The sequence below is a fragment of the Afipia sp. DC4300-2b1 genome (assembly GCF_049895725.1).
In the GTDB taxonomy this organism is placed as follows: domain Bacteria; phylum Pseudomonadota; class Alphaproteobacteria; order Rhizobiales; family Xanthobacteraceae; genus Afipia; species Afipia broomeae.
This window is the reverse complement of the sequence record NZ_JAFCSX010000004.1, coordinates 1-57,671: the sequence shown is the minus strand read 5'-3', so window position 1 is coordinate 57,671 and position 57,671 is coordinate 1. Positions and strand designations below refer to the sequence as shown.

At 58.1% G+C, this 57,671-nt stretch carries 54 protein-coding genes, 2 pseudogenes and 1 riboswitch (1 of these 57 running past the window's edge); of the genes and pseudogenes, 6 read left to right on the top strand and 50 right to left on the bottom strand.

From position 1 onward, the window contains the following. Positions 1–1,097: the 5' portion of a cytochrome P450 gene (locus ACP7AL_RS16845; protein WP_425993110.1), read on the bottom strand. The gene continues 391 nt to the left of window position 1, outside the view; only the first 1,097 of its 1,488 coding nucleotides appear in the window; it begins with the start codon at positions 1,095–1,097; the stop codon falls past the left edge of the window. A gap of 423 nt (positions 1,098–1,520) precedes the next feature. On the opposite strand from ACP7AL_RS16845, the gene ACP7AL_RS16840 reads away from it, so the two are divergent. Then, complete coding sequence (locus ACP7AL_RS16840) at positions 1,521–1,793, top strand: hypothetical protein (RefSeq protein WP_006019378.1); 273 nt, start codon at positions 1,521–1,523, stop codon at positions 1,791–1,793. Positions 1,794–1,898: 105 nt separating this feature from the next. On the opposite strand, the gene ACP7AL_RS16835 is transcribed toward ACP7AL_RS16840, so the two are convergent. From ACP7AL_RS16835 to ACP7AL_RS16750, 18 genes are all read right to left on the bottom strand, one after another. Then, positions 1,899–2,543 carry a glutathione S-transferase family protein gene (locus tag ACP7AL_RS16835; protein ID WP_425993107.1) on the bottom strand — a complete coding sequence of 215 codons (645 nt, stop codon included), beginning with the start codon at positions 2,541–2,543 and terminating at the stop codon, positions 1,899–1,901. 1 nt (position 2,544) lies between these two features. Beyond that, positions 2,545–3,288 carry an SDR family NAD(P)-dependent oxidoreductase gene (locus ACP7AL_RS16830; RefSeq protein WP_425993105.1) on the bottom strand — a complete coding sequence of 248 codons (744 nt, stop codon included), beginning with the start codon at positions 3,286–3,288 and terminating at the stop codon, positions 2,545–2,547. Between the two features lie 35 nt (positions 3,289–3,323). Continuing rightward, entirely contained in the window at positions 3,324–4,523 is a 1,200-nt protein-coding gene (locus tag ACP7AL_RS16825; protein ID WP_425993103.1) for a CaiB/BaiF CoA transferase family protein, read from the bottom strand. Positions 4,524–4,572: 49 nt separating this feature from the next. Continuing rightward, a complete protein-coding gene (locus ACP7AL_RS16820) occupies positions 4,573–5,274 on the bottom strand; it encodes an ABC transporter ATP-binding protein (RefSeq protein ID WP_425993101.1) in 702 nt (233 codons plus the stop codon). Then, positions 5,267–6,013: an ABC transporter ATP-binding protein gene (locus ACP7AL_RS16815; protein WP_425993099.1), complete on the bottom strand. Its 747-nt coding sequence runs from the start codon at positions 6,011–6,013 to the stop codon at positions 5,267–5,269. Before ACP7AL_RS16815 ends, ACP7AL_RS16820 begins: the two co-directional genes overlap by 8 nt. Beyond that, positions 6,010–7,014: a branched-chain amino acid ABC transporter permease gene (locus ACP7AL_RS16810; protein WP_425993097.1), complete on the bottom strand. Its 1,005-nt coding sequence runs from the start codon at positions 7,012–7,014 to the stop codon at positions 6,010–6,012. Before ACP7AL_RS16810 ends, ACP7AL_RS16815 begins: the two co-directional genes overlap by 4 nt. After that, the gene (locus tag ACP7AL_RS16805; RefSeq protein ID WP_425993095.1) at positions 7,011–7,889 is read right to left on the bottom strand and encodes a branched-chain amino acid ABC transporter permease; all 879 of its coding nucleotides are present in this window, start codon (positions 7,887–7,889) and stop codon (positions 7,011–7,013) included. The genes ACP7AL_RS16810 and ACP7AL_RS16805 overlap by 4 nt, the downstream gene beginning before the upstream one ends. Positions 7,890–7,944: 55 nt before the next feature. Further along, positions 7,945–9,153: an ABC transporter substrate-binding protein gene (locus ACP7AL_RS16800; RefSeq protein WP_425993093.1), complete on the bottom strand. Its 1,209-nt coding sequence runs from the start codon at positions 9,151–9,153 to the stop codon at positions 7,945–7,947. A 197-nt stretch (positions 9,154–9,350) separates the two neighbouring features. Next, the gene (locus ACP7AL_RS16795; RefSeq protein WP_425993091.1) at positions 9,351–10,220 is read right to left on the bottom strand and encodes a helix-turn-helix domain-containing protein; all 870 of its coding nucleotides are present in this window, start codon (positions 10,218–10,220) and stop codon (positions 9,351–9,353) included. Positions 10,221–10,455: 235 nt separating this feature from the next. Continuing rightward, positions 10,456–10,833, bottom strand: a complete 378-nt coding sequence (locus tag ACP7AL_RS16790; RefSeq protein ID WP_425993089.1) for a GYD domain-containing protein — start codon at positions 10,831–10,833, stop codon at positions 10,456–10,458. Positions 10,834–11,109: 276 nt separating this feature from the next. Beyond that, on the bottom strand, positions 11,110–11,391 hold the full coding sequence (locus ACP7AL_RS16785) for a hypothetical protein (protein ID WP_425993087.1): 282 nt from the start codon (positions 11,389–11,391) through the stop codon (positions 11,110–11,112). A gap of 256 nt (positions 11,392–11,647) precedes the next feature. Then, the gene (uca, locus tag ACP7AL_RS16780; RefSeq protein WP_425993085.1) at positions 11,648–15,202 is read right to left on the bottom strand and encodes an urea carboxylase; all 3,555 of its coding nucleotides are present in this window, start codon (positions 15,200–15,202) and stop codon (positions 11,648–11,650) included. A gap of 4 nt (positions 15,203–15,206) precedes the next feature. Continuing rightward, on the bottom strand, positions 15,207–15,848 hold the full coding sequence (locus tag ACP7AL_RS16775) for an urea amidolyase associated protein UAAP2 (RefSeq protein ID WP_006019358.1): 642 nt from the start codon (positions 15,846–15,848) through the stop codon (positions 15,207–15,209). A gap of 3 nt (positions 15,849–15,851) precedes the next feature. After that, positions 15,852–16,691, bottom strand: a complete 840-nt coding sequence (locus ACP7AL_RS16770) for an urea amidolyase associated protein UAAP1 (RefSeq protein WP_425993082.1) — start codon at positions 16,689–16,691, stop codon at positions 15,852–15,854. Between the two features lie 41 nt (positions 16,692–16,732). After that, positions 16,733–17,524, bottom strand: a complete 792-nt coding sequence (locus ACP7AL_RS16765) for an ABC transporter ATP-binding protein (RefSeq protein ID WP_425993080.1) — start codon at positions 17,522–17,524, stop codon at positions 16,733–16,735. Then, positions 17,521–18,339 carry an ABC transporter permease gene (locus tag ACP7AL_RS16760; protein ID WP_425993078.1) on the bottom strand — a complete coding sequence of 273 codons (819 nt, stop codon included), beginning with the start codon at positions 18,337–18,339 and terminating at the stop codon, positions 17,521–17,523. The genes ACP7AL_RS16765 and ACP7AL_RS16760 overlap by 4 nt, the downstream gene beginning before the upstream one ends. Positions 18,340–18,375: 36 nt before the next feature. Continuing rightward, positions 18,376–19,449, bottom strand: a complete 1,074-nt coding sequence (locus ACP7AL_RS16755) for a putative urea ABC transporter substrate-binding protein (protein WP_425993076.1) — start codon at positions 19,447–19,449, stop codon at positions 18,376–18,378. 78 nt (positions 19,450–19,527) lie between these two features. Continuing rightward, positions 19,528–19,640, bottom strand: a riboswitch (guanidine-I (ykkC/yxkD leader). Positions 19,641–20,020: 380 nt separating this feature from the next. After that, positions 20,021–20,191 carry a hypothetical protein gene (locus ACP7AL_RS16750; RefSeq protein ID WP_425993074.1) on the bottom strand — a complete coding sequence of 57 codons (171 nt, stop codon included), beginning with the start codon at positions 20,189–20,191 and terminating at the stop codon, positions 20,021–20,023. A 168-nt stretch (positions 20,192–20,359) separates the two neighbouring features. Between ACP7AL_RS16750 and ACP7AL_RS16745 the strand changes: the two are divergent. Both ACP7AL_RS16745 and ACP7AL_RS16740 read left to right on the top strand, forming a co-directional pair. Beyond that, positions 20,360–21,178 (top strand): annotated as a pseudogene (locus ACP7AL_RS16745) (Clp protease N-terminal domain-containing protein); the annotation flags it as partial. A 1-nt stretch (position 21,179) separates the two neighbouring features. Beyond that, positions 21,180–21,357 (top strand): annotated as a pseudogene (locus tag ACP7AL_RS16740) (IS3 family transposase); the annotation flags it as partial. 280 nt (positions 21,358–21,637) lie between these two features. Here the strand turns inward: ACP7AL_RS16740 and hemA are convergent. From hemA to bchF, 14 genes are read right to left on the bottom strand one after another with little or no spacing between them, the layout of a single operon-like run. Continuing rightward, on the bottom strand, positions 21,638–22,849 hold the full coding sequence (hemA, locus tag ACP7AL_RS16735; protein WP_425993072.1) for a 5-aminolevulinate synthase: 1,212 nt from the start codon (positions 22,847–22,849) through the stop codon (positions 21,638–21,640). Then, complete coding sequence (puhE, locus tag ACP7AL_RS16730; protein WP_425993070.1) at positions 22,846–23,913, bottom strand: putative photosynthetic complex assembly protein PuhE; 1,068 nt, start codon at positions 23,911–23,913, stop codon at positions 22,846–22,848. Before puhE ends, hemA begins: the two co-directional genes overlap by 4 nt. Positions 23,914–23,926: 13 nt before the next feature. Continuing rightward, positions 23,927–25,018, bottom strand: a complete 1,092-nt coding sequence (gene acsF, locus ACP7AL_RS16725; protein ID WP_425993068.1) for a magnesium-protoporphyrin IX monomethyl ester (oxidative) cyclase — start codon at positions 25,016–25,018, stop codon at positions 23,927–23,929. Further along, the gene (locus tag ACP7AL_RS16720; RefSeq protein ID WP_425993066.1) at positions 25,015–25,317 is read right to left on the bottom strand and encodes a hypothetical protein; all 303 of its coding nucleotides are present in this window, start codon (positions 25,315–25,317) and stop codon (positions 25,015–25,017) included. Before ACP7AL_RS16720 ends, acsF begins: the two co-directional genes overlap by 4 nt. Then, positions 25,314–25,772: a photosynthetic complex assembly protein PuhC gene (gene puhC, locus ACP7AL_RS16715; RefSeq protein ID WP_425993064.1), complete on the bottom strand. Its 459-nt coding sequence runs from the start codon at positions 25,770–25,772 to the stop codon at positions 25,314–25,316. Before puhC ends, ACP7AL_RS16720 begins: the two co-directional genes overlap by 4 nt. A 13-nt stretch (positions 25,773–25,785) precedes the next feature. Continuing rightward, positions 25,786–26,448 carry a photosynthetic complex putative assembly protein PuhB gene (gene puhB / locus ACP7AL_RS16710; RefSeq protein ID WP_425993062.1) on the bottom strand — a complete coding sequence of 221 codons (663 nt, stop codon included), beginning with the start codon at positions 26,446–26,448 and terminating at the stop codon, positions 25,786–25,788. Further along, positions 26,445–27,206, bottom strand: coding sequence for a photosynthetic reaction center subunit H (gene puhA / locus ACP7AL_RS16705; RefSeq protein WP_425993060.1), 762 nt, complete (start codon positions 27,204–27,206; stop codon positions 26,445–26,447). Before puhA ends, puhB begins: the two co-directional genes overlap by 4 nt. Before the next feature lie 22 nt (positions 27,207–27,228). After that, entirely contained in the window at positions 27,229–28,662 is a 1,434-nt protein-coding gene (locus tag ACP7AL_RS16700; RefSeq protein WP_425993058.1) for a PucC family protein, read from the bottom strand. Beyond that, positions 28,659–29,360, bottom strand: coding sequence for a magnesium protoporphyrin IX methyltransferase (gene bchM, locus ACP7AL_RS16695; RefSeq protein ID WP_425993056.1), 702 nt, complete (start codon positions 29,358–29,360; stop codon positions 28,659–28,661). The genes ACP7AL_RS16700 and bchM overlap by 4 nt, the downstream gene beginning before the upstream one ends. Further along, positions 29,360–30,271: a ferredoxin:protochlorophyllide reductase (ATP-dependent) iron-sulfur ATP-binding protein gene (gene bchL, locus ACP7AL_RS16690; protein ID WP_425993054.1), complete on the bottom strand. Its 912-nt coding sequence runs from the start codon at positions 30,269–30,271 to the stop codon at positions 29,360–29,362. The genes bchM and bchL overlap by 1 nt, the downstream gene beginning before the upstream one ends. Further along, positions 30,268–34,032, bottom strand: coding sequence for a magnesium chelatase subunit H (locus ACP7AL_RS16685; protein WP_425993052.1), 3,765 nt, complete (start codon positions 34,030–34,032; stop codon positions 30,268–30,270). Before ACP7AL_RS16685 ends, bchL begins: the two co-directional genes overlap by 4 nt. Continuing rightward, positions 34,007–35,596, bottom strand: coding sequence for a ferredoxin:protochlorophyllide reductase (ATP-dependent) subunit B (gene bchB / locus ACP7AL_RS16680; protein WP_425993050.1), 1,590 nt, complete (start codon positions 35,594–35,596; stop codon positions 34,007–34,009). The genes ACP7AL_RS16685 and bchB overlap by 26 nt, the downstream gene beginning before the upstream one ends. A gap of 1 nt (position 35,597) precedes the next feature. Next, a complete protein-coding gene (locus ACP7AL_RS16675) occupies positions 35,598–36,887 on the bottom strand; it encodes a ferredoxin:protochlorophyllide reductase (ATP-dependent) subunit N (RefSeq protein WP_425993048.1) in 1,290 nt (429 codons plus the stop codon). Then, entirely contained in the window at positions 36,884–37,486 is a 603-nt protein-coding gene (bchF, locus tag ACP7AL_RS16670; protein WP_425993582.1) for a 2-vinyl bacteriochlorophyllide hydratase, read from the bottom strand. Before bchF ends, ACP7AL_RS16675 begins: the two co-directional genes overlap by 4 nt. A gap of 239 nt (positions 37,487–37,725) precedes the next feature. Here bchF and ACP7AL_RS16665 point away from each other — a divergent pair, with 239 nt between their 5' ends. Then, on the top strand, positions 37,726–38,628 hold the full coding sequence (locus ACP7AL_RS16665) for a cobalamin B12-binding domain-containing protein (RefSeq protein ID WP_425993046.1): 903 nt from the start codon (positions 37,726–37,728) through the stop codon (positions 38,626–38,628). 43 nt (positions 38,629–38,671) lie between these two features. Next, positions 38,672–39,346 (top strand): heme oxygenase (biliverdin-producing), encoded by a 675-nt coding sequence (locus ACP7AL_RS16660; protein ID WP_425993044.1) that lies wholly within the window; start codon positions 38,672–38,674, stop codon positions 39,344–39,346. A gap of 27 nt (positions 39,347–39,373) precedes the next feature. Here the strand turns inward: ACP7AL_RS16660 and ACP7AL_RS16655 are convergent, their stop codons facing one another. After that, on the bottom strand, positions 39,374–41,551 hold the full coding sequence (locus ACP7AL_RS16655; RefSeq protein WP_425993042.1) for a GAF domain-containing protein: 2,178 nt from the start codon (positions 41,549–41,551) through the stop codon (positions 39,374–39,376). 1 nt (position 41,552) lies between these two features. Continuing rightward, the gene (gene ppsR / locus ACP7AL_RS16650; RefSeq protein ID WP_425993040.1) at positions 41,553–42,926 is read right to left on the bottom strand and encodes a transcriptional regulator PpsR; all 1,374 of its coding nucleotides are present in this window, start codon (positions 42,924–42,926) and stop codon (positions 41,553–41,555) included. A 357-nt stretch (positions 42,927–43,283) separates the two neighbouring features. Here ppsR (ACP7AL_RS16650) and ACP7AL_RS16645 point away from each other — a divergent pair, with 357 nt between their 5' ends. Further along, complete coding sequence (locus tag ACP7AL_RS16645) at positions 43,284–43,721, top strand: c-type cytochrome (RefSeq protein ID WP_425993038.1); 438 nt, start codon at positions 43,284–43,286, stop codon at positions 43,719–43,721. A 36-nt stretch (positions 43,722–43,757) separates the two neighbouring features. Here ACP7AL_RS16645 and ACP7AL_RS16640 read toward each other — a convergent pair whose 3' ends face one another. The 15 genes from ACP7AL_RS16640 to bchC form a co-directional block, all read right to left on the bottom strand. Continuing rightward, a complete protein-coding gene (locus ACP7AL_RS16640; protein ID WP_425993036.1) occupies positions 43,758–44,024 on the bottom strand; it encodes a hypothetical protein in 267 nt (88 codons plus the stop codon). 36 nt (positions 44,025–44,060) lie between these two features. Further along, a complete protein-coding gene (locus ACP7AL_RS16635) occupies positions 44,061–44,546 on the bottom strand; it encodes a TspO/MBR family protein (RefSeq protein WP_425993034.1) in 486 nt (161 codons plus the stop codon). Then, positions 44,546–45,748: a geranylgeranyl diphosphate reductase gene (locus ACP7AL_RS16630; RefSeq protein ID WP_425993032.1), complete on the bottom strand. Its 1,203-nt coding sequence runs from the start codon at positions 45,746–45,748 to the stop codon at positions 44,546–44,548. Before ACP7AL_RS16630 ends, ACP7AL_RS16635 begins: the two co-directional genes overlap by 1 nt. After that, entirely contained in the window at positions 45,748–47,100 is a 1,353-nt protein-coding gene (locus ACP7AL_RS16625) for a BCD family MFS transporter (RefSeq protein ID WP_425993030.1), read from the bottom strand. The genes ACP7AL_RS16630 and ACP7AL_RS16625 overlap by 1 nt, the downstream gene beginning before the upstream one ends. 2 nt (positions 47,101–47,102) lie before the next feature. Then, on the bottom strand, positions 47,103–47,993 hold the full coding sequence (chlG, locus tag ACP7AL_RS16620; protein WP_425993028.1) for a chlorophyll synthase ChlG: 891 nt from the start codon (positions 47,991–47,993) through the stop codon (positions 47,103–47,105). After that, entirely contained in the window at positions 47,986–49,443 is a 1,458-nt protein-coding gene (ppsR, locus tag ACP7AL_RS16615; protein WP_425993026.1) for a transcriptional regulator PpsR, read from the bottom strand. The genes chlG and ppsR (ACP7AL_RS16615) overlap by 8 nt, the downstream gene beginning before the upstream one ends. Positions 49,444–49,628: 185 nt before the next feature. Continuing rightward, on the bottom strand, positions 49,629–50,552 hold the full coding sequence (gene pufM / locus ACP7AL_RS16610; protein WP_425993024.1) for a photosynthetic reaction center subunit M: 924 nt from the start codon (positions 50,550–50,552) through the stop codon (positions 49,629–49,631). A gap of 30 nt (positions 50,553–50,582) precedes the next feature. After that, positions 50,583–51,416 (bottom strand): photosynthetic reaction center subunit L, encoded by an 834-nt coding sequence (gene pufL, locus ACP7AL_RS16605; RefSeq protein ID WP_425993022.1) that lies wholly within the window; start codon positions 51,414–51,416, stop codon positions 50,583–50,585. A gap of 131 nt (positions 51,417–51,547) precedes the next feature. Further along, positions 51,548–51,745, bottom strand: a complete 198-nt coding sequence (gene pufA, locus ACP7AL_RS16600; protein WP_425993020.1) for a light-harvesting antenna LH1, alpha subunit — start codon at positions 51,743–51,745, stop codon at positions 51,548–51,550. A 12-nt stretch (positions 51,746–51,757) separates the two neighbouring features. After that, positions 51,758–51,973, bottom strand: a complete 216-nt coding sequence (gene pufB, locus ACP7AL_RS16595; RefSeq protein ID WP_425993018.1) for a light-harvesting antenna LH1, beta subunit — start codon at positions 51,971–51,973, stop codon at positions 51,758–51,760. A gap of 118 nt (positions 51,974–52,091) precedes the next feature. Continuing rightward, positions 52,092–52,331 (bottom strand): hypothetical protein, encoded by a 240-nt coding sequence (locus tag ACP7AL_RS16590; RefSeq protein WP_425993016.1) that lies wholly within the window; start codon positions 52,329–52,331, stop codon positions 52,092–52,094. Positions 52,332–52,373: 42 nt separating this feature from the next. Then, a complete protein-coding gene (gene bchZ, locus ACP7AL_RS16585) occupies positions 52,374–53,825 on the bottom strand; it encodes a chlorophyllide a reductase subunit Z (protein ID WP_425993014.1) in 1,452 nt (483 codons plus the stop codon). Beyond that, positions 53,825–55,435, bottom strand: a complete 1,611-nt coding sequence (bchY, locus tag ACP7AL_RS16580) for a chlorophyllide a reductase subunit Y (protein WP_425993012.1) — start codon at positions 55,433–55,435, stop codon at positions 53,825–53,827. The genes bchZ and bchY overlap by 1 nt, the downstream gene beginning before the upstream one ends. Before the next feature lie 10 nt (positions 55,436–55,445). Further along, positions 55,446–56,441 carry a chlorophyllide a reductase iron protein subunit X gene (locus ACP7AL_RS16575; protein ID WP_425993010.1) on the bottom strand — a complete coding sequence of 332 codons (996 nt, stop codon included), beginning with the start codon at positions 56,439–56,441 and terminating at the stop codon, positions 55,446–55,448. Then, entirely contained in the window at positions 56,438–57,379 is a 942-nt protein-coding gene (bchC, locus tag ACP7AL_RS16570) for a chlorophyll synthesis pathway protein BchC (protein ID WP_425993008.1), read from the bottom strand. Before bchC ends, ACP7AL_RS16575 begins: the two co-directional genes overlap by 4 nt. Positions 57,380–57,671 lie beyond the last annotated feature (292 nt).

Here is a 57,671-nt window from a genome sequence, read left to right as displayed (position 1 = left end):
AACCGAAGGGCTTCATAAATGTAGCGCGTCAATGCAGTGCGCGATCTTGCCACACGCTCGGCGACAGAGCGCCGTTCGACTTCCGAGGCGCGGCTGGTGAGACGTCGTTCATGAGCTTCGGCGTCATCGAGCGCTGCGGTCAGCCGCTGGGCTTCCCGCAAGGAATCCGGCCGTGCCACGAGCTGGTCGACCGTCTGCGACGTTCCTCGGACGACCGTCGCCAGGCCGGTCGCAACCAGGCCTGTCAGGTATCGCCGTATCCAATCCTCGTCGAACCACTTTGGTGTGCCTCCCGCATGCAGCAGCAAAGTCAGCCGCGTCAGCAAATTGTCGGGAAGCTCGCTTTGGCGCGACGCGCCGATTACCGACTTGACGGCTTCAATCTGCTCCAGCAGCTGCTGCGTCAGGACGACCATATCGTCACGCGAGTCGATCCAGGGCTGTGAGCCGACCGGAGGGTTCACCATGATAATGCCGGCCAGGTGCCGGGTGGCGCGCGCCATGCGGTGCCTGTCGTTCTTCAGCGGAGCAACGCCGAAGTAGTCAGTGGCGATACGAATGACGGCAGGCTCTGCGAATTCGGCAACCATGTCGATGCGGCCGTTGGTGGCAGCGGCTATCTGTTCGCGGCATTCATCGGCGACAGACTTCCTGATCGTCTCCGGATCGGCCTTCGGCTTGACCATACTCTGGAGAAGCGCTCGCTCGCGTGCGTGCTGCTCTCTCCAGTCGACCGTCATCAGGAATGCCCCCCACGGCATTCCCGGCTCGATAACTTCGCCCAGCGTGAAATCATCGAAACGTCCGAGAACCTCGCGGACATCGCTCATCTTGGTGAGGACAACGAGCTTGCCGAAGATCGAAACGGGACGGACACGGCGCAGCACCGTGAAAACAAGCTTGAGAAGCCAGAGATGGCAAAATATGTAGGAGCTGAACCGGTAGCTTGCCATCTTCCTGGCGAGCGATATCCTTTGCAAAAGCCGGGTCAGCGCGCCGCCGTCAGCCGCCCGCCACTGGCGGCGTGAGGATGCGGCGGCCGCGGAAGGGCCGCGATTCGGACCTTCGAGCGTTGAATCAGGAACGTTCGTGCTCATGACGACATCCCGCAATTATCGCAGGCAACGCACGCGTTAAAAATCTGGATCGGCAATTGATTGATATGCGATTCAGATCGCAAGGTATCATCTCCACCAACGGACAGCCAATACTAAGAGGTCGATGCGTGCGAAGCAGGCGGAAGGGTTTTTCGGAGAGCAAGGATGTCAACGAATGATCAGAAACGTCAGTAACCGCAATGGCTTGCGAGGTTTTGAGAGCGGTGATGTTCTGGACCGTCGGATTGCCGCTCGCCCTTAAAGAATAAGCGCTCAAGGCGGCTGTCGAATGTGAGCCTGCTCACACTCTGCGCGAAAGTATCAACCGCAGCGAGACGACATATTCTCTCAGTCTGTGGGCGAGATCACAGACATATTTCTCTCTTTGCTGAAAGGTTCATGGCAGCCAGACAGGAGGCTCCCATGACAAAGCTCAGCTTCAGCAACCGCCGGTTCACTTTCGTCATTGGCGCATTTTGCGCCTACATACTGTTGGTGGGCAGTCTGATCATTCTGAATGCAGGCAACCCGCACGCGAAGGGAGAAGCAACCTTCGATACCGCGACGATGGATTTCCCGACGTCGAACGTTGTGCCGGGAGAGAAGAGCGCCTCGACCGTAAAGTCTGCTTTCCCAATTCAGGAACTTCACAGCAAGGCAAAGAGCCTTCCAGTTGAAATCTTCGATTCGAACTGACGCTATCGCGCCACGATCCGTCGTGTCGCGAATGGGGGTGTCCGGCGTTCGGCAGGGGACCGGACACCTGCGTGCAGGCTATCGCACTCGGAGCGGTGTCAATTCCTAGATCTGGGCAAAGTTCACTTCTGAACTGCTTTTATACGCACCACGCGATGTAGCTCGTTCCAAGTATGGCACTGCGCTGTCGCAAATCCCCACACCATAGTCGATCGCCCATGTCAGACACGTTGTCAGCAGAATGTCCGCGGTCGTAAACTGGTCTCCCATCAGATAGTGGCGGCCATCCGACAGCGCGGCGTCGACATGGCGTAGCTGTTCGCGGAAGTACTCGCCAGCCTTCGCCACGACATGCGGCGCATCGCCATAAATATGTGCCAGCCCCTGATTGGTGCCGTGCCGCCTCATCACATAGAGACTGGTCGAATCCAGTTCGGTCACGATGAAGAAGCACCATTCCAGCCACTTTGCGTAAAGCTTCGGGCAGTCCGGAACGAGAGCAGCACCGGCACGGTGTTTGTTGGCGAGATACGCGACAATGGCCGCGCTTTCGCCGATGGTCAGGTCACCATCCTGCAAGAGTGGAATCTTCTGGCGGGGATTTAGCGCGGTGTACTCCATCGTCTTGGTCTCGCCTGACCGCGGGAGAATCGGCCGCGACGTATACGGAAGACCGAGTTCATGAAGCGCCCAGTGCGCGCGAATCGTGCGCGTTGTACCGACCCCCCAGAGAATGAGTTCGTCTGCCATCTTACCAGGTCTCCACTGATGGGCGCAGATCGAGTTCATGAGTCCAGCCGTCTTTGGATTGCTGATGAGCAAACCAGTATGCCTCGGCGATGGACGCTGTTTTGGTCAGACTGTCCGGAGGAATCTCGCTGGCGCTGATTCCGGTTGCGGCCTTCATGCGCTGATGAATGGCTTCGCTGTCAACGCCCGCATCGATCAGAAGATGGACGACATGAATGTTCTTCGGTCCAAGCTCACGAGCCATCGCCTGGGCGACGGCGCGCAAACCGAACTTCGCCGCCGAAAATGCCGCAAAACCCTTTCCACCTCGAACGCTGGCGGTCGCGCCGGTGAAAAGCATCGTCCCGCGGCCGCGTGTCGACATGTGTTTCGCCGCCTCGCGGCCCACGAGAAAGCCTGCGTAACATGCAAGCTCCCAGGCCTTGAAGAACAGCTTCTCGGTCGTCTCCAGCAGCGGCTTGTTGACGTTCGAGCCGGCGTTGAAGAGGCAGACCTCGACCGGGCCGACGTCCTTCTCGACGTCCGCGAACAATTTCTGGACGTCCTCTTCATTCCGTGCATCGACGCTGTAGGCGCGGACGTCGTGTCCATCGGCTTTAATCGAATCGACGAGCCCCTGCGACTTGGCAGCCTCGCGCCGCGCAACGCAGACCGTATAACCGCCCCTTGCAAATCTCTGAGCAACCGCAGCCCCGATAGCATCGCCTGCGCCAACAAGAAGTGCGACCTTCGTTTTATTCGTCACTGTCCGTTCTCCAGAAGCTGAAATTGTTTGTCGCGTTAGCCCACGGCCCTGACGGCCTTGCCGGCGATCATTGTGTCGATGGCGCTGTCGCTGTAGCCGAGTTCGCGCAGCACGGCGCGGGAGTGCTCGCCGACACGCGGCGCCGGACCGCCGATCTCAGCCTTGTTGACCTCGAAGATCGCTGCGGGCTTCGGCTGCCGCACCCGGCCCACCGTCGGCTGGTCGAACTCCTCGATCAGACCGCGCGCCACCACCTGATCGTTGCCGATGATCTCATTGCGCCGCAGGATCGGCGCACACGGCACATCGGCGGCATCCAGACGCTCCAGCCATTCGGCCGTGGTGCGCTGGCTGATGTACTCCTGCATCTTGTTGATGCGCGCCGTGGCATTGATGAAGCGTGCGCTCGGCGTCGCGAACCGCTCGTCCTTCGCAAGCTCCGGATCGCCCGAGGCCTTGCAGAAGCCCTGCCATTCGGAATCGGAGATGGTGCCGGCGGTGATGTAACCGTCGAGCGTCTGGAACACGAGGTCCGGCCGGTCGTTGGGGTCAGCCGCGGCCGCCTCGGAGCCGACCACGGTGTACTGCATCATGCCTTCCGGCCACAGATACGAGATCATGGTGTCGAGCATCGCGACCTGGATGTGATCGCCCTTGCCGGTCTTCTCGCGTGCATACAGCGCCGACGACACCGCCTGCGCGGTGAACACCGACGTGGTCTTGTCGCAGACGATGGTGCGGATCATCTGCGGCCGGTTGGTCACCGGCTGCGACTGGATGTCGGCAAAGCCGGACAAGGCCTGGACGATCGGATCGTAGACCCGCTTCTTGACATAAGGCCCGCTGTCGCCGACCCCGCTGATGGAAACGTAGATCAGGCGCGGGTACTTCTCGCGCAGTTCCTTCTGCCCGAGGCCGAGGCGTTCCATCGTGCCGGGGCGGAAGTTCTGCACCAGCACGTCCGCCTGCGAGGCCAGCCTGGCCAGCACCTCGCGTCCCGCGTCGCTCTTCATATCGATCGACAGCGAACGCTTGCCGCGGTTGCACGACACGAACAGCGCGGAGAATTCGCCCGCCGCATCGATCAGGGTGCGGCTGCGCCGCGTGCCGTCGCCGCCGATCGGCTCGATCTTCAGCACGTCCGCGCCCTGATCCGCCAGGAACATCGTCGCGTAAGGACCCGACACCACCGCCGTCAAATCCAGAACGCGAACTCCACTCAAAGGACCAGGCATCTCTCTACTCTTTCTGTTTCATGTCATCCGGGCTGCCGCATTGCCGACGTCACACGCTTAGATACGTTCGCCTGACATCGTCATTTGCGATCAGCGATTGCGTGTCGCCGGAGAATTGAACCCGGCCCTGACTGAGCACGTAAACATGGTCAGCCAGTTGGGTGGCGAGGTGATAGTTCTGTTCGACCAGCAGAATTGGCGTGCCGGATGCTTTGACATCTTTGAGCACGGCCGCGAGTTTCTCGATAATCACCGGCGCCAGACCTTCGCTCGGCTCATCGAGGATCATCAGATCCGGCCCGGCCACCAGCGCCCGTCCGATCGCCAGCATCTGTTGCTCGCCGCCCGAGAGTTGCCCTCCAAGACTCCTGCGCCGATCGGCGAGGCGTGGAAATATCTCGAACACGTATTCCACCGGCCTACGCTTTGGCCGGTGTTTCGACGCACTGTAGGCAATAGCAAGATGCTCTTCGACGGTTACCGTCGGGAAGATGCCGCGATCCTCCGGCACGAAAGCAATGCCGGATCTCACAATCTTATGGGTCGGCAGCCTTGTGATGTCGATGCCATTAAACTCCACGAGACCGCGCCGCGCGGGCGTCAGCCCAAGTATCGAGCGCAGGGTTGTCGTCTTGCCCGCGCCGTTCCGGCCGAGCACTGCCACGCACTGCGCGGTCGTCACCGAGAGATCGACACCTTGCAGGATGTGGCTTTCGCCGTAATAGGTGTGAAGATGCTGGACTTTAAGCATGGTGATGGCCCAGATATGCTTCGATCACCTGAGGATTGGACTGAATCTCATCCTTCGTTCCTGTTGCAAGCACCTTGCCGTAACTCAGCACCGTAATGACATCACAGATCGCAAACACGACATCCATGTCGTGCTCGACAAGCACAATGGTCAACTCGGATGACAGGCCGTTGATCAGCTTGATCAGACTGGCGCGCTCATCCGGCGACGTTCCGGCTGCCGGCTCGTCCATCAGCAGAATCTTCGGCTCCGCACAAAGCGCGATCGCCACTTCGAGCTGACGCTTCTGTCCGTAGGATAGTTCGTTCACATTCCGATGCAGCACGGTGTCCAGATGCATCTGCTCGGCGGCGAGGTGAGCCTTGCGAAGGACGTCCGAGAACGACCCGCATGACCGGAATATCGAGTGCCGGGACGCATCGAACGCCTGGCAGGCAACGCGCAGGTTCTCAAGAACGGTGACGCTTTCAAGCAGCATGTTTTTCTGGAATGAGCGCGACAGACCGCCCCGCGTGACCAGGTCGGGCCGCCCCTGCTGCACCGGGACGCCATGAATGAGAATTTCGCCGCTGGTCGGCGGCTGCCATCCCGTAATGATGTTGAACAGCGTGGTCTTGCCGGCGCCATTCGGCCCAATCACTGCATGACGCTGGCCCGACGGCACCTTCAGATCGAGGTCGCTGATGACCTGAAGCCCGCCGAAGGCCTTGCGCAAATTTCTGATTTCGAGCGCGCTCATCGCCGTTTTCCGATCAGCGTGGTGATGGCGCCGAGAACGCCGCCGCGGAAAAACGCAACCACGAGCATGAAGAAGATGCCGAAGAACAGATTATACTCTTCGGTGATCATGCTCAGCGCCTGTTTGACGACGACGAAGACTGCCGCGCCCACGAAAGGCCCGAGAATGACATTGGCACCGCCGATGATGACCATCAGCACGCCCTCGCCGCTCATTTGCCAGCTCATCGCATCCGGATTGACGAAATAGGTGTATTGCGCCTGCAAAATACCCGCGACCGCGCAAATCACCGCGGCCAGCGCGAACGATCCGATCTTGTAGTTCGCAACCGCGTATCCCATCGACATCATGCGGCGCTCGTTTTCACGAATGCCGACCAGGACGCTGCCGAAAGGCGACGTCACGATCCGCCACAGCATCAGCAGCGCCAGAACCGCAACGGCGAGAACGTAGTAGTAGAAGACGGTCGGGTTATCGGCGCTCACGCCAAACCATGACAGATCGGGACGCGGAATTCCCGTCATGCCGTCAGAGCCGTTGGTCCACCGCAATTTGATCATCGCGCCATAGAACATCTGGGAGAATGCCAGCGTGATCAGAAGAAACTCGACGCCGCGCGTCCGTGTGCAGATTGCGCCAATGGCAGCGGCAATTACGGCTACCACCACCAGCGTGACCGGTGCAGAAACCCACAGCGGCCACCCCAGCAGCGCCGTTCCAATGGCGATGCCGTATCCACCAAACCCGAGAAACATCGCCTGTCCGAGCGATACGAGGCCCGTGTACCCGGTCAGAAGATTGATGCCGGACGCAAATACACCCGCAATCATGACTTCGACCGCCAGCGTCATGACATAACCGGAGGAAAACGACGGAAGCGCGCATAGTCCGGCGGCAAAAGCGGCGAACAACACAGCGAAAGCACGGCGGGACTTTGGAAGCGGCATACGCTTCAAACCGCCGACGTCCTTCTCCCTTGTGAGGACGACATCTGCGCTCATGCGACCCTCCCAACCGCGCCGAAAAGGCCCTGCGGACGGAAGATCATCACGGCGATCAGAAGCGCGTAAATCGCAAAAAGCTCAGCCTCCGGAAGATAGGCCTGGGCGAACGTATCGGTCATACCCACGATAAGTGACGCATAGAACGACCCCCTGAGATTACCGAGACCGCCCACCACCACGACCACGAACGTCGTCACGACGATTCCGATACCCATGTTGGAGTAGATGCTCATAACCGGTGCGGCGACGACACCCGCAAAGCCGGCAAGAGCGGAACCGAATCCGAACACCAGCGCAAACAGAACATTGATGTTGATGCCGAGCGCGGTGACCATCTCACGGTTGTCGACACCGGCCCGCAGCGTGGCACCGATCAGCGTACGGTCGATTACCAGGACAAGCGCAACAGCGATGGCAATGCCAACCGCGATGATAAACAGCCGATAGAGCGGATATTCGATGCCCAGCAAGGCAACACGGCCTTTGAGGAAATCGGGCGTGGCAATGCTGTGAAATGCCGATCCGTAGATGTACTCGACGGCACCCGCGGTTGCGAACAGCAGGCCGAACGTTAGCAAGGCGAGATCGAGATGGGTCGAGCGTCCGCGCTGGGCCAGCGGTTGCAGAACGAAGAGTTGCAGCACAAAGCCTGCCACGAACGGCAGCAGCGGACCTATCAGCAGCGCAAGCCAGAACGAGCCTGTCTTGTTCGCGACAACCAATCCGAAATAGGCCCCCATCGTGAAGAAGGCGCCATGGGCCAGATTGAGAATGTTCATCAGCCCGAAAATCAGCGTAAGGCCGACCGCGAGCAGGAACACCAGCATGCTCAGTTGCACGCCATTGAGAAGCTGAATCAGAAAGAGCTGCATGTTTCACACAAATTCGAGGGAGGCGAGCTCCGCTGAAAGCGAAGCTCGCCTCGGATCAGAACGATTTCGTGCAACCCGGCAGATCGCCCGCTCCTGGAAACTGATCCAGCGATTTACGCTGCATCTTGCCGTCGGGTCCCTTGACGATCTCGATCACGTAGACCTTCTCGAGCAATGCGCTGTTCTGCGCATTGAACTTGATCTTTCCACGCGGAGCGTCGAACGTCAGGTCGCGCATCGTGGAGATGAACTTGGCGCGATCTTCCGGCATCTGGCCGCCGAGCTTCTCAAGTGTCAGCATGATCGCCTTGCCGTTGTCATAGCCAAGCTCGGCGCTGACGTCGGGTTCCTGCTTGTACTTCGCGGTATAGGCCTTCACGAACTTCTGGTTCGCTTCGGTGGGGATACCCGGATAATGCGTGGCAACGTGCTGCACATTCAGAGCCAGATCGCCCAAGGCCGGCCAAAGCGCTTCGTCATAAACCCAGTGATCGCCAATCAGGGGGATCTTGGTCCGCAGTCCGAAATCGGCATGCTGCTTGACGACCTGGATTGCTTCCGCGCCCGCATAGAAGGCGTAAATAATCTGCGCGCCGGAGTTCGAAGCCTGCGTCAGCGCGGCACTGTAATCCTTGGTCTTCTGGAACGGGGTCCAGATTTCCTCGATAACCTTGCCGCCGTTGTCCTCAAAGCCGCGCTTGAATCCGCCGATGAATGCACGCCCCGCGGAGTAATCGGGGCCCATCGTGACGGCGGTCTTCACGCCCTTGCTTGCCCAGTACTTTCCGGAAGCATATTCGAATCCGTTGGCGCTGAAAGACGTGCGGGCGATGTATGGGCTGCAAAACTTGCCGGTGATTTCGTCGGCGAATGCGTTGGCGAACACCATCGGCATCTTGTTCTTGTCCGCCAGTTCGGAGACCGCGATACCGACATTGGAGCCGACGACTCCGGCGACGAGATCGACCTTGTCGGATTGCACGAACTTGTTGAATTTCTGGACCCCGACACTCGGCGTCAGTTCGTCGTCGGCGCGGATGATCTCGATGGGCCTCCCGGCGGACTTGTTGCCGTATTCCTCGAGCGCGATCTGGAAGCCCTGGTCAATATTCACCGCAAGAGGCGCATAGACGCCCTTATACGGCAGCATCAGCCCGATCTTGATCGGCGTCTTCTCCTGCGCGTACGCCGTCACGCTGGCCGATGCCGCAAGACCTATCGCCGCTGCCATACCAATGCGCGTGTATCCGTTTAAAATAGCCATCCCGCTCTCCCTATGCCGGGCGTTCCGCCCCGAAACTCCCGCTTGGCCACGGCCGAGCGGCCGCAGTCTGCGTGGATTTTTGTGGGATAGTGTTAGATCGGGAGGCTGATCCTGACTTGCAGGATAGCGCCAGGACTTCCGGAAAAACGCCATTTAGTCCGGAAAGCCGGCCGGCGCGTGTCAGAGAGGGTTGTTGCCTACGACAGACAGCGCTGACGGAACGCGGATGGCGTCACACCGGTCGCTTTCTTGAAACTTGTCGAGAAATGCTGAGCGTGGCTGAAACCCGTCGCGAGGGCGACATCGACGATGCTGTCTTCCGTCGCCAACAGCCGCCGCTTCGCTTCATCGATCCGGCGCGAAAGAACGTAGTTATAGGGCGTCGTGCCGACACTTTCCTGAAACGCCCGCAGGAAATGCCGCTTGCTCAGCCCTGCGATCTCCGAAAGTTCCGCAAGACAGATCGGCTGGGTCAGATTCTCGCGAACGTATTCCTCAAGGCGCCGGAGACTGCGGCCAGGCAAACCGCCCCGCAACTCGCTGGACGCCTGCTGACTTCTTTCGCTGACCCTGGAAATATGGGCCAGTGCCTGAATCGACCATCCCTCCGCCATGAGGTTGAAAACGTTATCCGGCGAGGCTGCCTCACGGCAGAGTTCGGCGAGGCCGCGGGTCAATCCGTCGTGCTCAAAAGCGACTGTGGGATTAGTGATGGCATGTTGAAGGCGCTCACCCACGAAAGACGGGTTCAGGAACACCACCGTGTAGTCGAGGGTCGGCCCGACATTCCACTCGCCTTCGATCTCGATGGCGGCGGGAAAAATCGCGAGCTTCGACTTGCCCGGAAACCAGCGCTCCACCGGCCTCCCGTCAATCGTGGCTCTCAGGCGTTCGGCTCCCTTGCCGAACCAGAACAGCGATAGCTCCGGCTGGCGAAAATGCCAATGCATGCGCCCAACCGTTTCTCTGCGAAGCACTTCGATCCGCATGCTCGGCGTATCGGTAATGACGGACGACACAAGATCGCCTCCGACCAACCGAACGTAGTTCTCGCCGACGTTTCCCATCCCAAACCCCGTTCAAACGCGAGTTCCAAGATAGAATGCACCAAATACAACGAAGAAGCGAGGCGGTTCATTTGCTGCACCGCGACATAATTGCTGTGGGTTCTAGCGCCAGATCAGCCAAATCCAGCGGCTCGCGGATGAAAAAACCCGAAAGTTCGCAGTTACGTAGCTTGCTGTCGTTCGCAAACGGGCAGGCATCGGCCAGCGCATCTCCCGGATGCCACGTGTTCAGGCCTCACTGAATGTCGCTGGCGGAGTCAATCCCTACGCCATAGTAATCGGCTCGGCCTGCCGATCTGAATTTCTGAGTCAACTCGCCTGCCCGCTGGAAGGCTTTCGCGGTATCGCTCGCCGTGAGCGCAACTGTCGTGGTTATGTCCGAAAGGCTTCCGCCGGCCGCGGCGGCAAGCACTGCCGAAATCATCGTGGGCTCATCCGGAGCTTCCGCTATGATCAGCCAGTCGTAGGGGCCCAGCGTCAGATACCAGCTGATCAGCCGCGCACCGGCGGCAGCGAATAGTTCCGCAACCGCCTCCGAGCGGTCCTCCGGCCTTGCAGACATCCCCTTGATGGCCGCGGACGTGTAGCGACCTTGAGAAATGTAGATCGTCATGCGGTCTCCTCTTCTCCGGGAAAAGGGTTCGCCAACACACAGACTCTATTCCACCTTGCCCGCTCAGGATAATCCTTTTAACGGCGGGTCAAAGAGCTAAATGCCGATCCAGCCGGGGCCGATGCTCCGGCAGGTCGACGCTGCCGGCTGGAATTTGATCAGCCGTGCGGAGCATGCAAGCTCGTTAAAAATAGGCGCTAGAGCGTGGCCCGCATCGCTGTTTCGTAATCCGCGGCCAGCCGCAGACATCCGGCTGGCCGGTTGAGCAAACAGGTTTCATGCTCGCTTAAATGCGCGAGCTGAAAAGCCTATTGCAATTCGAGATTGAGAGCGAGCTATCCCGCCGAATTTCTCCTGCTCGCTCTTGAAGAAAGCCGCCGCCTGTGCCGAGCCCTCGAGAAAGCGCTGAAGAAAATCCGTGCCGCCGACAAACCAAAAACTAGAACCGAACGACACAGCGAAGACATAGAAGAACTCGATAAAGAGATAAAGCGTATGAGAGCCCAACGACTTCGCCTCGACCGACAGAAGCGCGACTAAAATATTGATTGTATCCAAGGGTCGCCTGTCACCGAGCATTTAACAGTCATTCCCTGTATTTCAGGAAATGCTCAGAGCTGTCGGCGCATCGTCGTGCGGGCACACAGCAGAGTAAGCGCCGGCCTGCACGAAATTAGGTATCCTACCGAACTTCTCGAAGCAGCCGCGCGCTGATCTTTCTCAAAAGCAACGACGAGATGCGCCAGCAATGGCGCATCCCGTTGTCTTTTCACAGCCTTAACGATCTCTCACCTCGCCAGGCATCATCTCTCTCTCAACCGGGAGAGTTGATCACTGCAACAACATCACCCGCGCGCAACGTCTGCCCAGGCCTGATACGGATAGACGATATCCGACCGGCGACAGGTGCCTGTACGCTGATTTCCATTTTCATCGATTCGATGATCGCAATCGCATCACCCGCCGCGACATCTGCGCCTTCCTTCACCAGAATTTTCCAGACGTTGCCTGGAACCTCCGAAAACGCGCCGGTATCGCCATCGGGAATATCCTCGGCATTCACACCCGCGCTGACTCCAATGTCGTCAGGCACCTCATCGATGCGTAGATCCTTCCAGCGCTGACGTTCGCCCTCGAAGGCTGCCTGTTGCCGCAGTTTGAACGTCGCAATGCTGTCTCGGTCACGGACCAGAGCCTTGGCATAATCAGCATAGGAAAATTCGCTCTCTTCGATCTTTAGCGGATAGGCGCCGTGCGGAAATGCCGCGCGGGCCTCCAGCAATTCCTCCGCACTAACGGGAAAAAAGCGAATCTCGTCGAAGAACCGCAGCAGCCATGGATGCCCTGGCTTGAAGACAGGCGTGGTTAGCCATGTATTCCACATTTGAATTGTGCGGCCGAACAATTGATAGCCGCCAGGCCCTTCCATGCCATAGATGCACATATAGGCGCCGCCGATGCCGACGGCATTCTCCGGTGTCCAGGTTCGCGCGGGGTTGTATTTCGTCGTGACAAGCCGGTGACGCGGATCGATCGGCGTTGCCACCGGCGCACCAAGATAGACATCGCCAAGACCGAGCACGAGATAACTCGCATCGAAGACAATCCGCTTAACGTCGTCTTCGCTGTCCAGACCGTTGATGCGCCGGATGAACTCGATGTTCGACGGACACCACGGCGCATCGGCACGCACCAGTTCCTGATACTTCTGCATCGCCAGAACAGCCTGCGGATCGTTCCACGACAGCGGCAGGTGCACGATGCGGCTCGGAACTTTCATGGCATCAACGGGAGGCAGCTCTCGTTCAAGACTTTGAAGAACATCCAGCAACCGGCGGCGTGAAAGAACCGCGCTGTCATAGTGGATTTGCAGCGAACGAATGCCGGGGGTGAGATCGATGATGCCCGGCAGCTTCACCCGGGCGACAGCCTCCGCGAGAAGGTGAACACGAAGCCGTAGCGCGATGTCGAGTTCCATCGGACCATATTCGACCAGCAGGTTGTCGTCGCCTGCACGCCGATAGACCACCGGAAGCGGCCCGTCGTCGCTCCGTCCAACGATAGCGGACCCGAGCGTTGAATTTCCATTCAATGGCAGCGGTCCGGCGACCGGATCGTCCTTCCGGGATGCGGGGACGAAACGAACGGTGTCACCGGGCCGGAGCTGGCCGGTTTTCCAGAGTTCGTCACGCGCCACCACGGCAGGACAAACAAAACCGCCGAGGCTCGGCCCGTCCGGCCCGAGGATGATCGGCATGTCGCCGGTGAAATCGATTGATCCCACCGCATAGGCATTATCGTGAATGTTGGAAGGATGCAGCCCCGCCTCGCCGCCATCCGCTCGCGCCCACTCCGGCTTGGGCCCCGTCAACCGCACGCCAGTACGCGCGCTGTTGAAATGCACTTCGTACTGCGCGGAAAACAATGTTGCGATGTCATCGTAACAAAAGAAATCAGGCGCTCCATGCGGGCCGTAAATTACCCCGATCTCCCAGTCACGGGTCAGTACAGGGCGCTCTTCGGTCGTCAAAGCACGCGGAGTCTTCAAACCGCCGGTCTCTTCAGCAATATGCAGCACGTCTCCCGTCTTTAACGCGCCGGTAGCGTGGCCGCCGAACATCCCAAGCGTGAACACCGCGCGCGATCCGAAAATCTCCGGCGCGTCGAATCCACCGCGCACGGCGAGATAGCAGCGCTGACCCGCACCCTCGATCTTGCCGATCGCAAGCGTCTGACCCGCCCGTATCACCACGGGCGAACCATGCTCGACCGCAACACCATCGAGTTTTGCCGACATTTGTGCACCGGCAAGACCGATGGTGGCTCCCGCGTTGAAGCGCAACGTTGGTCCATTGACGGTTAGTTCCAGTGCGGCCGTCGTCGCGGGATTCCCGACAATGGTGTTGGCCAAGCGAAACGACCGCTCGTCCATCGGGCCACTCGGCGGAACGCCGACATGCCAGAGATGCAGCCGGCCTGGCAATTCCTGCACGCCGGATTGCGCGCCGGGAGCAAGGACATCGATGGTACGCGGGGTATATACGAAGTCGTTCAAGACATTTGTGGCGACGCGGCCGCTGCGGAAAACCTCTGAGCTGACAATCGCACGCAGATAGCCAAGGTTGGTTTCGATCCCAGCAACAGTTGAGCTGTTCAGCACGCTGTCGAGTTTTTCAATCGCATCCTTACGCGTGTCCGCCGAGACAATTACCTTCGCCAGCATGGGGTCATAAAACGGTGTGACCTCCACGCCGGTTTCGATCCATCCGTCGACACGCGCATCATCCGGGAAACGAACACAGGTCAGGCGTCCGGCGCTGGGACGAAACCCGGCATTGGGATTCTCGGCGTAAACCCGCACCTCTATGGCCGCGCCCTTCGGCACCAGCGGACCCAATCCCGCCAATACATCTTCACCGGCAGCCTGCCGCACCATCCACTCAACCAGATCGATGCCGAACACAGCCTCGGTCACCGGATGCTCGACTTGAAGCCGGGTGTTGACCTCAAGAAAGTAGAAATCCTCGCGCTCGACGTCGTAAATGAATTCCACCGTGCCGGCGGACTCGTAGGCCACACTCCTGCCCAGCGCCACCGCGGCCTCCTGAAGTCGCGCCCGCATCTCTTCGCTCAGACCCGGCGCCGGTGTTTCTTCGATGACCTTCTGGTTCCTTCGCTGCAGCGAGCAGTCGCGCTCGCCGAGCGCCACCACGTTGCCTTTGCCGTTGCCGAATATCTGCACCTCGATGTGCCGCGCCTCGGCGACAAACCGCTCGAGATAAACCCGCGCGTCGCCGAAGCTCGCCCGTGCCGTGCGCTGCACGGTAGCAAAGCGTTCACGGAGTGCATCGGCATCGTAACAGAGCTGCATGCCGATGCCGCCGCCGCCCGCGGTGCTTTTCAGCATCAACGGATAACCGACAATTTCGGCTTCAGCCAACGCCTCCTCGACGGTCTCGAGCAGTCCGGAACCGGGCAGCAGCGGAACGCGGCTTAAGCGCGCGATCTCGCGGGCCTTGTGCTTCAGCCCGAACGCGTCGAGATGTTCGGGACGCGGCCCGATGAACGCGATGTCATGTTCGGCCAGCTTCTCGGCAAAGCTGCGGTTCTCCGAGAGAAATCCGTAACCCGGATGAACAGCCTGCGCACCACTATGCAGGCATGCCGCAATGATCGCATCGACGTTGAGATAGCTCTCCGCAGCCGGTGCCGGACCGACACGGATCGCTTCATCCGCATCGAGAACAGGCCGCGTGAACCGATCGGCATCGGAATAGACGGCGACCGACGCAATGCCCATACGGCGCAATGTTTTTCCGATCCGCCCAGCGATTTCGCCGCGGTTGGCAATGAGGACCTTGCTGAACATGCGATCAGTCCTCTTGCGCTTCGAAAATCATCACCTGGATCGGCGTCGGAAAGAAACCGTTACAGGGATTATTGATTTGCGGGCAATTGGAGATCAGGCACAGCACATCCATCTCCGCGACCATTTCGACATAGTCACCGGGCTTTGAGACGCCGTCGACCACGGTAAAATTTCCGGAGGGATCGATTGGCACGTTCATGAAGAAATTCAGATTCGGCACGATGTCGCGCTTCGACATGCCGTGTTTCGCTGCCTCGATCAGGAAGTTCTCGCGGCAGGCATGGAGATACTTGGTGCCATGACCGAAACGAACGGTGTTGCTTTCGCACGAGCAGGCGCCCGCAGACGTATCATGCAAGCCGCAGGTGTCCGCTGTGACGCGCAGCATGACACGCCCCTCGTTGGACATGATGCGGGTCCCCGTGCTGACATAGGCGGAACCTTGCGCGCGCAAGGTGTCCTGACCGCTGTAACGCTCCTGATAGTCATCGGCGCGATAGAACAGCGTGTCGACCGCCTGCTGACCATGGCTGTCGATGATGCGCAACGTCTGCCCTTTGCGGACAATGACGGACCACGGAGCATTGGCCGGAATTTCGGTGTCGAGAACGATGCGGCCCTGAACCGGAACGGTGTGAATCGTCATAGCTCACGCCTCCGAGCTGGAGTTGAGGAAGAAGGCGTTGTTTTCAAAGGCGCGCGCGGCTTCCGCGCTTGCCGTGCGGCAAAGGTCATTATCTCCCACGCGTCCCGCGCGATAACGTACGATTTCAGCATCGCCCGTCGCATAGGCCAGCGACGCGTCCAACGGATGCGGACAATTAGACAATGCCACCAGCACATCCATCTCGGCGCGCAGGTCGATAAAGTCCCCTGCTTGGCGGCGGCTTGCATCCCACTGAAAGCGCCCTTCGGCGTCGACATTCACCGGTGCAAAGAAGCTGATGCACGGATGGACATCGCGGCGGTCGAGCCCTAACTTTCCGGCCGCGAGTATGAAGTTGTCGCGCGTGTTGCGAAGGGTCGTCGTGTGATAGCGGGCTTCGTTTGTTGCCACCGTGGAAGCGCCCGCGAGCGCATCATGTGCACCTCCGGTGGTCTCTTCCACGATGCTGAACAGCACACGGCCCATATCGGACAGGATCACGCGGCCCTTGCGCAGGCTGGCAGCCCATTGAACTTTGATGGTGTCCGCGTGATTCAACCGTTCGCTTGTATCGGCCGCACTCCACGCCAGCATACTAATGCAGGACTTGCCTCCAGTGTTTACAACCCGCAGCGCCTCGCCGCGGTTGAGCCGCGTGGTCCAGTACCAGCCGCCGGGCACGATCTCCCGATGAATGATTGCCGAAGCGGCGATAGCAGCACCATCGCGCGGGGTCGGAGGCGGAAGCGCGCGCGGCGCGTGCCCCTGTCCTGCCGCCTTCAATTCCTCGTAGCGCTTTCTGTTGGCCGCAACTTCGGCCTGCTGCTCCTTGGTCAGGATCATGGTTTGCCCTTTCTCAGACAGACACGCCGGGCCGTCCCGGCTCATGCTCCTTGTTTGGCCGGGTCGTCCCGGCCAGAGCGGTTTGTTGCCAGCCGCCGGACCTCGGCGGTTCTGCGCGGGTAGATTTCGAGATCGCGTGAAATGGTGGCCCCGTAGCGCTCGCGCTCTTCGGGCCGGTTACGGTTACGTTCAAATGCGATCACACGTGTCGCCAGCCGGAACGCCTCGCTCAAATCATGCGTGACCATGACGACGGTTAGTTCGGTCTCGTTCCAGAGCCGCTTCATCAACACATGAATGTCAGCGCGAATACCGGGATCGAGCGCGCCGAACGGCTCATCGAGCAGAAGAATCCTGGGACCGCGCATAATCGCCTGGGCCAGCGCCAGCCGCTGCTGCATGCCGCCGGACAGCGCCGCCGGATACTTGCTTTCCTGCCCGGCCAGCCCGACTTCCGCCAGCAGCGCCATCGCTTCGTCGGCTGCGGCACGCTTTGCCGCTCCGAACAAGCGACCGGTGATCTTCGCATGCTGAAGCTCGCGCCCGAGCAGGACGTTTTGCAGCACCGTCAGATGCGGAAAAACGGAGTAGCGCTGGAACACAACGCCGCGATCGGCATCCGGCTCCGGCGACAGCGGCATACCGTCGATCAGGATCTGCCCGCGCGTCGGGCTCTCCTCGCCGAGCAGCATGCGCAGAAATGTGGTCTTGCCGCATCCCGAGGGGCCGACAAGCGCCAGAAACGCGCGCGGCTCGACGTCGAGCGTGATCTTCTCGAGCACGATGTGATCGCCGTACTCCTTCCAGACGTTGTCGAAGCGGATCGCGCTCATTCCGCTCTCACCGACGCGAACCACGGAAACGCCCTGCGCTGGAGCAGGCGCAGTCCGGCATCCATCAGGAAGGCAAGAAGCGTGATCCAGATCACGTAAGGAATGATGATGTCCATGGCGAGATAGCGCCGGACCAGAAAGATCCGATAGCCCAGTCCGGAATCAGAGGCGATGGCTTCGGCGGCGATCAAAAACAGCCACGCCGGTCCAAGCTGGAGACGCAGCGAGTCGATCAGGCGCGGCAGGATCTGGGGCATCACCACGCGCAGCGCGATCTGCCACGTCGATGCGCCGAGCGTTTGTGCCTTGATCAACTGCTCGCGGGGCAGCTCCTGCACCTTCATCGCGAGGTCACGAATGATACAGGGCAGTGTCCCGATCACGATCAGGGCTATTTTGGAGTTCTCCCCGAGCCCCATCACGATGAACAAAATCGGAAGCAGCGCCAAAGGCGGAACCATTGATGCGACCGAAACAAACGGACCCAGCAACGCATTCGCGCCCGGCAACAATCCGATGACAATTCCCAGAACAAGCGCGGCGACGGTCGAGATCGACAGCGCAGAGATCAGCCGGCCGAGACTCGCGAGCGTATCGGAGAGCATGAGATATGCGCCGGTCCGTGTATCGGCCTGAAAGGCCATCTGCTTCACCGCCTGCGCCATGCTCGATAGCGCAGGTAACAGTTTGTCATTCGGATTTTCCGCAAGCCGCGCATTCGAGCCAAGAAGGTATGCGACCGCCAGCAATACGAACGGCAGTGCGGCCAGATAGAACCGCACCTGCCGGCCGGGCCGGATGTTGACGAGTCGCATGGCCGGACTCCTATCGACGCTGGATCAACGCTCCGTTCAGAGCTTGCCCTTTGCTGCGGCGTCCATGTAGGTCGCATCGAACCGCAACTTCACATTGGCTTTGTCTCCAAGCACAGACTTGTCGCCGAGCTCGATCCCGACGGCATCAACGGACTTCGCGCCCTTGCCCAGCAACTCCTTTTCGAAGAGGAACTTGCGCACGCGGTCCATCGTCGTTCCAACAGTCTTGCTCTTGGTGAAGGCTTCCGCGTCCGCAGGCTTGTCGAAAAGTTTTGTCGATGCGAGTTGGCTGTCGAAGCCGGCGAGATCGGTGCCCGATGCTTTGGCCATGGCTTCCTTCGCCGCTTTGCCATCAGCACCCGCCGCGTTCATTTTGGCGGTCGTCTCATACCAGATACCGACCAGGGCCTTCGCGAAGTCCGGATTCTCCTTCACCACCGCGGTGTTGGCGACCATCAGGTCCATAATCTCGCCCGGAATCTGCGAGGAATCGAATACCTTCTTCGCATCCTTTGCGCCGAGAATTTCCGATACAATCGGATTCCAGGTCACTACCGCAGTTACTTCCGGTGTTTTGTAAGCCGCCGCGAGATCGGCGTCCGAAGTGTTGACAACCTTGACGTCTTTCTCGGCGAGCTTCTTTGTCTCAAGCGCACGCGCCAGCAGATAATGCGAGACCGAGAATTCGACCAGATTGATCTTCTGGCCCTTGATCGCAGCAAGATCGGACTTCCCCTTCAGGATGATCGCGTCATTGCCGTTGGAGAAGTCACCCATAATGACAGCCGTCGTATCTACCCCGCCCGCAGCCGGAATCGACAATGCGTCCATATTGGTGATGGTCACCGCATCGTATGCGCCAGCAGTGTACTGGTTGATCGACTCAACATAGTCGTTGAACTGCTTCACTTCGATCGTAATGCCGTATTTGTCCGCCCATTTCTTGACGATGCCGGTATCCGCCGCATAACCCCACGGCATCCAGCCGACATAGATCGACCAGGCAATCTTGAAGTCTTTCTTTGGTGCCGCGTAGGCAGCCGACGCGAGCGCTGCCGTTAATGCGGAAGCGACAGCGACAGAGCGGAGAAAGGATGTGAGTTTGTTCATTGCAGATCCCTCTTGTAAAAAAATTACAAAAAGGGAATGGCGACAGACCATCGCTCCGCCAATCCCTTGGCCGACGAGGTCTCCCGGGCTTTTGTCCCGCCGTGCACCTGTGGGGATGTCTCTCCCACAAGCGGCCGCTCTCGGACCAGCGCCCTGCATTGCGCAAAGCCGGAACCCTAGCAACCAACTCAACCGGATGGATGCAGAAGGCGTGCCAAACTAAGATTCATTGAAACACAATGAATTTCCCCGAACAGGCACGTCGTGATCTGTGCTGGCCGGCCCTGTCCGAAGGCAATTGCCCAATAACTGCGCACCCTATGCACTTATTTGAAACTGTCCTTTATGGCTCGTCCCGCGCACATTCGATTATCCCTGTGCTCGAAAGGACTCTCGAGTGATTTTGATCCGAAACATACTGATCACGTTGGCGCGCGGCCTGCACGGCCGGTTCGGCTTCTTGCCGGAAAGCGAGCGGAGGATTTTTTCCAGCACGGCTTGTAAGCCCGCGTCAGAAGGTTAGAACGTCAAGGGAAGGCGGCTGCCCAAGCCCTTCTCAATTCCGCAGTAATCAGTAGCCGCGCTGGCGATCGACCACGTTCTGCAACGGCTGTCCTGGCTCGAAATTCAAAATCTGCGTGGCAACGTATGATGCGATAGAGCCGGGATCTGTATCTGCGGCAAGAATTGTGTGCCCATCTCGCGCGAAGTGAGCAGCCAGCACGGCTGGCGGAGTTCCCATTCCCACTCCACCTCTCGGTTCCTCCAGATACGATCAGAAAACCGCCAAGATCCTCAGCCGGTCCAAAGGTCGGCGGCGGTTGACGAATGTCAATGCGGTCAGCGGCCCCAATGAAGATGCTGCATCGGTGCCTTTGGGGGCGGAACGGCCGGCCGAGGGAAGCAAACAATGAATATTGAAAAATACACCGAGCGGGCGCGCGGCTTTATCCAGTCGGCGCAGTCGCTTGCCATGCGCGACGGCCATCAGCAATTCTCGACGCTGCATCTGCTGAAGGTGCTGCTCGACGACAATGAGGGGCGGGCGAGCGGTCTGATCGATCGTGCTGGCGGAAACTCTCGCGCCATCCTGACGGCCACTGAAGAGGCGCTGAACAAGCAGCCGAAGGTTTCCGGAAGTGGCGCCGGGCATGTTTATCTCGCGCCGGAACTGGCGCGCGCCTTCGATGCTGCCGAGAAGGCCGCCGAGAAGGCCGGCGACAGCTTCGTTACCGTCGAGCGTCTGCTCCTTGGTCTTGCGATAGACACGAACAGCGAGGCCGGCGCTATCCGGAGCAAGGGCGGCGTGACCGCGCAAAATCTCAACGCCGCGATCGAAGCGCTGCGCAAGGGTCGCGCCGCGCCCGCGCTGGCGCGCGGCGAGTTGCACTGTATCGGCGCGACCACCCTCGACGAGTACCAGAAGCATGTTGAAAAGGATCCGGCGCTGGCTCGGCGTTTCCAGCCTATCTATGTCGGCGAACCCACGGTCGAGGACACCATCTCGATCCTGCGCGGCCTGAAGGACAAGTACAAGCAACATCACGGCGTGCGAATCACCGATTCCGCATTGGTGGCTGCGACCACGCTGTCGAACCGCTACATCACCGACCGCTTCCTGCCGGACAAAGCCATCGACCTGATGGACGAGGCCGCGGCGCGGCTAAAGATGCAGGTTGATTCCAAGCCGGAAGAACTCGATCTGCTGGACCGCGACATCATTCGCCTGACGGCGCGGCCGGCTGTGGCTCAACGACAGATCCTGCATCCGTTTGCGGCCACAGCATCGTAACCATGTCTGGAGCTACGACTTCGTCGAGGCGCAGACCCATGATGGCCATAAGCCGGCTCATGACGCTGATCGACGAGTTTACCAGGGAATGTCTGGCGATCGGGGTTGCACGCCGCAATCCTCCAGGCTTTTTTAGAACCGCCAGGGCGCCCGTAAAGTCATCAGAACTGCTGTACATACTGGCATAACAACGACCGCTATTCCGGCTCCGAGCGCTGACACCAGCCCGTGGCGCGAGTCTTCGATGGCGATGCAATCTGACCCTGCGAGGTCAAATTCCTGCAGCGCTTCAAATAAACGTCCGGGGCCGGCCTTTTGCGCGCTACCTCATCGCCTGCAACCAGATCGACCGAGCGCCCAAAGAGAGCTTACTAAGCCGATCGAGGCTCGACATCCTCATGCTGCTTTTGCAAGACCAACCTCCGCCCAGATTTCCGCCAGCGCATTCACCAAGTGTTCGATGTCAGCATCGGTGTGGTGTGGCGATGGCGTAATGCGCAGCCGCTCTGCCCCGCGAGGGACAGTGGGATAATTGATCGGCTGTACGTAAATGCCGTACCGGTCGATCAGCATGTCGCTGATCTGCTTGCATAGTACCGGATCGCACACCATCACCGGCACGATATGGCTTGGGTTACGCATGTGGGCCACGCCCGCTTGGTCAAGTCGCGATCTCAGCAGTGCGACGCGATCCTGATGGCGCTCGCGCTCCACCGAGCTGGATTTCAGGTGGCGGATGCTGGTCAGGGCGCCCGCGGCGACTGCCGGCGGCAATGACGTAGTGAATATAAAGCCCGATGCGAAGCTGCGGATGAAATCGCAGATTGTCGCGGACGCGGCAACGTAACCGCCGATGACGCCGAATGCCTTTGCGAGCGTGCCCTCAATAACCGTCAGGCGATGGCTTAGACCTTCCCGATCGGCGATACCGCCGCCCTTTGGGCCATACAATCCAACGCCGTGAACCTCATCGAGGTATGTCATCGCATTATAAGCTTCAGCGACATCGCAAAGCTCCGCAATCGGTGCGATATCTCCGTCCATTGAATACACCGACTCGAAGGCCACGAGCTTCGGTGCATGCGGATCGATGTCAGACAGCCTCCTCTCCAGATCGCGCGGATCGTTATGAGCAAACACGCGTGTTTCGCTGCGGCTGTGCCTGATACCCTCGATCATCGACGCATGGTTCAGTTCATCCGACAGGATGATGCAACCCGGCATTCGGGACGCCAGTGTGCTAAGCGACGCCACGTTCGACACATATCCGGACGTAAACAGCAGAGCTGCTTCCTTGCCATGAAGATCGGCAAGTTCCTGCTCAAGCAGGACATGGTAATGATTTGTCCCAGCGATATTGCGCGTACCGCCGGCGCCCGCGCCGCAGCTATCGATCGCTTCATGCATGGCGGCAATAACCGCTGGATGCTGGCCCATCCCAAGATAATCGTTTGAACACCACACGGTGACTTCGCCCGCTCCGCTCGGACGGTGATGCTTCGCAAGCGGGAACTGGCCGGCTTTGCGCTCAAGGTCGGCAAAGACACGATAGCGCCCTTCACGGTGGAGGCCTTCAAGCTGTCTGCGGAAATAAGATTCGTAATTCATGTCATCCTCCCGATTCCCGTTGTAATTGTTTCAGCGCCGGTTGCCATCCGAGTCGCAGCGGTATCTGTTCTTGCGACCTGCTCTCGAAATGTTTGACGAAACTGATCTTCAAGTCTCTGCCGTGCGCAATGCGCCTGCTTTGGCTTCGGATCGCCACGCACGACGGTCAATCCAACACCGGGGGACTGAACGGAAGCTACCTGAAGCGACGGCGCAGGTGCGATTGTCAGCTGCGTGACGGTCGCGTGCAAAGGGGCCTCGTTGGCGACACGCCCGATCGGCCGGGCCGTTGCAGATAAGGGCTCAGATTTTGACCGCACTCCCCAGCCCCACAATGTCATTGCAGGCAGGGGCAAAAGCATGAACCAATGCTCGAGGATACCGAGAGCAAAAAGCGTCGAGACGAGCGACAATCCTGCGATATCGAAGGGAGTGACTGCCACCTCAACGGTACGCTGAATCATGATGACCAGAACAGCCGTCGATAGCGTGACGGATATCGGAAAGAAGGCACTTACCGGTTTCCGGGTGAAAAATGTCTTCAGGAAACTGACCGTTTCCGGCATCAACTCGTCATTGGTGACGGGAACGCCGAGAAAAAGATTGATCTTCGAGCTTTGCCGCAAAACCCACAGAGCGGCGAATGTCCACACACCGATCTGATTTGGACTGTTCCAGGTCAGGATCATCGTTGCGGCACCGGACGCAAGCAACAGCAGCTCGTGATAAAGAATGGCCTGAAGTGCGAGGCTGAAGCGCAAGAAGCCTTTCGCACCTGCCGGACACGGTTCACGGCTCGATCCAGTAATCCAGCCTGATAGAAATGCGATCTCCTGTGCGCCCCATAACAGAATGGTGCCGGTAAATGCGAGGTACGCACCGCTTACGCTGACTTCGTTACGTGTAGCAAAAAGCCAGTAAAGTGAAACAACAGCAAGGATGACTGCTGCGCATTTGCGCAACCCATCAAAGCGTGTTGAAAGTCCGACAAGAAGAAGCACGGCCCCAGTGCTGAACCACCAAATGAATGCGGCGTAGATCGGTGGAACAAAATGTGAGGCCATAACTCCGCTCCTGTCACCAAGCTGGCTGAAGGCAGATGTCTCTCGGCAGTTCGTTCTTTTTGGCAGGGAGCAGGAACAGACGTGCAAACGCTATCGCAGCCGCAGCCGACAGTCCCACCCGTTTAAGCTTCCCGAAAATCCCGCCCTGCGCGCGGCTGTCTGCAATCGCTTCGGATATTGAACGAAGCCGTTCAAGACCGGCCAGGAACCGCGGATCTTCGAGATCGAGCACGACCGGGAAGACCTGCTTCGATATCTCGGAGGTGATGCGGAATACCTCGAAATCGTAGTCGGTCGGATCCATGCCGATAGCTTCATGGAATGCCGGACGCATGTGATCGCGGACATACATGGTCGCAAAAACGGCGAGCAGGAAGAACTTGATCCACAGCTTGTTCATTCCCTGCAGCAGCGCGGGATCTGCACGCATCAGGAGCGCGAACGCCTCGCCGTGGCGGAACTCGTCGTTGCACCATTTTTCGAACCAGCGGAAAATCGGATGAAATTGCCGCTCCGGATGCCGCTCAAGCTGTCTGAAGATCGTGATGTAGCGGGCGTATCCAATCTTCTCCGAAAGGTAGGTCGCATAGAAGATGAACTTCGGCTTGAAGTAAGTGTATTTCTTCGCGCGCGTCAGAAAGCTGAGATCAACGCCGATGCCATGATCCTTGAGGATCTCATTGATGAACCCCGCATGACGAGCCTCATCCCTGCTCATGTAGCTAAAGAGCTCCTGAATGTCCGGATTCTTGATGCGCTTCTTGATCTCTGCATACAGAACGCAGCCTGAAAATTCCGCTGTCAGCGAACTGACAAGAAAATCCTTGAACTCCTTGCGCAGTTCGGGCGGAAGATTCTCAAGATCGGTATTGAACTCATCGGTCTTGACGAAATGCGATTTGTTGTGGTCCGCACGCAGTTCCTTGATAACCGCATTCCACTCCGACCGCACGAGCCCGACATCGAGGCGATCCATCGCTTCGAAATCGGTCGTATAGAAACGTGGGCTGAGGATTGTATCCTCTCGCGCCATTTCAGTGCTTTCAGCATTGACCTTGGCGTTGACACGCAGGCTTCCTTGAGTTCCGCCTTCCATGGGGATCATGACGCCCTCCCGTCCGAGAAACTGACTTCATAAAGTTCTGTCAGTTCGAGATACCCTTCCAACCGTGCGCGCATCCGCTCGATCGGACCTGCACGCACCACCGTCGCCGTGCGCCGGACAACGAGGCGCTCGCCGAAATTCACGCGTGTTGGCGCGTCATGCACGGTGACTTCGTCGCCGGGCTGAATGTCGATTGCGCCGTCGAGCACGACATGCGCATGCAGCGTTTCCGGCGTCTGCTCGATTTCCACCGTGCATGGGACGTCAAAACTTTTCCTGCCTGTTTTCCAAAGGCTCATTTTGCACCTCCTCTAACAGGCAGAAGCCGCGCAAAAGCTTCGGCATTGCTTGATCCGAACGCGGCCAGATCGATCTGCTTGTTTGTCGAAGTGTCCAGCAAGGTCATTTGCCCGTTCTGAAAGCGCGAAAGACGAAACGGCGGTTGCTGTCCGATTTCATTCATGCGGCGTTCGCGGGCGAGGCCGCGCAACACGACACGCACGAAGCCATTGGTTCCCGGCGCGAGGCTGTCCACAAGGTTTCGGTCATGCGCGTCAAACACCAGAACCGCACCATCGTTGCCGTCTTCAAACCGAAGATCGCGGCTTTCGACAACCGCCGGCAAGGTCATGCGGGTACTTCCCAGGCCAGTCAAACGTGCCGCCGTCACCATCACGAGAGCGAACAGCACGAGTGCGATTGCGCTCAACAATGCACCTTTGGGAAGTGTACTATCGCGAACGGCTTCGCTCATGACTGCTCTCCATTCAGGCTGCGGCTGTGGTTGGGGAATGCGAGACCGCGCTCACGGGAGCCCGGTCCTGAGCCAATCGCGAGAGGGACACCGCCACGGGACCCGGCTGCCCCGACAGCACTTCCGCCAGTCTGGCAGCGACCAAGGCGGCATCAGGCACCGAACGAAGCATGGGCTCGGAGAGACGAAGCCGCCACGGCCGGATATGCGGCCACAGCAGAAGATAGGAGGCGCGATCGTGATCGGCGAGCTTGAGCGGAATATCGCCGCTGCCGTCGCGATAGGTTCTCAACGCTGCACTCGCGATCTTCGTCAACGGAATGGTCATCGTGATCGGGAGCGCGACACCGAAGTGAAGAAGAACGTGCCGATTGGTAATCGTGTAGCAGGAGGACCGGCGAAACAGCCATGCGAGTACCGCCAGAATAGCGATGCCGCTGATAGCCGGAGCAATCAGCCACAATGCGGAGGTCGTCGCTTCGCTGAGCGAAGCGCCATTCGACCAGTTCGACCAGAGCCTCCACATCAGGAGCAGGCCGAAATAAATCCCGACCTCCCTGATGTGAAAGGCTCTGAGCGCGAGCCCCTTGAAAGTCGGCCGTCCCTGCCAGACAACTCTTTCCCCAGCCGGAAGCGGCGAAGGAAGTTTCTGAAATTGACCCGGATCGTGTTTCACAGGATTGGCTCCTGTCTTGACGGCGTCGCATAGAGGGTTCCGGCGCCGTAGTAACCGACGATCTTGTCTTCCTCGAGCTTAGTAACCTGATCTGGACTCGCCGTCCTGGGCACGTTCGCGAACTGCGCGCCAAGAAGCGCTTTGACCGAAACACGTCCACGCGGGCTGTTGATCTTGGCGAACGGCACCGGCAGTAGCACTCGCGTTCCTGCTCCCGCGACTTCAACCTCGAGATAACGGATCAGCGCTTCCGCACGATCGACCCACACGTCCGTCACGACACCGGCGATTTCGCGATCTGCACCGATCACATTCATACCGCGCGGATCGGGATCGCGCGCCTCCAGGTACGTCCCCTTGGCGACGCGCAACGGCACGATACACGGAACCTTATCCATCGTGAGTTCCGGTACATCTTCACGGTCGGCATAAGAACCGGGCCCGACACCATCCAGCATGGCATTTCCCGTCGGCTCCAGCGGCGCACCGGGCCACGGTGCAATCGGTGCAACTGGAGCATTGCGGCGATCGTTTTTGTGGTTGGGAAGAGTCGCGATGTGTCCGTTGCTGAGCTTGTACGATTTGGAATCCGGCATTCGCGGAAACCCATGAGCGACGCCGCCACCGCCTGTATCCGATTCAAGCGGATATCCCTCGCGCTTGTCTTCGCGCCGCAAGTAAAACACCAGCCCCGCGAAGAATATCCAAAACACGTAAAGTGTAACCTGTGCTACATCCATATAGGCGCCGGCTTGCATCAGACGACCTCCTTCTCGTTAGCTAACCTGGAAATTCGGCAAGGCCGAATTTTGATGATGGCTGCGATTGACGAGCATGTGCCGTACGCACGAGCGGCCCTATCGCAACCAGAGTGGCGAACAACAAAGCAATTTCGATGTGATAGACGACACTGTATCCCGTTGAGGGATCGGTGAGAGCGCGGCCGAGCGCGCCACTTGACGCCAGCGATGAAACCGCATCGCGGATACCGCCGCCCAATGCAATTCCGACACCAGCTGACGTCGCCTGAACAGCTCCCCAAGTACCCAGCGCAAGACCACTCTCGCCATCGCGCGCAATCGCCATGGCGGCAGTCAGCGTGCCCGCCGCAAACAATCCACCGCCGAAACCGATGAATGCCGTACCGATGCGGAACAGAAGAACCGAATCCAGCGGCGCGGCAAAAATGACAGCGGAGAAGGCAAACACACCAGCTGCCGCGCCGAAACCCGCGATGCGATACGGATCGGCACCACGTCCCAGCGTTCGTGCAGCTATGCCAAACCCGGCGAGCGTTCCCAGCGCGAAAAACGCCGTCAGCGCCGTCGTCTGTCCAACGGTCAGCCTGAGGATCTCGGCGCCATAAGGCTCCAACAGAATATCCTGCATTGAAAATGCAGCAGTCCCGAGCGCGACGGCCACCAAAACGCGGACCGATCCGCCGGATCTGCGGAACTTCGCCCATGAATCCTGAAACACGGCAGGCGCCCGATTTGCAGCCGTAAGCGCCGGATTGCGCGGCTCCTGTTTCCAGAGCGCGACAATATTGAGAAGCAGCTGCGTAACAGCCACACCTTGAATAACCTGGATGAGGCGAATCTCATCAAAGTTTGCGAGAAGCTGGCTGAATAAGAAAGCGCTCCCAACCATGCCGAACAGCAGCATGACGTAAAGAAAAGCCACTACGCGCGGGCGCGCTTCGGGGGGCGCCAGATCGGTCGCCAGAGCAAGGCCTGCCGTCTGTGTCGTATGCAGTCCAGCTCCGACCATCAGGAACGCCAAGGCCGCGCCAACCTGTCCAAATTCCGAAGGCCATTCGCCGGTGCCAGACAAAACGAGAAGGGCAAATGGCATGACCGCAAAACCGCCAAACTGCAGGAGCGTACCCATCCAGATATAGGGCACGCGCCGCCAGCCCAGAACCGAGAAATGATTGTCAGACTTGAACCCGATCAGAACGCGGAACGGTGCGAACACTAGCGGTAGCGATACCATCAGCGAAACGAGCAAGGTCGATACGCCTAGCTCGACGATCATGACTCGATTGAGCGTTCCGTTAAGAAGCACAATGGAGATGCCGACCGAAACCTGAAACAGTGACAAGCGCATCAGGCGTCCGAGCGGAAGTTCTTTCGTTGCCGCGTCCGCAAACGGGAGGAATCGCTTGCCAAGCCGCATCCATCCCTTTGCGAGTGTCGCGGAGATCTGAGTCATTGGGGGATCATCTCCAATGCCTGTGACTTGTAGAAACCGCTAGTGACCCGATGAGTTCGGCCTGACTTCCAGCCATTGAGATCAATGTCTGTTGTAAACAACCGCAAAAGTTTCCGTTCGCTTACCGGTTCGATCGCGGGCGCGCGATCACCGCGCGGAAAAAGCCGTCCAACTGCATGCATAACTGCAAGCGCAGGTGTCTTCGGGGCGAACGTAATCAGCAAGGAATGCCGAGTGCGCGCTGCCAATCCGGCCATAACCCTGCAAATGTCATGAGCCTCGTAGTGAATAAGCGAGTCCATTGCGACGACGAAGTCGAACTTTCCGAGCTTTGGCTCGAGCATATCGCCAGACGTAAAATCGATAGACGATGGATCGATGTCTGCCGGAATTCGATCCCGCGCCACGGCTACCAACGTTGGAGAAAGATCGATAGCAACAACCCTCGCGCCCCGTCGCGCAGCCTCGATGGAAAGTGCGCCGGTACCACATCCCGCATCGAGCACGCGCGCGCCACTCATATTGTCGGGCAGCCATGACAGAAGCGTTTTTCGCATCTCATCGCGGCCCGCACGCACGGTTGCGCGAATTCGACCGACCGGCGCATCGGAAGTGAGCTTGGCCCAAGCATCGACCGCCGTCCGATCGAAGTAGGTCTCAAGCTCTCCGCGCCGTTGAAGGTATGTTGCGATGGACATCAGTCGAATCCCAGAAGATCGAAGATTTCTCTATCTTTCAAGGAAGTGCCTTTCAGTGGCGCTTCCTTGCCATCCCAAAGATCGGTCGCGAGCCGCATGTATTCATCCTGGACAGCCTTCAGCTCCGGCGTCTCGTCCATTTCGAACAAAGTCGATTTCTTCAGACGGCTCTTGCGAATGATGTCGAGATCAGGGAAATGCGCGATCCGCTTCAGATTTGCTTTCTCCGTATAGCGGTCAATCTGGTCGGTCGCGGCGCTTCGGTTCGCAATGACGCCACCAAGTCGGACGCCATAGTTCTTCGATTTCGCCTCGATCGCCGCGACGATGCGATTCATCGCAAAGATGGAATCGAAGTCGTTTGCAGCCACGATGAGCGCGCGATCCGAATGCTGCAGCGGAGCTGCAAAACCCCCGCACACCACATCGCCAAGAACATCGAAGATCACCACGTCGGTATCTTCGAGCAGATGGTGCTCCTTGAGAAGCTTCACTGTTTGACCGACAACATAGCCGCCGCAGCCGGTCCCCGCAGGCGGCCCGCCCGCTTCGAGGCACATGACGCCGTTGTAGCCTTCGAACACGAAGTCTTCCGGGCGAAGCTCTTCCGCGTGAAAATTCACCGATTCCAGTACATCGATGACTGTCGGTACAAGACGCTTGGTCAGTGTGAATGTTGAATCGTGCTTGGGATCGCAACCGATTTGCAAAACTCGCTTACCGAGCTTTGAGAACGCCACTGACAAATTCGAGGACGTCGTGCTTTTCCCGATGCCGCCCTTCCCATACACTGAGAAGACCTTGGCCGTTCCTATCTTCAGCGTGGGATCAAGCTGAACCTGGACGCTGCCCTCGCCGTCCCCACAGCAGGACGGACTTTTTAAAGTGGATGGCTTGGTTACGATGTTCATGCGGCCACTCCCACGCCTTCAAGGCGATCTTCAAGCTCTTCGCCTGCCCTGCGCAGGACGTCGAGCATTTCGGGGTCCGGAGACCAGTATTTGCGTTCGTGAGCTTCGATCAGGCGGTTGGCCACTTTCGCCGAAGCAACAGGATTGAGTGTGGCGAGGCGCTCGCGCATCTCCGGATCGAGAACGAAGGTCTCGGTCAGCTGCCGGTAAACCCAGGGCGCGACCGCTCCGGTAGTGGCCGACCAGCCCATCGTGTTCGTGACGTGCTCTTCGATCTGGCGGACGCCTTCATAACCGTGCTTAAGCATGCCCTCATACCATTTCGGATTGAGCATGCGGGTGCGGGTTTCGAGCGCGACCTGCTCTGACAATGTCCGGACGGTACCATCACCACGCGTCTGGTCTCCGATGTAGACCGGCGCGCTGCCACCGCCTTTCGCGCGGCGCACCGCGCGGCTGATGCCGCCAAGCGTGTCGAAATAGTGATCGACGGTCGTCACGCCGAGTTCAACCGAATCCAGGTTTTGGTACGCAAGATCAACATCAGCGAGTGCGCTCTTGAGAAGTGCTGCCTGCTGGACAGGCTGGCCCTTTCGGCCATAGGCAAAGCTCTTGCGCCGCGTGTAGGTCTCAGCGAGTTCGTCCTCGTCTTCCCATCGGCTGTTTTCGACCAGATGATTGACGTTGGAGCCGTATGCTCCATCAGCGTTACCGAAGACACGCAATGAGGCCGTCTCGAAATCGCATCCATGCTGTTGCTGATAAGCGAGAGCATGCTTGCGGATGAAATTCATTTCCGAGGGCTCATCGGCGGAAGCGGCAAGAAAGCAAGCTTCGGCAAGCAGCTTGATTTGCAGCTGCAACAGATCGCGGAAGATACCCGACATAGTGACAATGACATCGATCCGCGGTCGTGCGAGTTCCGCGAGAGGAATGAGCTCAGCGCCGGTCAGGCGGCCATAGCCATCGAAGCGCGGGCGAGCGCCGAGCAGAGAAAGCACTTGGCCGATCGGCGCGCCCTCGTGCTTCAGATTGTCCGTGCCCCAGAGAACAATAGCGATCGATTCCGGGAGGCCATTTCCTTCAGCGGCGTGCTTTTCGATCAAACGCTGCGCCTGTCGTGCGCCATCCTGAACAGCGTACGCGCTTGGAATGCGGAACGGGTCGAAGCCGTGAAGATTGCGGCCGGTCGGCAGGATCGCCGGCGTACGCAGAAGATCTCCACCGGGCGCCGGGCGGACAAATCTTCCATCCAGAGCTCGAAGAAGGCTCGGGATTTCGTGATCGACAGAAATCAGACGATCAGTCTCGGCCAATTGCTTGTATAGAGAAAGCCGGAGTGCGGCGTCCGGGCCTTCGCGTCCGGTTAAAGACTCCGGCGCATCACCCGCAATGAGCCGTTTCAGCAGTTCCTTTTCAGGCCGGAGGCCACGCGAAGCATCCGCCACGGCCTGCAACATCTCTATCCTCTGCTCAACGGACGGAACCTCTCCGACGACATGAAGGCCATGCGGTATCAAAGTGTATTCGAGTTCGAGAACCGCTTCGGTCAATTTCAGAATTACTTCGTGAGCTTCGATGCCCCAGGCAGGTTCTGCGGCAGCCAGATCGAGCGCGCTGGCCTGTGCTTGAATGAGTGTGGCCAGATGATCACTTTCCGCGATCTCACCCGGCGGCAATGCACGCCATCGCTCGATCGACGCCTTGAGATCGGCAAGGCCGCGATACAATCCGGCATATGCAACGGGCGGAGTGAGATAGCTGATCAGCGTCGCCGCCGAACGGCGCTTAGCGATCGTCCCCTCGGACGGGTTGTTGGATGCATAGAGGTAGAGATTAGGCAACTCGCCGATCATGCGATCCGGCCAGCAAGCACCCGACATTCCCGCTTGCTTGCCGGGCATGAACTCCAGCGCGCCGTGCGTGCCGAAATGAAGGACGGCGTTGGCGCCGAAGTCCTCGCGCAACCAGCGATAAAAGGCCGAGAAAGCATGCGTCGGCGCAAAGCCCTTCTCGAACAGAAGCCGCATCGGGTCGCCTTCATATCCGAACGCCGGCTGAATTCCGACAAAGACATTCCCAAAGCGCTCGCCGAGAACGAAAATGGAGCTTCCGTCGCTTTGGTGTCGGCCGGGCGCGGATCCCCATTGCGCTTCGATCTCGCGCAGCCATCGTTCAGTCCGAACATGATCCCCAACCGGAATCCGCACGTGGACGTTGGCATCCGCGCCGAAGCGTGCAGCGTTGCCCGTGACGATCTTCTCACGCAACGCATCGGCGCTATCCGGCACATCGACGTGATAGCCCTCGCGCTTCATCGCGGCCAGCGTTCGATGGAGCGATTCGAAGACTGAAAGATATGCAGCCGTTCCGGCGTTGCCCGCGTTCGGAGGGAAATTAAACAGCACGACTGCCACTTTGCGATCGGCGAGATTCGACCGCCGCAGCGCGACGAGGCGAGCCGTTCGCGCTGCCAGCATCTCTGCGCGCTCCATGCACACGTGCATGTCGCCCTTGATTTCCGAGCGCGAGAATGTGCAGGACCGCTCGCAACCGGTACAGGGCGCGCCTGCGCCATCGGACCGGCCGCCATAGACCATTGGTCCTGAGGCGCCATCGAGTTCAGGTATCGCAACCATGATAGTGCTTTCCACCGGCATCAGGCCACGGCTGGAAGCACCCCACTGCTCGAGAGTCTGGAATTCAACCGGATGCGCAGAAACGTACGGCACATCGAGCCTGGCGAGGATATCCTCGGCTGACTTTGAATCATTGTAAGCAGGACCGCCGACCAATGAGAAGCCGGTCAATGACACTACCGCATCGACTGTGCAGCGGCCGTCCTTCATGAAGTACCGCTCGATCGCGGGGCGCTGATCGAGGCCGCTCGCAAAGGTCGGAATGACCCGCAGGCCGCGCGCTTCCAGTGCCGCGATCACACCGTCGTAGTGACCTGTATTTCCAGCAAGAAGATAGGATCGCAGCAGCAGTATGCCCACCGTGCCGCGCTCTCCGTGGCCATCGACCGGCTGCAATTTCGCAGAAGGCAGTTTGTCGAGCGTCTCGGCGATCCGCTCCTTCATGCGTGGGTGATAAACGCCGATATCAACGTAATCGATAGGCGTACCCGCTTTCGCGATACCACGCAGGCCACGTCGCGGTCCGTCGGCATAGCGATCGATCAGCAGACGGACCATGTTCGCGATGTTCTGCTCGGAGCCGGCAAGCCAGTACTGCAATGTCAGGAAGTAGGCGCGCATATCCTGCGCGGTGCCGGGAATGAAACGCAACAGCTTCGGCAGTTGCCGCAGCATCTTCATCTCGCCCTTGCCGCCGCCCGAACCCTTGCGGTTGCCTCGCAGCCGCTTGAGCCATGAAATCGCGCCAAGCGCTTCGGCGCTCATGTCGAATTTTCCGACGCGCGTCAGCTTGACGATTTCGCTCGCCGACATGCAGCACACCATGGCGTCGCAATCACGCCGGCGGGCGGCAAGCGAAGGTAAGACCATCTGAACATGGTCGTCGAGAAACAGCATCGTCGCGATAACGATGTCACCCCGTGCGATATCCGCCTTGCAGCGATCCAAAGCGGCCTCGTCGCTGCCCCACTCGTCTGCGGCATGAACCGACAACTCAAGACCCGGAAAATCACGCCCTAAGGTTTGGCGCGAACGCGCAGCCGCACCTGACAGATGACTGTCCATGGTCACGACAACGACACGGATCGGTGTCGCGTCAGCGGGCGTAATGCGCTTTGGCATCGTAGAGTGTCTCGACTGTAATGGTTGCAACGCCGTTTTCGTTGGCGAAGCGTTCGGTATTCCTTCGGGCTTTGCCGCGAACGAAGAAGGGAATCTTGTGCAGCTCCTTCTCGGCATCGGGAGCCCAGACGATTGCCCCGGCTAACGCAGGGTCGGGAACGGACGCAGCGTAGCTAGGGCCGGTCTCATCCGGCCTGGAGGCGACCGGCATCGCGTGCCCCAGTCCAAGATGTGATGGCAACGCCCCGTCCTTAAATTCGAAATCGTCCTTAAACATCGCCAGCAGGTGTTCTTCGAGGCCCATCATCAGGGGATGGACCCAGGTATCGAAAATGACGTTTGCACCTTCGAAACCCATTTGCGGCGCATATCGCGCTGGAAAATCCTGCACGTGAACCGGCGCTGAAATTACGGCACATGGAACGCCGAGACGCTTGGCGATATGGCGCTCCATCTGAGTACCGAGCACGAGTTCGGGTTGCAGTTCGGCAACCTTCGCCTCGACTTCGAGATAGTCGTCTGTAATCAAAGGCTCCACGCCATAGATCTTTGCCGCCTCGCGAATTTCGCGTCCGAATTCGCGGCTATAAGTGCCGAGCCCGACCACCTTAAATCCAAGTTCGTCTGAAGCAATGTGGGCTGCGGCAACGGCATGTGTCGCATCGCCAAAGATGAAAACTCGCTTACCGGTAAGATACGTTGAATCGACCGAGCGCGAATACCAAGGAAGTCGCGAATTCAGCCTTCCAATCGCTGCGGACGAATGGATGCCCGCCAGTGAAGCGACTTCCTTAATGAAGTCGCGCGTGGCGGACACGCCGATCGGAATCGTTTTCGTAAATGGCTGATCAAAGGAGCGTTGCAGCCACGATGCTGCCTGCGAGGCAATTTCAGGATACAGTACGACATTGAAATCAGCGTCGCCGAGACGGGCGAGATCTGCGGGACTGGATCCCATCGGCGCTGTCACGCTCACGTCGATGCCAAGCTCAGCAAGCAAGGCCTTGATTTCGGTCACATCATCCCGGTGACGAAATCCAAGCGCCGTCGGCCCAAGCAGATTACATCGCGGCCTCACGCCTTCAGCTCGCGCCGGACGTTTCGTGCCGGGCGCAGGAGCCGATGGACCAGCGATCGCACGGACCAGTTGATAGAAGGTTTCGGCAGCGCCCCAGTTTTCCTTGCGCTGATAGGCCGGCAGATCCACCGTCACGACGGGTATCGGCAGATTGAGCGCACGCGCGAGCCCGCCCGGATCGTCCTGAATCAGCGAGCCGGTACAGGACGCACCTACGATCATAGCCTGCGGCTGAAAGCGCTCGTAAGCATTTTTTGCCGCGGTCTTGAACAGTTCGGCGGTGTCGCCGCCAAGGTCGCGCGCGGCAAAGGTCGTGTAAGTCACCGGCGGCCGCTTGTCACGGCGCTCGATCATCGTGAACAGGAGGTCGGCGTAGGTATCGCCCTGCGGCGCGTGCAGCACATAGTGCAGACCTTCCATACCCGTTGCGATGCGCATCGCTCCGACATGGGGTGGTCCTTCGTATGTCCAGACCGTCAGTTGCATATCATCCCACCAGTTTCGCGCGGCGAACGAGCGGGCGCGCAAAAAGTTCAGCGAGGTCCGCCGCCTGCTCGTAGCCCTGAACAGGTGTGAAGATCAGTTCGATGGACCATTTTGTCGTGAGCCCTTTAGCTTCGAGTGGATTAGCGAGACCAAGACCGCAAAGCACCAGGTCCGGCCGCTCTGCAAGACAACGATCAAGTTGTAGATCGACGTCCTGCCCTTCCGAAAGCGATGTCCCTTCCGGCAGCAACTGCAGCTCTTCGGCGAGATGCTCGCGATGGAGATAGGGCGTACCCACCTCGACGAGCTTCATCCCCAGTTCGCGCGACAGAAAGCGTGCCAGCGGAATTTCGATTTGCGAATCGGGAAATAGGAAAATTCGACGTCCTGCCAACTGATCGCGATAGCGAACCAGTGCCCGCTCGGCTCGCGCGCGATAGGGCTGTGTGACCTCGTGGAAATGTGCCGAATCGACCCCGAAACAATCCGAAGCAGCTTTGACCCAGGCCGTTGTCCCTTCCGCACCAAGCGGGAACGGCGCCGCGAGCCGCGTTGCGCCACGGTCCTGAAGAGCACGAGCGGTGTCGGCAAGAAACGGCTGCGCGAGAAGGAATTTCGTATTGGGGCCGATGGCTGGAAGAGCGGTGGATTTTCGCGGAGGCAAAAACCCGACCGATCCGATTCCGAGCATATCGAACAATCGCGCGAACTGGTCCTCCACCACATCCGCAAGCGCTCCCACGACCAGAAGAGTACTCTCGCTCGTCCTCGCGGGGGGAAGCACGGGGACGAGCGAGGCGAGACACGCATCCTCGCCTTGCGTGAATGTTGTCTCGATACCGCTACCTGAATAATTCAGAATTCTCACCGCCGGAGAAAACGTCTGGGACAGTCTCAAGGCCGCGTGCGACAGATCGAGCTTGATAACTTCGGAAGGGCACGACCCCACCAAAAACAGCAGACGGATATCCGGCCGCCGTTCAATCAGCTGCGTAACGATTCGATCCAGTTCGATATTCGCATCGGTCAGTCCGGCGAGATCCTTTTCCTCCATGATAGCGGTGGCAAATCGCGGCTCCGCAAAGATCATCACGCCCGCTGCCGATTGGATGAGATGCGCACACGTGCGAGAGCCGACCACGAGAAAAAACGCGTCCTGAATCTTACGGTGAAGCCAGACGATACCCGTCAAGCCGCAAAAAACTTCACGCTGTCCGCTTTCACGTCTTACCTGACTTGCTGGCGGTCGCTTTTCAAAGCCTTCCGTACAGGCTGCAACACGGACAGTCATACGAGACCCCCCGAATGTGCAGAGCGAGCCGCCGATAGCGCCGCGACCTCGTCGCGTCGCGCAGCCCGGAGCTTGAGAATGAACTGGGTGGCGTTGACGACGTAAGTTGCGTAGGCCGCCAGGGCGATCAGCATCTGGTCACGGTGATCGCCGAGCCCGAAGAACAGTGCTACGAGATAAGCAGTGTGCAGCGCAATAACGACAAAGCTGAAAGCGTCTTCCCAGAAAAACGCGCGTGCAAACAGATAAACGCCGAAGACTTCCCGCTCCCAGATCGCTCCGGTCACCATAATGGCGTAGAGCGCGATCGTCTTGATAACGACGGATGCGGTCGCCGCGGCAAACCCCTCCCCTGTCGCGAGGCATCGAACAACCAAAGCAAGACTGATCAGAAAGATCACGAATTGAACCGGCGCCAGAACACCTTGAACAAGGGTCCATTTTGTTGCGTCGCGGCGTTGCCGTTCGTCGGCTGTATAGAGTGTCTTGGCTCGTTCAACCGTCGAGCAAACCCGGGAGGCTGAATCGAAAGATTGAGAATTACCGTTAGCAGATGCAGCGAAAAACTTACGCTCGTAATTGTAAAGACTATTTGACAGAAATCCGTCTGAGTGATGCGATGGCCTTGATGAGAAATGCAGCTCTCTCGGCGACCGCTCACCGTTTTCAGCCTCTTTCCTCTCGGTAGTTTCTCGAAAATGCACCGCGCCACTCCCTATGTGCGGGCTCTCATTTCAAGGGAGGCTAATCCTCGTTTGGAGTAGTGTCAACTAAAGCTAACGTAAATCAAACTTGACGAACAAGAAGACTACCGATCTAAATACTGGGGGAGTGAAAAATGACCGACGTGAACGAGCAATCATTCGCAGCCGGTACAAACGGCGACAGCGCATCGATGCATGTGAGCAGGTCAAAGCCCACAAGAGCAGCCAAACCGCTTTGGCGCTTTAAACCTGCGTTGCCTCCCGTCAACGTTGTTCGCAAATTCAAGACCGAGATCATCCCCAAGATTGTAATGGCGCTGCGGTCTCCGCCGAAACCGGTCGAAATTACCGATGGCGATTCGGCAAAAGCTGTTCAGTTTGCGGCTGTGGTGATTGGATCCAGCGACGACGCGCCCTTCGATTTCGTCGATAACCTTTTGATGCAAGGAATGACCGTGGAAGCGGTTTTCCTGGATCTGCTGACGCCAACAGCTCGGCATCTTGGGGCGATGTGGGAAGCGGACACGACAGACTTCGCAAACGTGACCCTCGGCGTCAGCCGCATGCAGCGCATACTGCGCAAGTTGGGTGAGTCCTTCCTGACCGAGCAGGATCGGGAGACCGGGGGCGAGTCGGCCCTGTTGACAGTCATTCCAGGGGAACAACATAGTTTTGGTTTGTCTATCGTTGCAGAATTTTTCCGGCGGTCTGGCTGGAACCTTTGTACCGGCCCGTTCCTGTCGCATCGCGAACTGACATCACTCTTGCAGAATCAGTGGTTTGACATCGTCGGATTTTCAGTTTGCAGTGATCGGCGGCTCAACGAACTGCGTAAGGATATTGAAGATATACGCCGCGACTCGCGTAACAGGCATGTCGGCATAATGCTCGGTGGACCGATGTTAATCTCTCATCCTGAGCTTGTGGCATCACTCGGCGCAGATATGATGTCGATTGATGCGGCTACTGCACCGCAACAAGCCTGGAAGCTGATCACTGAAAAGACTGCACATGCGAATGCGCAAGGGGATAAGTAGATAAGCGGCAAGCGAATGCCGCGACCAGAGGGGGAAATTCGCGATGAATGTTGCGGTCCAAGTGAACTCGCAGCCCGTCAGCGTCGTAACAGCATTATATCAGCGAACCAAAGCACTGCATGTCGAAGCAGAAGGAACAGGCGTGATCAACGAACTGTTGCGCGGCGAAGCGTGCCGCGACGAATACATTTTATTTCTCAGAAATCTTCTTCCGGCCTATCGCGAATTGGAAAGCGGCCTTGAGCAGCATGGTAATTCGCCAGCAATGAGAGCGCTTGCCATATATAAGCTTGACCGCGGCCCAGCAATTCAATCCGATCTCGAAGCATTGTGCGGGAAAGGCTGGGCGGACAAAGTTCCCCTCTTGCCCGCCGGAGAGAATTACGCTCGCAAGGTTGCAGATGCAGCGACCGAAGGCGGCGATCGATTGATCGCCCATGCTTATGCGCGATATCTAGGCGACCTTAGCGGCGGTCTCATTCTGCAGCGCTTGCTCATACGATCGCTTGAACTCTCTCCGTCCGAACTCAATTTCTATGATTTCCCGCAGTATGAAGACTTGTCGTTGTTGAAGAAAGAATATCGCGAGGCGCTGGATCTTGCTGGGGCCTCGGCAAAAGATCCTGAAGCCGTGATCGAAGAAGGCGCGCTGGCATTCTCGCTCAACATTGACCTCTCGATGGCCGTACAACGAGCCGCTTCTATCAGGTCTGGGTAGCAATCCGGCAACGGTTGAGGTGCGGGATCAGTTCGTGCCGTCGGAGCTAGAGGTGCGGGATGCGTGCCAGATCAGGTGCTCCAACACTTCCGCTGTCCGTAACGTCGAGTTTCTTACGCTCTCCAACATCTCAGCGATCCGACCCGTCTCGACGCCGTAGGTTATTTCAAGAGCGGCAAGTTGCGCATTCTCGACAACCGACGACAGCAGGTTTTGATAAACAAGGTCGTCTTTCGAATCCAGCCGAACACTTGTCACACGGTGGCTTTCGATAATTCCATCCTGGAAACGACTCCGCGCGGCCTCTGCCGCTTTGCGGTCGGTGAGGTCGGTAAAGATCAGCACAAAACCGAGAACACGGTCTCTTGACGGCCGAACAGGATCGACGCGGATCAAAAGAGGGCGTTCCCTGTTACCTTCGCCCCTCAGCAACACCTCACCGCGCCAGGCCCGCTTATTTTCCAGAAGCTCACGGATATTTGTTAGAAAATCGGCCGGCTGCTGGAATACCGAAGCCAAATCCTCAAGCTTGCGCAACTCAGCAGCATCATTTGGTAGCAACGCAGTGAACGCCTCATTCACGAGAATAATCCTGGCTTCGATGTCAGCGATAATAACAGGCTGATGCGAAGTCCGGACGTGCCGGCTGAACTGTTCGAGGTGATCCTGAGCAATTAATGTGCGAACCGCTCGAAATTGTAGAACGATATCTGCCACCGACTCTCCAATAAGACGAGCGGCCGCAATATCTGCCGGTACCCAAGGCTCGGAGGTGCCCTCAACCACCTGATGCCATTGAGCGAATGATCGCCTTGGCGACAAATCGAGCGGATTATCTCCGATGACGAATGGAGCAAGCGGATCGCCGCCCCAAGTGACGGTGCGAACCCGCTCTGGCCGAAACCAGATCAGGTACTCGCCCGGATTATTTGATATGGGAGCGACCATGATGCCGCTGGCAACTTGGGTAATCGCCGCAAATCTGGTTTCGTCAATACCGAGCGACGCGGTTGAGAAAACGGACGAGTGAGGATTGCTGTCCAGCCACTCTCCGATGGCACGTATCTCATGCGTACCGGGAACTTCGCCGGCAGTGGTGACCTGACCTTCGTAGATCAGTGCACTGCCGCTCGCGCCAAGCGGCTGCAATATAGATTGCGACGTATCGAAAATCGCAGCTCGCCAATCGCCCTCTCGGGATATGGCTTCGATCATGCGTTGCTCCAGCCGCTGCGCGAAGAGTTCGGCTTGGCTCTGAGCAAAGCTCTCAAGCGCAGCGATTCTCGTCGCTATGGCTTCAGCGAGCAATTCGCATACCGCACGCAACTCAAAATGGATAAAGCGCGGTTCGTAATGATGACAGGCGACAAGACCCCAGAGCTTTCCGCCGACAACCAGCGAAACAACGAGCGTCGCGCCTACCCCCATGTTCTTCAAATACTGAAGATGGATGGGTGACATGCTCCGAAGAAAACAGAGCGACATATCCAGATCGCGACCGGTAGCGGGCGAAAGGCGCGGCTCGAGAGGAACCGGGGCGTAGTTTACATCCACCAGCACCCGAACGCGGGTCCGCTCATAAAGCCGGCGCGCCATCTGTGGAATATCCGAAGCTGGATAACGATTACCGAGAAACGCTTCGAGTTCCGGCCTGCGCCGCTCGGAAAAGACTTCTCCATGACCATCGTCATCGAAACGATAAACCATCACGCGATCGTAACCCGTGCGGTCCTGAAACAGAATGGCCGTTTCGTCACAGAGCGAGCGCACCGATGAGGCGGTACGAACTTTTTGCAAAGCTGTATCGATGTGACGGGTGAAGTCGACAGATGGCCCAGCGCGTTCGAGTTCAATTACAAGACCGCCCTCGGGCGGACGATGCAACAAACCATCGAACTCGGAACTCGGACTGCCGAGTCGGCACCGCACAGCAATCGGCATTCCTTGCGATGTGGGCGACAAGTGCGGCAAAATACGAACGAGAAGATCGCCATCGAGATCCGACAGCGCCCGTCCGATGACCTGTTTCAGATTGAGGAATTCGGCTGCGTTCGCGCTTGCCTGAATCACGACATAGTCAGGTTCGCTGACCACCAATAGCGCGCCATGCGGCTGAATAGAGCCCGCGAGATGTATCTCTTCCCGCTCGCAATTGGAGAGATCTGCTTTTCCAAATGCGGGAGTCGCAACGGAATAGGACGTCAAATCAGTCCTCGGTGGTTTCCTCGGCCCCCGGCCCCTTATCGTCGAGGCCGTATCGGCTGAGCTTCGCATAAAGGCTTTGTCGGCTCAATCCCAACAATTCTGCGGTTGCGGTCCTGTTGCCACCCGCTAGTTCAAGCGCTTCCTTGACGTAGTGCTGCTCGACGATGCTGACGGTATTCTTCACCAGCTTGCGCAACGAAGACTTGCCGATCTGCTCGCTGATCGAACCTAGTGCAGTGCGAAGCAAGTCCCCTTCCCCATGCACGGGCAGGCGGCGCGCAATATTACGAACCAAAACCCCGACGGATTTCGAGTCGCTGCCAGCGCCGATGGCAGCGGAAATTTCGACCTCGGTTTCAGTCCCAAGTTCGCCGCGGATCGCTGTCGTGAAAAGTTTTACGGTTCCATGTTTTTTTACGTTTGCAAGCAACGCAGTCAGGTCTGCACCCGGCTGCCATAACCAGCGCGACAACGACTCACCGATGACGGAGCTTTTGGCTCCAATCTGAACCAAATCAAGAAATGATTGATTGGCGTGATACACCACACCCGTCGAATCTATCGCCACAAATCCATCGGGAATACGCTCGATCAGGCCTTCGAGTGTTGAGAGTTCACGCGGCTGTTCGATTGGACTGATCGCGGCCGCGGTGAACTGAAGCAGTAGAACCGGACCGGGCTCCGATGCCATCAATGATCCTCGGACCATCCACGGTTTAGCTTCAGGCCCGAGATGCACGAGAATACTGAGGGCCTTGCCCTTTTCCTTAATGCGCATCAGCATTTCACGAACAGTTTCGCGATCAGCTGCAGCGACATCGTGAAGAAGCTCACGACCGGCGAGATCTTCGTTGCGCCGCTGGGTCGAGTTCAATGCTTGAGCAGCAGCGCGGTTAGCTTCGATAATCCGCAGGTTTGCAGCGGAAACGATAACCACCGCTTCATTGGAAGCATCGAATACCAGACGATATCGGGTTTCAATCTCGCGCAACTTCCAATAGTCCCGCTCCATCGTCTGCTGGGCCGCAATGAGGCGCGTCTGCAGTTCGGCGACGGCCTGCAGGTTTTTCCCGATCGCAAGCATCCCTGCCCGGCCACCGAGCAGAACCGTCGTAAATTCCATTGGAATTTCGAGACCGCTGGGAAAGCGTTGATTTATCTGCCGGAATGCCGAAATGCCGCTTGATCGCGCGTCTTCGACCATGCGCCGGATCTTGTCCCCACCTGCTTCCCCAGCAATTTCGGTCCAAGCCCGGCCAAGCCAGCCATCGACGCTTTCACTTCCCAGCGATGCGGAGAGAGTTGCCTCGCGGATCACGCCATCCATATCGAGGAGCAACGTCACGTCGGGTTGGACTGCGGATTTTGCGGCCATTTGGCTATATCTGCCGATCCAGGATCGAGGTTTCGCGAAGTTGCAAGCAAATAGAGCACAAATTGTGCCAAGTGAAGCTGACACTTTTGCCTATCGACGCGGTCTTACGGTTTAGCGCAGAGTCTTCCCCCCAAGTCAAGAAAGTGACCTCATTTTGAGGTTTTTGGCGTCAAACAAGAGCCCACGGCTGGAACTAACTTGTTCCATTGCGATTGATGGTCGCGATATGCAGGTTAACGGCTGGCTAAAAACCACACAGGTCCAGCCCATTGACAAGTAGATTTGATATTCTAATGCGTCAACATAACTTAACATCTCAGGTGTTCCAAATACCAAACTGAGTCCAGGGAGAAGAATGTGGTGCCCCATATCATTAAGTATTTCGCAACCGCTGCGGCCGGTATCGCTCTTACGACGAATTTTGCCACTGCGCAGGATGCAGCAAAGGGCGAGATTGTATTCAAGCAATGCATGACCTGTCACCGCATCGGTCCCGACGCAAAGAACCTCGTTGGTCCGGTGCTGACAGGGATTATCGGCCGGCAATCCGGCACGGCGCCAGGCTTTGCCTATTCGGCTCTTAACAAATCAGCGGGCGAAAACGGGCTGGTCTGGAGCAACGATCTCATCATGCAATATCTTCCGGATCCGAATGCGTTCTTGAAGAAATTTTTAACCGATAAAGGCAAGCCAGAACTCGCAACCGGCTCTACCAAAATGGCTTTCAAGCTGACTGACGAACAGCAACGCAAGGACGTGATCGCTTACATCGATAAATTCTCTGAAAAGAAGTGAATCTCCCACATCGGAGATCCGAACGTCGCTGGCCAATCAATTGCGCCAGCGACGTTTGAGATCAATAACATGCGATAGTCCGGCGCCTGCAAGACACGCGCAGGCTATCATCCATCCTCCGCCCAAGAGCACAGTTCTCAGTGCGAGCAATAAAAACGCTCCTGCGAGAAGATTGGGAACGAGATCGGCAAGAGGTATGCCTTTTTTTCTGAAAGAAAAATAGGCCGCAAGAACCCCTGCCTCCAACAACACGAGAAGCAAAACGATATCCACGAGAAGTCCGCTATCGAACAATTGGGCCATGTCTTAGGATCGCATCCAGCAATGGATAGGGCAATCTCAGAAGGGTCCGTTCAAACGCACGACCTCGAGATTCAATACCGCCGCGAAAGCGACCCAGACCAGATACGGCAACAGGTACAGGCTTGCAGACAATGATCGGCGCCAGAAAGAGACGATAAGCATCAGGATGGATATCAAGAGAAATACGACCTCTATTAAAGCCCAATCTGGCCGTCTCAACGCGAAGAACAGCGTGCTCCACAGCACATTCAGAAATCCGTTCAACGCGAACAGCCCGATAACCCATTCGCGCTGAGCCTTATCCGAGGCCGAACGCCAGGCATAAACTGCAGAAGCGGTGGCCAGCGCGAAGATCAGAGTCCATGCCGGTCCAAAGAGCCAGTCAGGAGGCTGCCAAGAGGGCTTGCGCAAATTCTGATACCACGGCCCGGTATCGGTGAGCGTTCCGCCCAATACACCGATAAAAATCGCGACACAGGCGGCGATCAGAATGGGCTTCCAGAGCGCGCGGCCAGCCGACATCACGCCGATGCCAAGCCCGCCATGTGAGCTAGATTCTTGAAGAATATCCTCACATGAGCAATTGGTTTCGCGCGCACGAGCTCCTTGTTCATATAAGCATCCCAAGTAAGCTTCTGAACGTCTCGATCCCGGCAAATGCTGACGAAGCGCTCGCGCCGCCGATCATTGGAATACCAATACCACTGCATGACACCGAGAATCCAGAAGACAATCCCGTGCATTTTCATGAAGCGCTTGCGCGCCGTACGCAATGCGGCTGCCTTTCCGGTCTGAAGAAACAGTTCCATCGCTTCCGCTGCAAGACGCCCGCCGATCATGGCGTAGTAAATTCCCTCCCCAGAGGCCGGTGCGACGACACCGGCAGCATCCCCGGCGAGCAGCACGCTATGGCCGTCATCCCAGCGCGGCAGCGGGTGTAGCGGAATCGGCGCACCTTCGCGACGAATGGTCTCCGATCTGCCGAGACCTGCGGCACCTCTGAGCTCGCTGACAGAATCCTTCAGCGAAAACCCCTTGCGGGCCGACCCTGTCCCGACCGAAACCGTATCGCCATGCGGGAATATCCAGCCATAAAAATCGGGCGACACCGTTCCCCTGTAATACACGTCACAGCGCGTTCCATCGAAGCTCGTAACGGCGATATCGGGTGATCGGACGATCTCGTGATACGCGAAAACAAATGGCAGCCGGTCCGCGCCTGGAAGACATTGCCGTGCCACAGCGGAAAGTGCGCCATCCGCACCGATCATCGCACGTGTACGCACAAGACAATCTCGCATCGACCCATCAGGCTCCCGGGTCTCGTAATGAACTGTGGTTACATTATTCGCATCGCGATCAAAGCGCTTGAAAAATCCTGTACGCCGTTCGGCCCCAGCCTGAACAGCGCGCATTCTCAGCCATTCGTCGAAAATCTCGCGATCCACCATACCGACAAAGCCCCCATCGATCGGCATATCGACTTTCTTGTCCGACGGGGAAACCATGCGCGCGGAATTTACCCGAGCGACCAGCAGGTGATCAGGAATATCGAAGTCGCGAATGAGACGCGGTGGAATCGCCCCACCGCATGGCTTGATCCGTCCCGCCCGGTCAAGCAAAAGGACCTTTCGGCCAGCCTGCGCAAGATCATTTGCTGCCGTGGCTCCCGAGGGACCGCCGCCAACAACCACAACGTCGAACAGTTCGTTATCCGTGGTCATCATGCACCCCCTGGGACAGCTATCGTTTGTATATCACTGATGCCGCTCTTATGAGCCCTGCTTGCTGGTAGCGCGCGATGGACCCAAACGGCCATGATCGCGGCTACAACAAAAAGCAACGCCTCTCCGGCAAACACAGCCGAATAAGACAGCGCAGGTGACGACAGGAAGAATCGGGCGATATCGCTTGCAAGCGTACCGGCAAAACCTCCGAGACCGAAGGCGAACGCCTGCGCCGCGCCCCACAAGCCCATGCGCACGCCTTCGCGCTTCTCGCGTCCTGAAGTAACAAGCGACATCATCGATCCGATTGCGGCGACCGCGTATGCACCGTTGGCAACACCGAGCATAAAGACGGTTTCGCGGAACGGCCACAAGGGCCCTGTCATCGCCGCCGCGACAAGACCCAAAAGGGCGACAGCAGACGCGAGGCACCCCCCGACCGTCCACATCTGAAGATTTCCGCGTGATCGCGGAACAATCGCACCGGCCAAGGGTACGAGCGCCATGCCGACCAGCGTGCCGCCGTGCTGAAGTCCAGACAGTTTGGTCGTCTCGCCCGGCGTAAGGCCAAATACCAGCCCTGCGAATGGCTCAAGAATGAGATCCTGCGCGCTATAGGCCAGCATGGAAACGAAAACAAAGATTGCGAAGCGTCTTGCCTGTGGCTCTGACCACACATCCATGAGCGCTTCAGGGAATGAGGATTTTCCCACGATATTCTTCCGCACTGGGAGCACCTGCACCGGCGGCGTGCCTTCGATTCCCCAAACGCCCAAAAGGGTCAGAACCATTGCTGCCGCAGAGACAAATCCTGAAACGATCACGAGCCGAAGCATCGAGAATGGATCGAGCATTTGACCCGCTACGCCGGTTGTCACAATGAAGCCGGCTATCATCATCACCCACACGAGCGTGGCCGCGGCTGCGCGGCGCCGGTCGTCAGTTTTTTCTGCCAGCAAAACAAGTAAAGACGTTCCTGCAGCACCAACGCCGCCCCCTATCAGGCAGAATGCGCAGACGGCAAGCGTGATTCCAATGATCGGCTGTGTGGTCATCCAAGCCGTAGCTACGGACGCCAGAACGCCGCCTGCCGCCAGAACGCCCATGCCGCCGACGATCCAGGGCGTTCGTCGCCCGCCCATATCCGATCCGTGTCCCCACGCGGGTCGAAAGACCTGCAATACATAATGTATCGCGACCAGCGCACCCGGAAGCATCGCTGGCATCGCAAGCTCCACAACCATCACCCGGTTGAGTGTCGATGTTGTTAGAACGACGATGGCTCCGAGGCCGGTCTGCACCAGGCCCAACCGGACAATTCCAAACCATGACAGCGCCCTGTCCGACATCGTTACCCTCCACGAATAGCCGCAAGCGCAAACGCGCTGACGACCATCCCCAGCACATAACAACTGATCCCTGTGCCGTTGTACCAGGGAGCTCGTTCACGCGGACTCTTCAGAAAATGGGCCATAAAAAACAGCTGACCCACAACCAAGACGGCGACCGCTGTGGCATAAACAGGGCATTGCCAAACGATCAGCATTGCCACGACGATCAGCTGCGGAGCTGCCATCACGAAGCACGCGAAGCGCGCAGCATTCTCTACGCCGAGAAGCACCGGGAGGGAATCGATGCCCATCCGCTCGTCGCCTTCGACGGATTTGAAATCGTTCAAAGTCATGATGCCATGCGCACCCACGCTATAAAGGAGCGCAATCAGGACGATCCGCGAGTCGGGACTGGCCGCGGTCATCACCGCCGCGCCGGTGAACCAAGGTAATCCTTCGTAACAGAGTCCGCAGGCCGCGTTGCCCCACCACCCGTTCTGCTTCAGCCGGATCGGTGGCGCGCTGTACGCCCACGCCAGCACCAGCCCGAAAACGGCTGCTGCGAACCCCCATGGGCCGAGCAGCGTTGCAAGCAGTAGTGACAACACAGTCCAGCCGATGGCGATGTAAAGACCCCATTGTCCGGGCACACGTCCCGATGGAATCGGCCGCGCCGGTTCGTTGATCGCATCGACATGACGATCGTACCAGTCGTTGACTGCCTGACTGGTGCCGCACACCATGGGTCCGGCGAGCAATACGCCTGCCAAGATTACCGGCCAGCGTTCTCCGACTGAGACCCCCGAAGACACAACTCCGCACCCGAACGCCCACATCGGCGGAAACCACGTAATCGGCTTGAGTAGTTCGAGCACCACCGCCGGCGCGGGGCGAATAACCGCACTATTCATCGTCGCCCTCATCATCTGATGCGTGCTCAGCAAGTCCGAACCGGCGCAACTTGACGTAGAGGCTCTGGCGACTGAGGCCGAGCATATCCGCCGCCGACGCGCGGTTATTACCAGTCAGCTCCAACGCCGCTTCGATTGATAACTTCTCGATGACATCGGTCGTTTCCCGCACTAGGTCGCGCAGCGGCACGCGGCCGATTAGTTTTGTGAGCTCAGCTATCGACCGAGGGAGCTCTCGTTCTCCAGATCCCGACACAGAGAGCCGCGTATCGATATTTCTGATGGTAAAGCCAAAGTTCGGCTTGTCGCCGCCGTCTTGCAGCGACACCGCCGACATCTCTATCTCCGTCAAGCCGCCGTATTCACCGTGCAGGACGGTGGCAAAGAGTTTAACGGGACTTCCCTGGCGAAGATTTGCGAATGCTATGCTGAGATCGACACCTGCCCGGCCGATCCAGCGATCGAGCGGTTCACCTCGTGCCTGTTCTTCGCTGGACATCTGGGTCATGTCGAGAAATGCGCGATTGGCGCGGAGCACACGTCCGTCATTCTGTGTAATCGCCATGCCATCAGGCGCTTCTTCGAAGTGCCTCATAAGCGTCGATGTCGCTATCAGACTGCTGTTTTCAACGATTGGCTGTTCACTCGAAAACCGCAGAAGAAAAAGGGACGCATTTTCCTGCCTGAACAGAGATGCAGAAAGGGTACAATCCCGCCCGTTCTTTGCAATTCGAAACCGGCCGCTGCGATCACGCCCGGTTGCCCGGACGTCCGCTAGAAGATGGCTTATATTCAACGCATTCTCGCGATCGGCATGATCAAGCAAACTGGATTTCAGAATTCTTGGCGCACTCTCGTCAAATAACGCAAGTGATGCCGGATTGGCCTCTGAAATCTGATAGGTCGTGGCATCAACGATCATGACGCCCTCGGATGAGACCTGAAACAGAAGCCGGTAACGGGTTTCGGCGTGACGCAGCCGGGCGTAGTCCCGCTCCATGGACTGCTGCGCGCTGATCAGTCGCCGTTGCATTGCCGCGAGCGAGCGAAGGTCGCGACCCAGGACAACAAAGCGATCCTTGCGCCCTATATCGACAGCCGAATAAAGCACAGGGATATCCTCGCCACTCGGCGATGGATGATTGACTTGACGCCAAGGGGATAGCTTTCGGGACGCTGCGTCCTGCAGAAGTTCGTCTACCTTGAAGCGGGTTTCGGGCGTAACGACCTCCGAAAACTTTGAGCCAAGCCACCGGCCATGAGCATCCAGTTCGAGCGACAAGTCTTCTTTGTTGAACGCTACGTCTCGAATTACGCCCTGGCCATCGACAACCACGGCGACGTCCGTCGCAGCGGCGATCAGCTTGGCGGCAGATTTCGCACCGAGATCGCCCAGCGAATCCTTCGGAGATTTGAAATCCCGTGACAGGGTAAATATCCTCCGTAACAAGAATGACCGTCACCACGGCGTCCTTCCCAGACAAGTCTTGTTATTGATTGCGAGACAAATTTCAGGCTGGCCGAGCCGGCTTTCTCATCGCAACAGGTTCTTCGGTCAAAGACGTGTCGATGAACCAAGTAAGTCGTCCGCCGGCGTAGCGAATCTTCGTCGGCGGACGCTGTCCAGATTTGCTTCTACCTTGGCGTGGCAAGTCCGTGCTTGACGCCCCAATCAAACCAGTTATCGACCACCGTGCCCGATAGAAGAATGCCGATTCCACCCGTCAGCGGACATAAAACAGCGAACCACCACGCCCATCGATGAATCGATTCCGCCGTGGCGTTGAACCCCATAGTCCAGCGCCAGAACAGCGCTGCACGTTCCAGCGCAGTTCCCCGGTCGACGATCTGCTCGATCTCGCGCTCCCCGCCGTATCGACTCACCGCGAGAATCGTGGCGCCGTGCATGGCGAACAGAAGAGCGGAGCCATACAGGAATGCAATCGAAAGCATGTGGAACGGATTGTAGAAGAGATTGCCGTGCGTGATCGAGAAATTGTTCGTCCAGTCGAGGTGCGGGAATATTCCGAACGGAACGGCTTCACTGAAGCTGCCCATCAGCAGCGGCCGTATAAAGCCCAGGACGAGATAAAGCCATATCGCGGACAGGAAAGCCCAAGACACGTGCGTACCCATGCCAAGCGCGCGAGCAAGCCGATAGGTTCTTACCCACCACAAGAGGATCGACGTCGTGAGAAAGAAGCCGGCCATCAACCACCAGCCGCCCTCTTTCAGCGGCGGAAACGAGATGCCGTATTCAGGTTTCGGTGGATCGAGCGAAAGCCAAGGCAATTGCCTGACAAATTCGATCGGACTCCAGTTCACAGAGGCGAGCATGTTCAGGCCAATAATTTCTATGGCAACAATGCCGCAGATGATTGAGAGCAGACCAATGTATCCCAGATAGATCGGGCCGACCTGGGCATCTCCGATTTTTCCGAGCCAATAATTGAACCTGCCTTCGCCCGAGCGAGTCCATATGCCGGGGGGCACGGGAATGCCGGGATAAATTTCACTTCTGACCTGAACTTGCGTGAAGAAGTTTTGATACTGGGCCATGGCGAGAATCTTTCTTGTGGCCGGATGAGATTATGAGGACCAGATGGGAAGATTGCGCCACCAGTTCCACCACTCAGACCAGGCCTGGCCTTCGGACCAAAGTGGACCGCTGATGACAATGCATACCGCGCTGAAAAAGACCGCAGACAGTGCGACAAACAGGCCGAGGCGATGAATGCCTATCGTGCCGACCGAATATCCGATCAGATCACGAAACACGGTATTTTCATGCTCGGGCGACTTTACAGGCTCGCCTTTGTCCGGATTGGTCGACGACAGGATTAAACCGCCGTGCAACGCAAGCGCCAGACACGTCGTAAAGAAAAACGTGATGGCGATCATGTGCGCAGGATTGTAATGGAAATTGCCGTACTGGTAGCCGGTGTTCGATACCCAATCCAGATGCGAGATGATGCCGTAAGGAAAACCGTAGCTCCAGGAACCCATCAGGAGCGGCCGGATCACAACAAGCGTAAAGTACGCGAAGATCGCGAAGCTGAATGCGAAAGGTATGTGGTATCCGATACCGAGCTTGCGACATATCTCAACCTCGCGGAGCGCCCAGGACACGAAGGCGCCCAAAGCGCACACCGTGACAATCTGCCAGATGCCTCCTTCCTGGAGCGGCGCAAACGAGAGACCGTACTTTACGTCTGGCGGGTTGATGCTGATTTGCCAGATGTTCCAAGTCGGTCCCAGCGACGCTCCCCAGAGGATCATCGCGATGCCGACGAGGGAAAAGAAGATCGTCGTCATGCCGAAAAATCCGACATAGAACGGTCCTGCCCAGAAGTCGAATAGATCGCCGCCGATTAGCGTTCCTCCGCGAATGCGATACTTTCTTTCAAAGCTTAGCATTGCCATCGACCGTTCCTCCGCCTGCAAATTCAAAAAACCGCACTTTGCAAAGTTTGCCTTTTCAACTTCCCGGAGACGGATGAGAACGGCCGCTCACTCCGATACCCATCCGTCCCGGTACGCTGCAGTTCATGCCATCAAGACGGCATGGCCGGTGGTGTGTACGGCAGAGAAATCTCTGACGTCTTTGCCGGACCCTTTCGTGGACCATCAAGCCAGTTGAACCGATCGGTACTGAGCAGGATGAAATGGATCACGATTGCGAGTCCAAACAGGAACGTAAACAGCATGATCAGCGCACGGCGCGGATCAAACAGAAGCCAAATTCGCCACATAATTGCCTCCCGTTAGGACAAGTAAGACAAGGAAAGACTGGCGAAATGCTGGACGCTCTCGAGCGCCGCCTTATAGCCGCCGGGGCCCGGCAACCAAGGTCGCCACATCCACGCAAGGATGTGGGCAACCACAGCGATCACCGTGAAGAGTATGAAACTCGTCATGAAGATCGAGTGGAATTCCTTGGCTTCCTGTTCGGATAACCCCGAAAGGGAACCATCTTTCATTTGGTATTCCTCCTAGTGTTGGCCTTTCGGCCGTTCGCCGCCCGAGCTTTGGGCGACAGCGAATGCCGTTTCATTTCTGCAACGGCAATATCCCGACCGGAAACGCCGGGCGGAATTCTCACAACCCCATGAACGACGAAGCGACGCATTCGCTGGCCGCACTTTTTGCTTCCCCGAAAATCGAAAGCCGTTTCGCGGGCCGCCGGAAGAAGGATTGCTCGCGCCAAGGTATGATACGAACCACAAACGCCTGGCACAGGAACAGAACAAAGCAGGCAGCAAACATCAAATGGGATTCGATTGTTTCCCTATTGGGGAACAGTCTCGAACGATGACCGTTGTCAGCATAGTCAGACATGGGTCGGACCTCGTGTTTGTGGAAAGACAGTTTTGATCGCGCTCATGCAGGTTGTCCTTCCATGAGAGACTGGCGGGCTTGGATCACAAAATCCGTCGTCACGCGATCTTCGCCGGCGCGCCGCGCACCGCGCTCGGCAGCATCGCGCAGTCGTTTTGCGGCAGAGATACGCACAAGAACCGGCTGCGCCTCCAGCACTTCGTCGAGAAGTGCCTTCGCGTCGTCGCTCCAAAGGATTTCCTGATGCAGCCGCGCCGGCGTCGCATCGACGCGGTCCATATCGGCAGCTAGCGGCAGAATATTGAAAAGCGCATCGAATAAAGCGTTGCAGACTTCCTGAACCAGATAGGTAGCGCCCGAGTATCCCATGAACGGCGTTCCGGTATGCCGGCGGATCACGGCGCCCGGGAACGACGCGGGGATGTACATGGCTCTGCCGCCCGCTTCGGCGAGATACATCCGTTCGTTGTAGCTGCCAAACAGGATCAGCGGCGGCGTCTCGCGCACAGCTTTGCGGACCGATTCGTTATCAGGCTTCACGCCAGCCTTTCGCGCGAACGAGAATGTGCAGGGCAGGCCCATCTCGGTCTCGAGGAAGTTTCTGACACCGCGCGCATATGTCTCATTCGCCACGATCGCAAAGCTTGCGGTGCCGAAAAAGTCCTGGGTCACCGAGCGCCACAGATCCCAAAGTGGCTTGATCGTCGTGTATTTCTCGCGTTCGATAAACGGCTCCGGATCGATACCGAGAAGTTCGCCCAGCTTGCGAAGGAATTTTGTCGTACTGTGCAAGCCGATCGGCGCCTGCAGGTACGGACGCTCCAGCGCCTCACACAACATACGGCCAAATTCGCGATACATGCAGACGTTGACGTCGGCATTTGTCAGCTTTGGAATATCGGCAAGATGGCTGCCGAGCGGAAAAACCATATTCACATCCGCGCCGATGCCCTCGATCAACCGGCGGATTTCCGCAAGATCGGATGGCATATTGAATGTGCCGTAGATCGGTCCGATGATATTGACCCGCGGCCTGACATCCGGCGCACGCGGCTTGCGCTCCGGAATCTTCTTCAGTCCATATTCCTTCCAAAGCCAGACAATTGCGCGATCGGCGCTTTGCCATTGATCTTCGTCGATGGTACGCGGCAGGAACCGCTTGATGTTGGTGCCTTCCGGGGTCACGCCGCCGCCGATCATTTCCGCGATTGAACCGGTGACGACCACCGCAGGCATAAACGGATCGAGCGTGCGATGCGCGCGCCTCATTGCCCCTTCTGTTCCGGTTTGGCCCAGTTCTTCTTCACCAAGACCGGTAACCACAATCGGCAATTCATGCGGCGGCAGGGCATCTGTGTAATGAAGCACCGAGGTGACCGGAAGGTTCTCGCATCCGACCGGTCCGTCGATGATGACCTGCATACCCTTCACCGCGGTGAAGGCATAGACCGCACCCCAGTAACCACCTGCCCGATCGTGATCGAGGACGAGCATCAGATCATTTCCTCCGACTTGCGCTTCTTGGCCTGCGCTTCGATCTGCTTGCGGTACTTCTCCCTGAATGCCGGATTGTCTTTCGGTGTGTCTTCCCACACGCCGGCTGAAAACCCATCGCCTATATCGCCAAAGAAATCTTTCATGTCATCGAAGCGGCCCTGATTGGCCAATGCCGCATTCACGACCTGCGCAAGCGATCCGGCTCCCGCCACGCCGAACAGCGGACGCGCTGAAATAAGATTCGTGAAATAGAGCGACGGGATTGCGATCTGCTTCGCCTTCTGCACGACAGGCGTGGTGCCGATTGCGAGATCCGGCTTGAACTCTTCCATCGCCGCGAGATCCATCTCGAGCGATGCCCGGTATTGGACACGCGTGCCCTTCGCCTCGAGCCATTCGCGGTCAGGATCGGACCATTGCGTTCGCGGACAAGCCGATCCGACATAAGGAACCTGCGCCCCGCTCTCAATGAGCAATCGCGCGATAAGCAATTCGGACCCTTCATAACCCGAGATATTGATCCGTGCGTTGACAGGTTTCTCTGCAAGCGCCGCCTTGATTGCTGGAAGAAAACGGTTCTTGGCGGCATCGATTTTGTCACGCGGGACGTTGCAAGCAGACCCGATGGCCTCGAGCCAGGCCTCGGTGCCGTCATGTCCGACGGGTGCCGATCCGACGATCTTTCTGCGGGCGAGATCGAATTGACGGAAACTCGCGGTGTAGAATGGATGGATCGCAGCCACCACCGAACAATCAAGCGCGGCATACAGCTCACGCCACTCGCGCGTCGGCACGACCGGGCCTGCAGCTAGCCCCATCGGCTCCAGCATCATGCCGATGCCGACCGGATCCGCGGGGAACATCTCGCCGACAAGGGTCACCGTAGGTTTTTCGCTGCGTCCGCCGCGCGGCGCCTGGACAGGCCCCTGCTCCACTTCCTTACGAGCATATTCGAGCATCGCCGCCGCAAGCACGTCCTTTGCTTCGGCGTGCGTCGGAACACCAAAACCAGGGACATCGATGCCGATAATCCGCACGCCATTGATTTCATCCGGCAGAAGATCGAGAGGAACGCCGGAAGCCGTCGGCACGCAGAGGTTCGTAATTATAATGGTGTCGTAAAGCGCAGGATCGGCCAGCTTGAACACCGCTTCCCTGATGTCCTCGAACAGCTTTCCCGTCACCAGCGTTTCGGAATTGAACGGCACGTAACCAACAGTCCGCCGCGCACCGTAAAAATGCGAGGTGAAGGTCAATCCATAAACGCAGCAGGCCGAACCGGACAAAATCGTCGCAGTACGGCGCATGCGCAGCCCGACGCGTAGCGATCCGAAAGCAGGACACATGCTTTGCGGTTGGTCGTGCGGACCCTTCGGATAGTCGGCGGCGTAGCGATCAAGAACTTCGCTCTTTCCGGCCGCAGCCGCTGCGGCTTTGAGCTCCGCTCCACCCGCGTGGCAGCCTATTCCATCCGTCTTCGTTGCCGCCTCGTTGATCGCCGGAGCGGCGGCAACCGCCGGTTCGCCTGCGCTGACATCCACCCCGACATCGTCAGTCACGACAGAGTCAGCTATCGCACCGGCATATCGAGGAAGGATGACGTTCATGCCCTGCCCCTCAAACCGCGTCGTAAACGACTTCGAGGGACGGCTTGTTCACGACGGACGCGCCGCACATGTCTTCCATGGTGGCGGGATCGAGTACCACGCCGCGTCCAACCACCTCGCCCTTGAACAGACCGAGCAGCCCATCCTGCGTGAGCGGCGCCGGACGAACCGGCGGAGCCAACCCGACATTCCGCGCGAGTTCCTCGAATAGCGAACTCCACTGCCCACCAGGCAAGCCGATGATTTCGTAATTCGCACTTTTCTTGCGGATGTCGTCGTCGGCCGGAATCGCAGCAAGAACCGGAATACCAACCTTCTCAGCGAATGCAGCCGCCTCACCCGTGCCGTCATCCTTATTGATGACCATGCCGGCAACACCGACGTTGCCGCCCAGCTTGCGGAAATACTCCACCGCCGAACAGACATTGTTCGCAACATAAAGCGATTGCAGGTCGTTCGAGCCGACCACGATCACCTTCTGGCACATGTCGCGTGCGATCGGCAGACCGAAGCCCCCACACACCACGTCCCCGAGAAAATCGAGCAGGACGTAATCGAAACCCCACTCGTGGAATCCGAGCTTTTCTAGAAGCTCGAATCCGTGAATAATGCCGCGGCCGCCGCAGCCGCGCCCAACCTCCGGTCCGCCCAGTTCCATGGCGAATACGCCATCGCGCTTGAAGCAGACGTCGCCAATCTTGACTTCCTCGCCGGCCAGCTTCTTTTTTGACGAAGTTTCGATGATTGTTGGACATGCGCGACCGCCGAACAGGAGCGACGTTGTATCGCTCTTGGGATCGCATCCGATCAGAAGAATTTTCTTGCCCTGCTGCGCCATCATGTAAGACAGGTTGGCCAGCGTGAAGCTCTTGCCGATGCCGCCTTTGCCGTAGATCGCAATGATTTGTGTTTCCTTCGTCACCGGCGTCGTGACCGGAGCATTCGGCTCGATGGCCGCTTCGGAGCGCAGCGCATCCTTCATGCTGATGTTGGGCACGACATTCATGAGCTGTGACTCCAGTTCAGAACCAGTTTTAGACATGCAGGATCATCGAAAGCGATTCGGTAGGCGGCGGATGCGGATTTTGCGTCGTGGCGATGCGTGATCAGACCGTCGAGCGACAAGCGCCCGCTCTCGATGAGCGTCTTGGTCGATACGAGATCTGGCTGCTGCCATTCAGCGGCGACCCGCAAGCGCGCCTCACGCATGAAAGCAGGCGGAAACGCAAAAGAAAGTGGCTCGCTGTAAAATCCGGCGAGAACGATTTCACCGCCCGGCGCTATGCGCCCGATCAGTGCATTAAGCAGACTGGCGTCGCCGCTGACATCGTAGATGGTCTTGTAGTCGCGACGGGGATCGGCTTCCGGATCGAGCACCTGATAGCCGGTTGCCCCTCCCGCCCGCACCGGGTTCTTCTCCCACACCACTGGCGGCGCGGCACCAATCGCCATCGCGATGCGCGCAAGCAGCCGGCCGAGCACACCATGACCGACGATGCATTGAGGAGGTGACGAACCTGGCGCCGCCATCGCATGGTAAGCTGTCGCGGCCAGCGCCAACAAAATCCCGCGGTCGCCGAGTTGCGAGTCTAGCGGAACCACGCGCTTCGCTGGGACCACCAGCCTGGAAGCCGATGCTCCAAACAGACCTCGTATCTCACCGAAACATTTTGCGCCGGGCACAAACACACGTTCGCCTGCGCGTATGGCTGATGCAGAACCTGCCTCGACGATGCGGCCGACCGATTCATATCCAGGAACAAGCGGGTAACCCATGCCCGGGAACTGCGGCATGCGACCGGACCAAAGCAGGCGCTCGGTCCCGGTGCTAACACCACTCCATTCCACGTCGACAACGACGTCCTCGGCGGTTGGATCGGTCAACGCGAGCCGAGTGATTTCAACGTGCTCCGGCTCTTTCAGAACGATAGCGATGGTCTCCATCGCAAACTCCGATCATCGCAGGCTGATCCCGCGTGTGTCACGTTATGCTTACATTTTATTGTGTCAAGTAAGATTAACGACTTTAGCTAACTCTTGCCGTGATTACAGTTGTCAGAACGGGCATGCGGGCTGGCAAGAGCCGCACATCGGAGAACCCAGCCTGCTGCAGCATGGTACGCATCCGACGAGCGCCGTCTTGTCTGATGCGGTATATTTCGCGAAGCGTGTGACCTTAAGTCTAGCTTTAAGGTCATCAGGCGATGCGGGTCGAGGTTTTAGGCGGGTTGGAGCG

Bases quoted from the DNA above. Each gene is read 5' to 3' on its own strand.
- acsF (WP_425993068.1), bottom strand. From the start codon at position 25,018: ATGATCCCCATGGAAGGCGGAACTCAAGGAAGCCTGCGTGTCAACGCC.
- bchL (WP_425993054.1), bottom strand. From the start codon at position 30,271: ATGAACATCGTAACCAAGCCATCCACTTTAAAAAGTCCGTCCTGCTGT.
- pufL (WP_425993022.1), bottom strand. From the start codon at position 51,416: ATGGCAATGCTAAGCTTTGAAAGAAAGTATCGCATTCGCGGAGGAACG.
- ACP7AL_RS16765 (WP_425993080.1), bottom strand. From the start codon at position 17,524: ATGAGCGCGATCCGCTTCGACAACGTCTGGAAGGAGTACGGCGATCAC.
- bchM (WP_425993056.1), bottom strand. From the start codon at position 29,360: ATGTCCATCGCAACATACCTTCAACGGCGCGGAGAGCTTGAGACCTAC.
- ACP7AL_RS16750 (WP_425993074.1), bottom strand. From the start codon at position 20,191: ATGGGAACTCCGCCAGCCGTGCTGGCTGCTCACTTCGCGCGAGATGGG.
- pufB (WP_425993018.1), bottom strand. From the start codon at position 51,973: ATGAAAGATGGTTCCCTTTCGGGGTTATCCGAACAGGAAGCCAAGGAA.
- ACP7AL_RS16635 (WP_425993034.1), bottom strand. From the start codon at position 44,546: ATGTCGGCTGGCCGCGCGCTCTGGAAGCCCATTCTGATCGCCGCCTGT.
- ACP7AL_RS16820 (WP_425993101.1), bottom strand. From the start codon at position 5,274: ATGCTTAAAGTCCAGCATCTTCACACCTATTACGGCGAAAGCCACATC.
- ACP7AL_RS16575 (WP_425993010.1), bottom strand. From the start codon at position 56,441: ATGAATGTCGTGCCCAACATCAGCATGAAGGATGCGCTGCGCTCCGAA.
- bchZ (WP_425993014.1), bottom strand. From the start codon at position 53,825: ATGCTCGTCCTCGATCACGATCGGGCAGGTGGTTACTGGGGTGCGGTC.
- ACP7AL_RS16840 (WP_006019378.1), top strand. From the start codon at position 1,521: ATGACAAAGCTCAGCTTCAGCAACCGCCGGTTCACTTTCGTCATTGGC.
- puhA (WP_425993060.1), bottom strand. From the start codon at position 27,206: ATGCAAGCCGGCGCCTATATGGATGTAGCACAGGTTACACTTTACGTG.
- bchB (WP_425993050.1), bottom strand. From the start codon at position 35,596: ATGCAACTGACGGTCTGGACATACGAAGGACCACCCCATGTCGGAGCG.
- puhE (WP_425993070.1), bottom strand. From the start codon at position 23,913: ATGGCCTCACATTTTGTTCCACCGATCTACGCCGCATTCATTTGGTGG.
- ACP7AL_RS16795 (WP_425993091.1), bottom strand. From the start codon at position 10,220: ATGGGAAACGTCGGCGAGAACTACGTTCGGTTGGTCGGAGGCGATCTT.
- ACP7AL_RS16675 (WP_425993048.1), bottom strand. From the start codon at position 36,887: ATGACTGTCCGTGTTGCAGCCTGTACGGAAGGCTTTGAAAAGCGACCG.
- pufA (WP_425993020.1), bottom strand. From the start codon at position 51,745: ATGTGGCGAATTTGGCTTCTGTTTGATCCGCGCCGTGCGCTGATCATG.
- ACP7AL_RS16625 (WP_425993030.1), bottom strand. From the start codon at position 47,100: ATGTCGGACAGGGCGCTGTCATGGTTTGGAATTGTCCGGTTGGGCCTG.
- ACP7AL_RS16815 (WP_425993099.1), bottom strand. From the start codon at position 6,013: ATGAGCGCGCTCGAAATCAGAAATTTGCGCAAGGCCTTCGGCGGGCTT.
- pufM (WP_425993024.1), bottom strand. From the start codon at position 50,552: ATGGCCCAGTATCAAAACTTCTTCACGCAAGTTCAGGTCAGAAGTGAA.
- ACP7AL_RS16700 (WP_425993058.1), bottom strand. From the start codon at position 28,662: ATGACTCAGATCTCCGCGACACTCGCAAAGGGATGGATGCGGCTTGGC.
- uca (WP_425993085.1), bottom strand. From the start codon at position 15,202: ATGTTCAGCAAGGTCCTCATTGCCAACCGCGGCGAAATCGCTGGGCGG.
- ACP7AL_RS16665 (WP_425993046.1), top strand. From the start codon at position 37,726: ATGACCGACGTGAACGAGCAATCATTCGCAGCCGGTACAAACGGCGAC.
- hemA (WP_425993072.1), bottom strand. From the start codon at position 22,849: ATGAATTACGAATCTTATTTCCGCAGACAGCTTGAAGGCCTCCACCGT.
- ACP7AL_RS16720 (WP_425993066.1), bottom strand. From the start codon at position 25,317: ATGAGCCTTTGGAAAACAGGCAGGAAAAGTTTTGACGTCCCATGCACG.
- ACP7AL_RS16775 (WP_006019358.1), bottom strand. From the start codon at position 15,848: ATGACGATTCACACCGTTCCGGTTCAGGGCCGCATCGTTCTCGACACC.
- ACP7AL_RS16790 (WP_425993089.1), bottom strand. From the start codon at position 10,833: ATGACGATCTACATTTCTCAAGGTCGCTACACGTCCGCGGCCATCAAG.
- ACP7AL_RS16685 (WP_425993052.1), bottom strand. From the start codon at position 34,032: ATGCCAAAGCGCATTACGCCCGCTGACGCGACACCGATCCGTGTCGTT.
- chlG (WP_425993028.1), bottom strand. From the start codon at position 47,993: ATGAATAGTGCGGTTATTCGCCCCGCGCCGGCGGTGGTGCTCGAACTA.
- ACP7AL_RS16770 (WP_425993082.1), bottom strand. From the start codon at position 16,691: ATGATCCTGACCAAGGAGCAGCAGGCCGAAGTTGCGGCCAACAGAAAG.
- bchC (WP_425993008.1), bottom strand. From the start codon at position 57,379: ATGGAGACCATCGCTATCGTTCTGAAAGAGCCGGAGCACGTTGAAATC.
- ACP7AL_RS16590 (WP_425993016.1), bottom strand. From the start codon at position 52,331: ATGTCTGACTATGCTGACAACGGTCATCGTTCGAGACTGTTCCCCAAT.
- ACP7AL_RS16800 (WP_425993093.1), bottom strand. From the start codon at position 9,153: ATGGCTATTTTAAACGGATACACGCGCATTGGTATGGCAGCGGCGATA.
- ACP7AL_RS16835 (WP_425993107.1), bottom strand. From the start codon at position 2,543: ATGGCAGACGAACTCATTCTCTGGGGGGTCGGTACAACGCGCACGATT.
- ACP7AL_RS16755 (WP_425993076.1), bottom strand. From the start codon at position 19,449: ATGAACAAACTCACATCCTTTCTCCGCTCTGTCGCTGTCGCTTCCGCA.
- ACP7AL_RS16760 (WP_425993078.1), bottom strand. From the start codon at position 18,339: ATGCGACTCGTCAACATCCGGCCCGGCCGGCAGGTGCGGTTCTATCTG.
- puhC (WP_425993064.1), bottom strand. From the start codon at position 25,772: ATGAGCGAAGCCGTTCGCGATAGTACACTTCCCAAAGGTGCATTGTTG.
- ACP7AL_RS16660 (WP_425993044.1), top strand. From the start codon at position 38,672: ATGAATGTTGCGGTCCAAGTGAACTCGCAGCCCGTCAGCGTCGTAACA.
- ACP7AL_RS16640 (WP_425993036.1), bottom strand. From the start codon at position 44,024: ATGGCCCAATTGTTCGATAGCGGACTTCTCGTGGATATCGTTTTGCTT.
- bchY (WP_425993012.1), bottom strand. From the start codon at position 55,435: ATGAACGTCATCCTTCCTCGATATGCCGGTGCGATAGCTGACTCTGTC.
- ACP7AL_RS16805 (WP_425993095.1), bottom strand. From the start codon at position 7,889: ATGCAGCTCTTTCTGATTCAGCTTCTCAATGGCGTGCAACTGAGCATG.
- ACP7AL_RS16825 (WP_425993103.1), bottom strand. From the start codon at position 4,523: ATGCCTGGTCCTTTGAGTGGAGTTCGCGTTCTGGATTTGACGGCGGTG.
- ACP7AL_RS16630 (WP_425993032.1), bottom strand. From the start codon at position 45,748: ATGACCACGGATAACGAACTGTTCGACGTTGTGGTTGTTGGCGGCGGT.
- ACP7AL_RS16810 (WP_425993097.1), bottom strand. From the start codon at position 7,014: ATGAGCGCAGATGTCGTCCTCACAAGGGAGAAGGACGTCGGCGGTTTG.
- ppsR (WP_425993040.1), bottom strand. From the start codon at position 42,926: ATGGCCGCAAAATCCGCAGTCCAACCCGACGTGACGTTGCTCCTCGAT.